The 57671-nt window shown below is 40.9% G+C and carries 45 protein-coding genes, 2 tRNA genes and 4 pseudogenes (1 of these 51 only partly in view); 13 read left to right on the forward strand and 38 right to left on the reverse strand.

Features of this window, described 5'->3' with window-relative positions; all coding sequences use genetic code 11:
- Nucleotides 1-266: 266 nt before the first annotated feature.
- Together DW650_RS14840 and DW650_RS14845 are read left to right on the forward strand one after the other, a co-directional pair.
- A tRNA-Phe gene (locus tag DW650_RS14840) sits at nt 267-339 on the forward strand.
- Nucleotides 340-393: 54 nt separating this feature from the next.
- A tRNA-Gly gene (locus tag DW650_RS14845) sits at nt 394-464 on the forward strand.
- Between the two features lie 751 nt (nt 465-1215).
- On the opposite strand, the gene DW650_RS14855 is transcribed toward DW650_RS14845, so the two are convergent.
- Complete coding sequence (locus DW650_RS14855; RefSeq protein ID WP_118210372.1) at nt 1216-1443, reverse strand: hypothetical protein; 228 nt, start codon at nt 1441-1443, stop codon at nt 1216-1218.
- A 204-nt stretch (nt 1444-1647) separates the two neighbouring features.
- On the opposite strand from DW650_RS14855, the gene DW650_RS14860 reads away from it, so the two are divergent.
- The gene (locus DW650_RS14860; protein ID WP_118210373.1) at nt 1648-2301 is read left to right on the forward strand and encodes a transporter; all 654 of its coding nucleotides are present in this window, start codon (nt 1648-1650) and stop codon (nt 2299-2301) included.
- Nucleotides 2302-3386: 1085 nt separating this feature from the next.
- On the opposite strand, the gene DW650_RS14865 is transcribed toward DW650_RS14860, so the two are convergent.
- The 5 genes from DW650_RS14865 to malQ all read right to left on the reverse strand — a co-directional run bounded on the left by DW650_RS14865 (nt 3387) and on the right by malQ (nt 11779).
- Entirely contained in the window at nt 3387-5210 is a 1824-nt protein-coding gene (locus tag DW650_RS14865; RefSeq protein ID WP_118210374.1) for an alpha-amylase family glycosyl hydrolase, read from the reverse strand.
- 1286 nt (nt 5211-6496) lie between these two features.
- Nucleotides 6497-7408 carry a sugar ABC transporter permease gene (locus DW650_RS14870; RefSeq protein ID WP_117921132.1) on the reverse strand — a complete coding sequence of 304 codons (912 nt, stop codon included), beginning with the start codon at nt 7406-7408 and terminating at the stop codon, nt 6497-6499.
- On the reverse strand, nt 7408-8775 hold the full coding sequence (locus DW650_RS14875) for a carbohydrate ABC transporter permease (protein WP_044999520.1): 1368 nt from the start codon (nt 8773-8775) through the stop codon (nt 7408-7410). Before DW650_RS14875 ends, DW650_RS14870 begins: the two co-directional genes overlap by 1 nt.
- Nucleotides 8776-8875: 100 nt before the next feature.
- Nucleotides 8876-10213, reverse strand: coding sequence for an extracellular solute-binding protein (locus DW650_RS14880; protein WP_118210375.1), 1338 nt, complete (start codon nt 10211-10213; stop codon nt 8876-8878).
- An 84-nt stretch (nt 10214-10297) separates the two neighbouring features.
- Nucleotides 10298-11779: a 4-alpha-glucanotransferase gene (malQ, locus tag DW650_RS14885; protein WP_118591469.1), complete on the reverse strand. Its 1482-nt coding sequence runs from the start codon at nt 11777-11779 to the stop codon at nt 10298-10300.
- A gap of 284 nt (nt 11780-12063) precedes the next feature.
- Here malQ and DW650_RS14890 point away from each other — a divergent pair, with 284 nt between their 5' ends.
- Nucleotides 12064-13083: a LacI family DNA-binding transcriptional regulator gene (locus tag DW650_RS14890; RefSeq protein ID WP_118210377.1), complete on the forward strand. Its 1020-nt coding sequence runs from the start codon at nt 12064-12066 to the stop codon at nt 13081-13083.
- Nucleotides 13084-13164: 81 nt separating this feature from the next.
- Here DW650_RS14890 and DW650_RS14895 read toward each other — a convergent pair whose 3' ends face one another.
- The 11 genes from DW650_RS14895 to DW650_RS14950 form a co-directional block, all read right to left on the reverse strand.
- Complete coding sequence (locus DW650_RS14895) at nt 13165-14403, reverse strand: MFS transporter (RefSeq protein WP_118210378.1); 1239 nt, start codon at nt 14401-14403, stop codon at nt 13165-13167.
- A 163-nt stretch (nt 14404-14566) separates the two neighbouring features.
- Complete coding sequence (locus DW650_RS14900) at nt 14567-15862, reverse strand: helix-turn-helix domain-containing protein (RefSeq protein ID WP_118210379.1); 1296 nt, start codon at nt 15860-15862, stop codon at nt 14567-14569.
- 83 nt (nt 15863-15945) lie between these two features.
- Nucleotides 15946-17211, reverse strand: a complete 1266-nt coding sequence (locus DW650_RS14905) for an ATP-binding protein (RefSeq protein ID WP_118210380.1) — start codon at nt 17209-17211, stop codon at nt 15946-15948.
- A gap of 173 nt (nt 17212-17384) precedes the next feature.
- Nucleotides 17385-17825, reverse strand: coding sequence for a MarR family winged helix-turn-helix transcriptional regulator (locus DW650_RS14910; protein WP_148399335.1), 441 nt, complete (start codon nt 17823-17825; stop codon nt 17385-17387).
- A gap of 81 nt (nt 17826-17906) precedes the next feature.
- Nucleotides 17907-18221: a thioredoxin gene (gene trxA, locus DW650_RS14915; RefSeq protein WP_334290575.1), complete on the reverse strand. Its 315-nt coding sequence runs from the start codon at nt 18219-18221 to the stop codon at nt 17907-17909.
- 115 nt (nt 18222-18336) lie between these two features.
- Complete coding sequence (locus DW650_RS14920) at nt 18337-19212, reverse strand: NAD(P)/FAD-dependent oxidoreductase (RefSeq protein ID WP_330414662.1); 876 nt, start codon at nt 19210-19212, stop codon at nt 18337-18339.
- 274 nt (nt 19213-19486) lie between these two features.
- Complete coding sequence (locus DW650_RS14925) at nt 19487-20857, reverse strand: MATE family efflux transporter (RefSeq protein WP_118210382.1); 1371 nt, start codon at nt 20855-20857, stop codon at nt 19487-19489.
- A 68-nt stretch (nt 20858-20925) separates the two neighbouring features.
- A complete protein-coding gene (locus DW650_RS14930) occupies nt 20926-22308 on the reverse strand; it encodes an MATE family efflux transporter (protein WP_015521436.1) in 1383 nt (460 codons plus the stop codon).
- A 114-nt stretch (nt 22309-22422) separates the two neighbouring features.
- Complete coding sequence (locus tag DW650_RS14935; RefSeq protein WP_006858957.1) at nt 22423-22758, reverse strand: MmcQ/YjbR family DNA-binding protein; 336 nt, start codon at nt 22756-22758, stop codon at nt 22423-22425.
- A gap of 18 nt (nt 22759-22776) precedes the next feature.
- Nucleotides 22777-23409: a hypothetical protein gene (locus DW650_RS14940; RefSeq protein WP_243102980.1), complete on the reverse strand. Its 633-nt coding sequence runs from the start codon at nt 23407-23409 to the stop codon at nt 22777-22779.
- Nucleotides 23410-23699: 290 nt separating this feature from the next.
- Entirely contained in the window at nt 23700-25352 is a 1653-nt protein-coding gene (locus DW650_RS14950) for a recombinase family protein (RefSeq protein ID WP_118210383.1), read from the reverse strand.
- Nucleotides 25353-25690: 338 nt separating this feature from the next.
- Here DW650_RS14950 and DW650_RS14955 point away from each other — a divergent pair, with 338 nt between their 5' ends.
- Both DW650_RS14955 and DW650_RS14960 read left to right on the forward strand, forming a co-directional pair.
- The gene (locus DW650_RS14955) at nt 25691-25876 is read left to right on the forward strand and encodes a hypothetical protein (protein WP_014080774.1); all 186 of its coding nucleotides are present in this window, start codon (nt 25691-25693) and stop codon (nt 25874-25876) included.
- The gene (locus tag DW650_RS14960) at nt 25869-26477 is read left to right on the forward strand and encodes a hypothetical protein (protein ID WP_055195104.1); all 609 of its coding nucleotides are present in this window, start codon (nt 25869-25871) and stop codon (nt 26475-26477) included. Before DW650_RS14955 ends, DW650_RS14960 begins: the two co-directional genes overlap by 8 nt.
- A gap of 47 nt (nt 26478-26524) precedes the next feature.
- Here DW650_RS14960 and DW650_RS20345 read toward each other — a convergent pair whose 3' ends face one another.
- Nucleotides 26525-26659 carry a hypothetical protein gene (locus tag DW650_RS20345; RefSeq protein WP_004844681.1) on the reverse strand — a complete coding sequence of 45 codons (135 nt, stop codon included), beginning with the start codon at nt 26657-26659 and terminating at the stop codon, nt 26525-26527.
- Nucleotides 26660-26909: 250 nt separating this feature from the next.
- Here DW650_RS20345 and DW650_RS14965 point away from each other — a divergent pair.
- Nucleotides 26910-29156 (forward strand): annotated as a pseudogene (locus DW650_RS14965) (tetratricopeptide repeat protein).
- Between the two features lie 37 nt (nt 29157-29193).
- Here DW650_RS14965 and DW650_RS14970 read toward each other — a convergent pair.
- The 5 genes from DW650_RS14970 to DW650_RS14990 all read right to left on the reverse strand — a co-directional run bounded on the left by DW650_RS14970 (nt 29194) and on the right by DW650_RS14990 (nt 33750).
- Nucleotides 29194-30066, reverse strand: coding sequence for an ATP-binding cassette domain-containing protein (locus tag DW650_RS14970; RefSeq protein WP_118210384.1), 873 nt, complete (start codon nt 30064-30066; stop codon nt 29194-29196).
- A 3-nt stretch (nt 30067-30069) separates the two neighbouring features.
- A complete protein-coding gene (locus DW650_RS14975; RefSeq protein ID WP_243006803.1) occupies nt 30070-30726 on the reverse strand; it encodes a transporter in 657 nt (218 codons plus the stop codon).
- The gene (locus tag DW650_RS14980) at nt 30723-31793 is read right to left on the reverse strand and encodes an ABC transporter permease subunit (protein ID WP_118210404.1); all 1071 of its coding nucleotides are present in this window, start codon (nt 31791-31793) and stop codon (nt 30723-30725) included. The genes DW650_RS14975 and DW650_RS14980 overlap by 4 nt, the downstream gene beginning before the upstream one ends.
- A gap of 116 nt (nt 31794-31909) precedes the next feature.
- Nucleotides 31910-33088 carry a sensor histidine kinase gene (locus DW650_RS14985; protein WP_118210385.1) on the reverse strand — a complete coding sequence of 393 codons (1179 nt, stop codon included), beginning with the start codon at nt 33086-33088 and terminating at the stop codon, nt 31910-31912.
- Entirely contained in the window at nt 33076-33750 is a 675-nt protein-coding gene (locus DW650_RS14990; protein WP_009265792.1) for a response regulator transcription factor, read from the reverse strand. Before DW650_RS14990 ends, DW650_RS14985 begins: the two co-directional genes overlap by 13 nt.
- Before the next feature lie 220 nt (nt 33751-33970).
- On the opposite strand from DW650_RS14990, the gene DW650_RS14995 reads away from it, so the two are divergent.
- From DW650_RS14995 to mobQ, 6 genes and pseudogenes are all read left to right on the forward strand, one after another.
- The gene (locus DW650_RS14995; RefSeq protein ID WP_117738693.1) at nt 33971-34888 is read left to right on the forward strand and encodes a ParM/StbA family protein; all 918 of its coding nucleotides are present in this window, start codon (nt 33971-33973) and stop codon (nt 34886-34888) included.
- 3 nt (nt 34889-34891) lie between these two features.
- Nucleotides 34892-35275 (forward strand): hypothetical protein, encoded by a 384-nt coding sequence (locus DW650_RS15000; protein WP_062807242.1) that lies wholly within the window; start codon nt 34892-34894, stop codon nt 35273-35275.
- A 24-nt stretch (nt 35276-35299) separates the two neighbouring features.
- Nucleotides 35300-35641 (forward strand): annotated as a pseudogene (locus tag DW650_RS15005) (replication initiator protein A); the annotation flags it as partial.
- A pseudogene (locus DW650_RS20660) lies at nt 35637-35816 on the forward strand (ATP-binding protein); the annotation flags it as partial. The pseudogenes DW650_RS15005 and DW650_RS20660, both read left to right, overlap by 5 nt.
- Nucleotides 35817-35986: 170 nt before the next feature.
- On the forward strand, nt 35987-36208 hold the full coding sequence (locus DW650_RS15015) for a DUF3847 domain-containing protein (RefSeq protein ID WP_117767619.1): 222 nt from the start codon (nt 35987-35989) through the stop codon (nt 36206-36208).
- 137 nt (nt 36209-36345) lie between these two features.
- Nucleotides 36346-38055 (forward strand): MobQ family relaxase, encoded by a 1710-nt coding sequence (mobQ, locus tag DW650_RS15020; RefSeq protein ID WP_118210386.1) that lies wholly within the window; start codon nt 36346-36348, stop codon nt 38053-38055.
- A gap of 117 nt (nt 38056-38172) precedes the next feature.
- On the opposite strand, the gene DW650_RS15025 is transcribed toward mobQ, so the two are convergent.
- The 15 genes and pseudogenes from DW650_RS15025 to DW650_RS15090 all read right to left on the reverse strand — a co-directional run.
- A complete protein-coding gene (locus DW650_RS15025; RefSeq protein WP_118210387.1) occupies nt 38173-44010 on the reverse strand; it encodes an ATP-binding protein in 5838 nt (1945 codons plus the stop codon).
- A 141-nt stretch (nt 44011-44151) separates the two neighbouring features.
- Nucleotides 44152-44523, reverse strand: a complete 372-nt coding sequence (locus tag DW650_RS15030; protein WP_117920626.1) for a TnpV protein — start codon at nt 44521-44523, stop codon at nt 44152-44154.
- Between the two features lie 31 nt (nt 44524-44554).
- Nucleotides 44555-44872, reverse strand: a pseudogene (locus DW650_RS15035) (23S rRNA (uracil(1939)-C(5))-methyltransferase RlmD); the annotation flags it as partial.
- A 330-nt stretch (nt 44873-45202) separates the two neighbouring features.
- A complete protein-coding gene (locus tag DW650_RS15040) occupies nt 45203-47674 on the reverse strand; it encodes an HD domain-containing protein (RefSeq protein ID WP_015522052.1) in 2472 nt (823 codons plus the stop codon).
- Nucleotides 47675-47794: 120 nt separating this feature from the next.
- Nucleotides 47795-48751: a hypothetical protein gene (locus DW650_RS15045; RefSeq protein WP_007885387.1), complete on the reverse strand. Its 957-nt coding sequence runs from the start codon at nt 48749-48751 to the stop codon at nt 47795-47797.
- A 171-nt stretch (nt 48752-48922) separates the two neighbouring features.
- Nucleotides 48923-49516 carry a hypothetical protein gene (locus tag DW650_RS15050; RefSeq protein WP_118210388.1) on the reverse strand — a complete coding sequence of 198 codons (594 nt, stop codon included), beginning with the start codon at nt 49514-49516 and terminating at the stop codon, nt 48923-48925.
- Nucleotides 49517-49721: 205 nt separating this feature from the next.
- On the reverse strand, nt 49722-51368 hold the full coding sequence (locus DW650_RS15055) for a recombinase family protein (RefSeq protein ID WP_118210389.1): 1647 nt from the start codon (nt 51366-51368) through the stop codon (nt 49722-49724).
- A 12-nt stretch (nt 51369-51380) separates the two neighbouring features.
- Nucleotides 51381-52280, reverse strand: coding sequence for a recombinase family protein (locus DW650_RS15060; RefSeq protein ID WP_243102982.1), 900 nt, complete (start codon nt 52278-52280; stop codon nt 51381-51383).
- Nucleotides 52252-53868, reverse strand: a complete 1617-nt coding sequence (locus tag DW650_RS15065) for a recombinase family protein (RefSeq protein WP_199654295.1) — start codon at nt 53866-53868, stop codon at nt 52252-52254. The genes DW650_RS15060 and DW650_RS15065 overlap by 29 nt, the downstream gene beginning before the upstream one ends.
- Before the next feature lie 90 nt (nt 53869-53958).
- The gene (locus DW650_RS19790; protein ID WP_182435217.1) at nt 53959-54117 is read right to left on the reverse strand and encodes an SHOCT domain-containing protein; all 159 of its coding nucleotides are present in this window, start codon (nt 54115-54117) and stop codon (nt 53959-53961) included.
- An 81-nt stretch (nt 54118-54198) separates the two neighbouring features.
- A complete protein-coding gene (locus DW650_RS15070) occupies nt 54199-54594 on the reverse strand; it encodes a hypothetical protein (RefSeq protein WP_055215788.1) in 396 nt (131 codons plus the stop codon).
- Between the two features lie 705 nt (nt 54595-55299).
- Entirely contained in the window at nt 55300-55725 is a 426-nt protein-coding gene (locus DW650_RS15075; protein ID WP_006859205.1) for an RNA polymerase sigma factor, read from the reverse strand.
- Between the two features lie 374 nt (nt 55726-56099).
- The gene (locus DW650_RS15080; protein ID WP_118210391.1) at nt 56100-56681 is read right to left on the reverse strand and encodes an accessory gene regulator B family protein; all 582 of its coding nucleotides are present in this window, start codon (nt 56679-56681) and stop codon (nt 56100-56102) included.
- A 3-nt stretch (nt 56682-56684) separates the two neighbouring features.
- On the reverse strand, nt 56685-56846 hold the full coding sequence (locus tag DW650_RS15085) for a cyclic lactone autoinducer peptide (RefSeq protein WP_117485427.1): 162 nt from the start codon (nt 56844-56846) through the stop codon (nt 56685-56687).
- A 105-nt stretch (nt 56847-56951) separates the two neighbouring features.
- A protein-coding gene (locus tag DW650_RS15090) for a sensor histidine kinase (protein WP_118210392.1) crosses the window boundary here: on the reverse strand, nt 56952-57671 show its 3' portion. 576 nt of this gene lie beyond the right edge of the window; 720 of the gene's 1296 nt are visible here — the last part of the coding sequence; its start codon lies off the right edge, out of view — the gene reads right to left on this strand; it ends in the stop codon at nt 56952-56954.

Raw genomic sequence — 57671 nt, forward strand, 5'->3', positions numbered from 1 at the left:
AACCTAAATCAGGCAGACCTAGCTTTTCTTATTTTCGGACAACGAAACCAAAATTAACTCCGGCTTTGCGCAAGATGCCACTCACAAACCTACGAAATACCATTTGAGCGGGCGATTTATTTCATAAACAAATCATCATTTATCTTACAACTCATCCTAATTAGAAAAAATCATAAATTTTTAAAAAATTTGAAAATTTAAAAAAATTTGCATTTTTCACTTGACAGCAAGGTTTTTATCCTTTAAAATAGATTTTGCTGTGAGACGCCCAGTTAGCTCAGTTGGTAGAGCAGAGGACTGAAAATCCTCGTGTCTCTGGTTCGATTCCGGAACTGGGCATTAGAGCAGAAACAACCGTTTCTGCTCAGCAGTATTCAGTTTCATATATCTCATGCGGGTGTAGTTCAATGGTAGAACACCAGCCTTCCAAGCTGGATACGTGGGTTCGATTCCCATCACCCGCTTTTGTTATGTAAAAAACGAGTTTCATTCGAAACTCGTTTTTTGCATCTTTGATAAAGCCAAAGATTACACCTGTTTTTACATGAATAAAAAAGAAGGACATTGCACTCAACACAACATCCCTCTCAATCATCTTATTCTGTTATTTCTTTTTTACCACAACCGTTTTCACATACGAATTCTGTCCGTAGACCTTCGTACCATCATCATATACCGTGTATGGACAAACCTTTACGTAATATCGTTTTCCCTTTTTCAGCCCTTTTATTGTCCTGGTTGTGCCTGCTGAATACACTGTTTTGACACCTTTTTTGAATTTATAATCTGTAGAATATTGTATCCTGTAACCAATGGCATTTTTTGCGGATGCACACTTCACGGTCATCTGACCTTTTTTGGTACTTTTTAAGATTTTAGTGTGCCTTTGGAGAGTTTGATCTGTTTTTCTGCCTGAATTATAAACTTAAAATCAAATGACTGTATTCCTCTGCCACCATTATCATCTATTTTAAGTAATATGTCCCCACTGAAAGTTCTCTACTCAGTTTCGCCTGACTCCAACCTCCTCTGTATCTTGTCCATACGTTCCGGTTACATACCCAGTATATTCCGTCCCCATCTCATAATCCACTGCCAAATCTGCCATCGCAGCCTGTACCGTACTACTTCTGAATCCCAGAATTACAATTACACATAAAAACATCAACAGTAAATTTTTTTATTTTTTTTGCTCATAGATAATTTTCTCCTTTGTCATTTATAACCATTCCACTTCTTCTTTACTGCACCGGTATAATCACTGATTCCCATATCTAACGTATTATAATTAGCAACAAGTGTATCAATCCTTTTTTTCATTGTAGTCAAAAAGGCGTAACCTTCTCTGTCAGTCCGGAACTGCTTGCTTCCTTCCTCTCCGGCGGCATATTTCAGACAATTCTGGCTTTTGTACATCACCCGCAGCAGTTTTCTGATGATCAAATCGTCACTGATGTTTCAAAAATCCTTGGATGCTTAGAGACAATGACCAGCTGATCACGTCTGCAATATTTTAGAAAAACTTCACGAATTGGTACTTTTTTCATTTTTTCATGTGTGTTATTCTAGTGAAATGAGGTCAATATGTACCAATGCCTCATCATGTGATGTGAAATCACGATAAGACTGTTAGAAATGAGGATTACCATGGAAAAAAAGACAGATTTTAAGGCACTCTCAAGCAAAGCAAAAGTCCAGTACATCTGGGACTATTACAGACTGCACATTTTATCAGTGATTGTGATCGGTGGTATCGTGATCGGTCTTACATATCATTTTGTTTCTTACCGCAAACCGATCTTAAGTGTAATTATGATCAATGTACAGACAACCAGCGAAAATGCCGATGCTGCTTTTGACGAATTTTCAGATACTGCCGGCTATGATAAAAAACAGCAGCCCATCGACGTTTCTACAAACCTGCAGTTTCCGGAAAGTTCAGATGCAGCTTCCGCTTCCAGTTATGAAGATTATATGGTGCTCTCCACAATGGTCGGAGCCGGTGGACAGGATCTGTTTTTTGGAACAGGGGATACCTTTTTAGATTATGCAAACGAAGGTGCCTGTCTAGACCTGCGCACCTATATTTCCGATGATGTATTAGAAAAGTATAAAGATCATCTGATCTATTCCACAGATGATGGTGAATCCGAATCTTACCCATGTGCGATCGAGCTTACTGACAACGCATGGATCAAAAAATACGGTATTTATGACGGAACATGCTATTTTGGCGTGTTCAGCCGTTCCGAGCAGAAAGATTACTATACACGGTTTGCGGATTTCCTGCTGAACTACTAATATGAGTTACCAAACAAATGATGATTTGTTTATGAAATAAATCGCCCGCCCAAATGGCGTTTCGCAGGTCTGTGAGTGGCATCTTGCGCAAAGCCGGAGTTAATTTGGGTTCCGTTGTCCGAAAATAAGAAAAGCTAGGTCTGCCTGATTTAGGTTATGGCGGAGTGACGTGACCGGCGTTCAACGAGCCATCCTTGGCTCGTGAAGCCTTGTTCTGCCGTCCGTGGCAGAACATCACTGTGTAACTACAGGCAGACCAAGTTTTTCTAATTTTCTCCCAAAGTCACAAAATTAGCTTCGGCTTTGCGCAAGATGCCAGTCTCCAGGTTATGAACACCATTGGGGCGGGCGGTTCATCTCAAAACTGGGGGCGTAGGTGCGAATTTTCGATATTCGCACAAATGGAAATATGCTTAAAATCCTAATGTGCTGTATCATTGATATTCAGACTAATGACTTGCCAAAATTTCCATCTGCTACATTGTACTACATGAATTGTTTCATAAATTGCCAGACCAATAACACAAAATATTCTTCAAATATGTATGGCAATAAACATGAGCATAGCGGAATACATTAAGGTTTTTGCCAGCGTTATCAAACAAATAATAAATTATTGAATATAGTTATTTAGAAATATTTTTTAATCAGATTCAGACACAAAACACTAAAAATTTACGTCTCCCAAAGTTGTAAAATGAGTTCTCCCGCGAAGGGTGGTTCACAACCTTGCGGCTGGCAAATCGCATCAAGCCGAGACTCGTTTTGTGACTTTGGAAGAAAATTAGAAACTCTTAGGATGCCTGTCCGTAACACAGTGTTGTGCTGCCATGGACGGCAGCACAAGTCCTAATGTGCCCGGACGGCACATTTAGGACGCACACGTCACTCCGCCCCAACCTGAATCAGGCATGCTTAGAGTTTCTTATTTTCGGACAACGGAAACAAAACAGTCCCGGCTTGATGCAATTTGCCACTCACAAAACTGCGACGCCACCCTTAGCCGGGGAACTCATAGCCCCACAAACCACAATTTAGCGGAAAATTTATTGCTCTAACTTATGATATCACCTTCTCCCTCCAGTTCACTTCACTATCACTACCGAATATCCCGGCATTGTGAGTGTTCCATCGGAAAAAGCAGCTTCTTTTGCATCCGTCAGCAACACTCCACCAATTTCAAGATCACTTCCGCTCTTTCCTCCAACTGTAACTCCGGATAAATCTACATCCGCACTCTCCGGAGCAAGATTGTAAACCAGAAGTATTTCCGAATCACCATATGTTTTCTTTATGACACATACCTTGTCATCTGAAATATTCTCCTCAAACTTTACTGTTCCACGGGCAATTTCCGGATACTCATTCCGAAGTTTTATCGTCTGTTTTATAAACTGATAAATTGAATTTCCGTCTGCTTCCTGTGTATCAAGTGCACCATATTTCATCTTTATGGAATCCATATCCGCAGGACCTTTGCACATTCCATCAGTTGTGGCATCTTCACTCCAGTACATTGGTGCACGTTTATTTTCATCCTTACCGGAGCCCTTCATGCCAAGTTCTTCTCCATAATAAAGAAAAGCACTTCCCGACATCATAAGGTTCATCGCCTGTGCGATCTTCATCTGTTTTTCACTGTCATCCCCGGAGTAATAACCCGCACTGCGCGCCATATCATGATTCGTGTAAAATGGTGCATCAATATAACTGTCGCTATACTGTGAAAGGTTATCCTGCAGGCTTACGAGCGCTTTTCCGTAAGAGGAAGCTGATCCATTTCTCAGCACGTTTGCAATCGTACCCGTACTGTCTGCAAAAGAGAAATCAAAGCAGCTATCAATTCCGCTCTCATAATATTTTGCATAAGTATTCTGATCTGTCCATACTTCTGCCACGATATAAGCATCTTCTTTTTTCTCTTTTACCATGGAATTAAACCAGGACAGTACCTCCACGTTTTTATCCACACTTCCGCTGTAATACTCTTTTGCTGCATCCAGGCGGAATCCGTCCACGCCCAGATCAAGCCAGAAGTCCACGATCTTGTCAAATTCATCACGGACTGCCTGACTGCCAAGGTTTAAATCCGGCATTTCGCTCCAGAACTGCGCCTCATAATACCAGTCTGTACCATCGAGCTTACTGTAACCGCCCTGCATTTCCTTAGAAAAATTATAGTAATCCACATAAGGACACTCCGACGCATCCGGCTCTGCTCCCTCCGGCCGGTTTTTCAGGTAATCTGCTGCCGTTTTAAACCATTCATGCTGGGAGGAAGTATGGTTCATGACAAGATCGATAATGACATTGATTCCCCTCTCATGGCATGCCGCGATCAGATTTTTAAAATCTTCCATCGTACCATATTCCGGATCGATATCAAGATAATCCGTCACATCATATTTATGATAGGTCGTAGATGGCATGACCGGCATCAGCCAGATTCCGTTACATCCAAGATCCGTATCAGTTGATGGATCGCCGTCATTGATATAATCTAACTTTTCCGTCAGTCCTTTCAGATCTCCGATTCCATCTCCATCACTGTCAAAAAAGCTGTACACAAACACCTCATACCAGGTACGGTAATTATCGTCAATGATCTGTTCATCACCGGTATTAACCTGCTGCATCAGGGAAAGTGCGGTCACTCCTGCATTTTGTGTGTCTGCGTCCTCTCCAGTCCCTGCCGTATCATTCAGCCCTGCTATACTGCTATTCTTCGAATCAGCATTTTTCTCCTGTCCAACAGAAGTCTCCGTATCCTCTGCAACAACATTCAAAGAACTCTCCGACGCATCGGAATTATCCACAACATTCCCCGAAGAAACTGCTCCTTTTCCACATCCCCCTGCGGAAACTATCAACATGCCGGCTAAAATTGCCGCAATTACTCTCTTTCTCATCTCTTCCCTCGTTTCTGCACAGCTTTGTCACTGTGCTTTTCATTCTATTATAATATGTTTCTGCTTTTTTTGCACTCCAGACTGCCCATAAAAATTTAACAAATTCCACGGCAAATAATGTTCGTAACTTATCGACACGCGTTCCCCAACAAATGATGGTTTGTGGTTGTGATGTGAGTTTCCCTGTGTAGGGTGGTTCTGGGGGATTACGATTGGCAAATTGCATCAAGCCGGGACTGCTTTGTTCCGTTGTCCGAAAATAAGGCAATCTAGGTCTGCCTGCTTAGGTTGTGGTGGAGTGACGTGTGCGTCCTAAATGTGCCGTCCGGGCACATTAGGACTTGTGCTGCCGTCCGTGGAAGCACAACACTGTGTTACGAACAGGCAGACTAAGATTGCCTAATTTTCTTCCAAAGTCACAAAACAAGTCCCGGCTTGATGCGATTTGCCAGCCGCAAGGTTGTGAACCACCCTTCGCTGGGGAACTCATTTTACAACCTTGGGTAGTGCGTAAATTTTTAGTGTTTTATGTGTGAATCTGATTAAAAAATATTCTGCGTTATTAGTCTGGTAATTTATGAAACTATTATTGTATTTTAAAACTGCTGTTAAGCAAAATAATGCAGAATGAATTTTTAGTCTGCAAAGCGGAAAAGTGAGGTGTAGTGGACTATACTGTTTGATAACAATACAGCAGATTAAGATTCTAGCAAGTCATCAGGCTGAATATCAATGATACAGCACCTTAGGATTTTAAGCATATTTTCATTCGTGCGAATATCAAAAATCCACACCTACGCCCCAGTTTTGAGATGAACCGCCCACTCAAATGGTGTTCACAACCTGACAGCTGGCATCTTGCGCAAAGCCGAAGCTGATTTTGTGACTTTGGGAGAAAATTAGAAAATCTTAGTGTGTCTGTAGTTACACAGTGATGTTCTGCCATGGATGGCAGAACAAGGCAGCATCGAGTCATGGATGACTCGTTGTTGCCGTTCACGTCACTTCGCGAAAATCTAACTCAGACACACTTAGACTTTTCTTATTTTCGTACAACGGAACCAAAATTACTCCGGCTTTGCGCAAGATGCCACTCACAAACCTACGAAACACCATTTAGGTGGGCGACGCATGCCTCAACAAACCACAATTTACCAGGCAATTCATTAACTTCTTCTGATTGCAAAAAGAGCAGAAACGAAACCGTCCCTGCTCTCCCGGCAGACTCCCCATCTGCCCAATGACACACCAAAATGTGCCCTCATATTCCATTTGTATCCTGTGGATCAGCCCTTGACAGCTCCGCTCATACCTTCCACATAGAACTTCTGTGTCATTAAGAACAGAATTGCGATCGGAATTGATACCACAACTGCACCTGCTGCGAAACAGGTATACCAGCTATCGATATACTCTTTCTCAAGCATCTTCCAAAGACCGATGGATACGGTGTAATACTGTGCATCTGCACGGCAGATAACTTTACCGAAAATAAAGTCAACCCATGGTCCCATAAAGGATGTTAAAATCGTATATACGATGATCGGCTTACTGAGCGGTACCGTAATCTTTGTAAATACATTCCATCTTGTCGCTCCATCGATAATCGCTGCCTCATCCAGCGATTTTGAGATTGTATCAAAAAATCCCTTCGCAACATAAAATCCTGCACCGGAACCGGCGGAGAACACGATGATAAGTGCTACACGGATCATTGCACCATCTGCTAAATTAAGTGCTCTTAAAATATAGTACACAGCGATCATGGACATGAAAGATGGAAACAGACCAATGATCATCGCAATATTCATAAACGGTTTTCTCATCTTAAATCGCATTCTTGACATACTGTATGCCACTGAAAGTACAAAGATGGTAGAAATGATGCAGGTAAAAATTGCGATCACAAAGGTATTCATAAACATCTTCGGAAAGTTTAAAATACTGGTGTCTGTAAATAATTTGATGTAATTATTAAATGTATAGGTTTTCGGGAAAAATGTACTTACATAAGAACCTTTCTCTCCACGGAAACTTGTAAGGATTACCCAGAAAATCGGGAGAACCCAGATAAATGCCAGTATTGCCAGGAAAATGTGAACAATCACATTTATCACTGTTTTACGGATTTTCGCCGTATTGGATGCACCACTTTTTTTCGCAGCCACTGCTGCTGTACTCGTATGTGTCGTGTTCATTACATGAATCCCTCCTCATCTTTATAGGATGCGGTATTGCGATATGTTACCAATGCTACGATCGCAAGTACAATAAATGTCATAATACCGATAACAGCACCTAAGTTATAATAGTTCTTATCAACCGTCAGCTTGTACAGCCAGGTAACAAGAAGGTCTGTCTTTCCTGCTGTTGCATCCACCGGAGTAGGATTTCCACCTGACAGAAGGAAGATGACATTGAAGTTATTGATATTTCCCGTAAACTGTGTGATCAGGTACGGTGTCATAACGAATAACATGTAAGGCAATGTGATCTTAAAGAAAGTCTGTACAGCATTCGCTCCGTCGATCTTTGCTGCCTCATAAAGTTCACCCGGAATATTCTGTAAAATACCGGTTACCTGAAGTAACGTATACGGAATACCTACCCAGAGGTTAATAACAATAACCGTTACTCTTGCCCATGTTGCATTTGAAAAGAACGGTAATGCGGTATCGATCAGACCATATTTTAATAACAGCGTATTGACGATACCGGTCGGCTGTAACATGGTACGCATGATCAGCAGTGATACGAACTGCGGTACTGCGATGGAAAGTACAAAACAGAATCTCCAAAATGCCTTTCCTTTTGTCTCCTTACGGTTGATGATAATTGCTAAGATCATACCGAGGATATAGTTTAATGCGGTTGCTACAATGGCCCAGATCAGTGTCCATCCTAATACGGAATAGAACTGCTTGCCGATGCTGTCACCGAAGTTTAAAATCTTCTTGAAATTTGCCAGTCCCACCCAGTCAAATAATACCAGATGATCGTTGACTTTACTGTAGTTCGTGAACGCCATGGTAATGTTATAGATCAGTGGTAAGATCGTAAAAATTAAAATTCCCATAACCGGCGCTGCCAACAGTAATTTATATAAATTTTGATCTAACAAACTCTTGCAGTCTTCTTTAAAGTTGTTTAAGTGCTTTCCTGATTTTGCCAGCACTTCCGATTTATAAGAGCTCTTTACGGACTCTCTCCAGACAATGATAAACATTGCTGTAATATAAACTGTTGCCACTCCATACAACAGAATCAGTGCTGACTGGTCACCTGCTGTATATTCATAAATACTCTTTTTTTCGTTCCATACTTTTTCCTGCTCTCTCCATCCAAGAGATGGCAGCATAGATAAATTATAAATTCCTGACTGAATCATGTACCAGATATATGCAGCTTCTACTGCAAGAAACATGATTCCCTTTCCAATTTGTTTATGTGCAATATTTCCTAAGCCCATAATTAACAGGGAAAGTTTTGTGATTATATTTCCTTTTGCCACCGCATTTGTAACCGTGTACGGTGTTGAAAATTCTTTATTTTTTCCTTTTTTCATTCCAGCCTTTTTCACGTTATGGGCCTCCTTTAAATCTCAATGTAGAAACATCCAGGATGCCCGTCCGGGCACCCTGGGATTTCTATCAGAAGAAATCTTTTTACTGTGCAATGTCTGTGTTCATTGTTGTATTCATATCTTCTGTTTTCTCTGCTGCGTTATCAGCTGTGATCTCACCAGCGACCAGTGCTTTACCCATGTTCTCAGCCGGTGACCAGTAGTTGCTCATTTCGCTTACTAATGGCTGCATGATAGATGTATCTGTCATAACTTTTGTAACTGCCGTAGCAATTTCATCATCTGAGATTGCAATGTTTGTATTTGTAGGAAGGATATTTCTCATATCATAATGATCTTTCTGGGCATCTTCACCTGCAAGGTAAGCCGCTAAAGCCATGGAAACCTGCATATTCTCTGTATTTGGATTAACGCCGATTGCTTTAGATCCTATGAAGGATTTCATCTGACCCTCTGTTCCTCCGATATTTACAGTAGGAAGAGCTGCAACACCCATGTTATCGCCAAGAGCTTCTTTTACAGATTCTGCATCCCATGTACCTGAGAAAATGGCATTAACGCTGCCATCACGTAAACCGGCAATACCTGCTCCGTCTGCATCATTAATGAAGTTTGGATTCTTGCAAAGGTCTACAAGATACTCAGTAACTGCTGCTGCCTTGTCACCACTAAAATCGACACCTGCTGCTGCATCAGTACCATCACCAAATAATGTACATCCGTTTGCTACATAGAAAGCCTGAATATACCAGGAGTTAGATAATGGGAAAGAAACTTTTCCTTTTTCTAACATGGTATCAAAGCTCTTAATATCATCATCTGAAAATACACTCTTATCATAGTACATGAACCATGTATTTGATGTAAACGGGAATGCCACTACTGCATCATTGTAAGTAACAGATGCTGTAATAGAATCAGAGTTTGTTGTAGTTACATAGTCAAGATAGCTTCCTCCAAGCTCTGCTAATGCATTTGCAGATACCAGATCCGGGATGTTATCGTTTGCTAACATATATACATCTGCGGAGTTTTCAACATCCTGTGTAACCGTTGCTTTTGCATCACCCTCTGCACATACACCATAATTGAAAGTGATATCCCAGTTTGGATGAGCTGCGTTGAATGCGTCACACTCTTTTGCAAGCCAGCCTGTATCCTGATCTTCCTGTGGGCTCCATACTGTAATTGTACCGGACCATGGCTCATCTTCAGAATCTGCGGCTGCTGCCTCAGTACCTGCGGTATCTACGGCTGCTGCCTCAGTACCTGCGGTCTCCTCTGCTGCTGCATCACTTGTTGTGCTGTTGTCTGCTGCTGCATCGCTTCCAGCATTGTTTGCGGCTTTGTTTCCGCATCCTGCTGCCATGGTTGTCATCATAGCTGCTACCATTAATAATGACACTGCTTTCTTTTTCATTTTTTTCCTCTCCTTTTCTTTTTCCCAAAAAGTTTTCATGAACTTTGTTTTTATATAAAATGCAATCTGCACTTTATAACATAATTATCTGTGATAAACCGACGCAAGCGTCCGGATCCATGCCCTTCGCTCCTCACTCAGTTCATCGGTTCCAATCCTCCATCTCCAGTTTCTCCCGACGGTGGATGGTGCATTCATCCGCGCTTCATTTCCAAGCTTCATCAGATCCTGCATCTGTATGATCACCACATCTGCAATGCTTGCATAGGCAGCCCGGATCAGCGCATCCGGTATTTCTTCTTTATATTTGATATTCAGATACTCGTACAGATAAGCAAGCTCATAATCTGTTTTGTCCCTGAAGTAACCAACAATTGTTTCATTGTCATGCGTTCCCGCATAAACGACAAGATTGCAGTCGGTGTAATTATGTGGAAGATGTTCGTTTGCCGTATCATCCCCAAATGCGAACATCAAAATCTTGATGCCCGGCCATCCGGTTCTTGCCATCAGCTTCTTCACGCCCGGTATCGGACTCTTTCCTGCGATATCCTCAACGATGATGTGTGTATCTCCGATCACTTTTTCGATTGCATCCGTAAGTTTCTTTCCAGGTCCCCTACTCCACTTTCCACTTCTTCCATCTTCTGCCTTGTTCGGTACGACATAATACTTTACGATCGCTGCAAAATGATCAAGCCGTATCACATCAAACAGCTTTGCATGTTCTAACATGCGCGCCTGCCACCAGGCAAATCCATCTTCTTCCATCCGGCTCCAGTTGTATACTGGACTTCCCCACTTTTGTCCATTCTCTGAAAATGCATCCGGCGGAGAACCTGCAACTCCTTTTGGCGTCCCATCCTCTTCCAATAAGAAAAGTTCCCGGTTTGCCCATACATCCACACTGTCTAATGCCACATAAAACGGAAGATCACCAATCAGCTGGATACCTCTGTTATTTGCATATTCTTTTAATTTTTTCCATTGTTTAAAAAATTCAAACTGGCAGAATTCATAGAACAATATGTCTGTATGTAACGTTGTTTCATACTCTTTTAATGCCTCAGGATCCCGGCTTCGAAGCGGTTCGTCCCACTTCTGCCATTCCTCATCACCAAAATGTTTCTTTAATGCAGTATAAAGTGCATAATCAGAAAGCCATCTGGCATTTTCCTCACAGAACGTTACAAAAACTTCATTTTCGATATCGAATCGTGCGAACGCCATTTTCAAAACTTTAAAGCGGTTCTCATAAATCATCGCATAATCAATATCCGCTTCATCATTTCCCCAATGGAAACTTCGGATCTCTTCCACACTAAGCAGCTTCTCCTGCACAAGATCATCCAGATCGATCAGATATGGATTCCCGGCAAATGCGGAATATGACTGATATGGACTGTCTCCAAAACTGGTTGGACCGATCGGCAGCACCTGCCAGTAACGCTGTTTTAAATCCACCAGCAGATCTATAAACTGGAATGCCGCATCTCCTAATGTACCAATTCCGTATGAAGATGGTAAACTTGTGATCGCTAAGAGGATTCCTGCTCCCCTTGCCATTCTTTTTGCATCCAATGATCTTCCCCGGTCCTTCCTCTCTTTTTTTTCGCTTTTTTTCGTATCTGTGATAATTTTATTACTGGAAACGTTTTTTGTCAACGAATTTGCAACTTTTAACAGCGTTTTTGCTATATTTGCCGTTTTTGCTATATCGTTTTTGTTTATTTTAACAACGAAACCACTCGAAAGTTTCGAAAATTTTAGTGTGTCTGCTTGTCAACTTTTTCTTTTCTTTATATAATATATAAGAATTAACTGTTTTTACTAAGGAGAGGATCTTATCCATGGCAACAATCAAAGATATTGCAACAAGACTCGGTGTTTCCGTCAGTACCGTATCAAAAGGTTTAAACGGCGCAAGTGACATCAGCGAAGAATTACGTCAGATGGTTCTTGATACTGCAGTTGAAATGGGATATGCGACCAAAAAGTCAAAGAAAAAAGAGAACCGCAAACTGGCGGTTTTTATCGAAAATATGGAATATGAAACGGAAGATCAGTTTGGCTACGATATCGTACTCGGTTTCAAACAGAATGCTTTCCGCCATAATTGGGATGTCACCGTTATCCCGGTCACACCTGCTTTTCAGCTTACAGAAAAATATGATACATACATGTTAAAGAACGGTTTCTGCGGTGCCTTTTTAGTCGGATTCGCCCTGCATGACGAATGGATGCAGCAGCTTTCCCACACCACAATGCCGACTGTTCTCTTTGATAACTATATCGAAAAAAATCCTAATGTCTGCTATGTCGGCACCGATAATTACGAAGGTATCGACGCAGCCGTAGATCATCTGTATACCCTCGGCCACAAAAAAATTGCTTTTTTAAACGGTTCCCTGCACTCCATGGTATCCGAGCAGCGCCAGGAAGCATTTTTTAACAGCATGAAAGCTCATGGACTGGCTGCTGATGAGAAGCTGACCGCCTACGGCTATTATGTGGCAGACAGCGCAAAATATCACGTCCCGACGTTTCTCGGCGCAGGTGCGACCGCGATCATCTGCGGCAACGACCTGATTGCTTCCGGTGTGATCGCTGAGTGTAAGCTGCGCGGTTTCCGTGTTCCGGAGGATATCAGCGTTGTCGGTTTTGATGATCTTCCGCTCTCTGCCTCCTTAGAGCCGCCGCTTACCACGGTTCGTCAGGAGCGCAATGAACTTGGAAAATGCGCTTACGTCGTTTTAAATTCTCTGGTGCACCACATCCCGTTCTGCCGGACGCAGATCCGGGCAAGACTCATTGAAAGAGAATCGACGGCACGCTGTCAGGCAGCACCCGAGATAAAACCACTGGTGTAAAAGTGATAGATTTATAAGCAATGCTATACGGGTATAAAGAGGTGGTTTTCAGTTCTCTGACTGGAAAATTGCAGTGTCTCACTACTCCGTTTTCCGAACCGCCTCATATACGGGGCGGTTTTCTTTTGCCGGAATGCAAATCAGTAAAAACATAGCGGTAAGTTCTGCTACTGAGAGCATCAGAATGGCTGACCGATAAGACATGATCTGCCCCAGTGCTCCCGCTGCCATCTGGAATGCCACACTTCCGATCGCAAATACCATATTAAAAAATGCGTTGATACGCGCCCGCATATTTTCGGGCAGATAGCTCTGCACTGCTGTCTCACGGATGGTCGCACTTGAGATGCCAAGGGCCCCACAAAGGAAACGGTTACACAACATCAGCGGATATGGCAGATATAAAAGTAAAATATCCATCAGTCCATAGACCGTATAGACAAATTTGGTAAACGCATAGCGTTTTTTTACCGGTATTTCTTTTTTATACTGGAAAATGCCGCCAAGTCCCCTCCCGATCATTTCCGCACTTTTTAAAAATCCAAGCATTGTGACCGTAAGCCACGGCACTGTCTGGTAAAACGCTTGGATCAGTACGGTATTTCCATCTGACACACCGCTTGTGATACTCATATAAGTATAGATGTTACGAATCCCCTTTTCTTTTTTCAGATAATGAAATCCTTCCCTGATATCCTGACAGTACTGCTTCCATGTATAATCATCCTGTGCTTCTTCTTTTTCCTCATGAATCCGGCTCTCTATGACAACAGATACCATCGTGATACCAGAAACCAGATAAAAAATATGTGCCATGGATATTTTTTCATATAAAAAGGTTGCCGCCGGGGACATTGCAATGATGACAAGCGGATATATCGTATTGCTGACCGCGTATCCCTTCTGCTCCATCCCGTTCGGGATCAGATTAGGATACCATGCATCATATGCAAGGCGGTAAAACACTGAGATTGTCCCTACCGCAAGAACGAATATCAGATACAGCAGATAGTTGAACGCATGACCACTGATATAGACTCCCATCACCGCATATAATACCGCCGTTACAATATCCAGTCCGACAATCCATTTTTTCTTTCCGCCCTTGTCGATCAAAGGTGCTGCCAAAACAGAAAGAACAATGTCCGGCAAGACGCCGCAGATCAGCACCAGTGCGGACAGGAAGGTAGATCCGGTTTCATCAAATACTAAAAGGCTGATCGGCAGGTTCATGGCTTCGCCGCCCACGGCTGTTAAAATGGTTGCGATAGTGATACTGGTAAAATCTTTTGTCCAGAGTGTTTTTTGCTTGTGTGACATGTTTTCCCTCATTTCATGTTTTGTAGTATAGCGTAAAGATTATGATGTCCGGAGCAAATAGTGGATTCCAGACATCATATATCGATTGCTACAGTTATTATATATTCCACTTTAAACTAGATAAAGCGAATTGATTTGGGAAAATCGGTACAAAAAAAGCACGCTAAAACGTGCTTTTTCTGGTCTTTGCGGAAATTTGTTCACTAAACTCCAATGCCTTTTTATATTTTCGCTGCCTCGTATAGGCTTCTAAGATCACATTTTTATACTGGTAGAGGAAACCAAACGACTTTTCTTTTATGAGTGCCCTGATCAGTCGTTCGATCAGATCTAAATATGCCGGATCCGCCGTAAAGTCTGGCTTTTGTTCCATGCAAAGTTCCTCATACATCAGACGTTCTGCCATCTTACCCTTCATATCTTTCCGGAAAAGTAACTGCTTCATTATTGCAAGATAATGATCCGCCTCCCTGGTATTTCCAAGGAGAAGATGTAACCATGCCTTTTTATGACAGAGCAGGAAATCTTCTGACCGGACACGGTTTAAACAATCGAGTGCTTCCTCATATCTTCCAACTGCAAGATAGGTCGCCCCCATATTATAATATAATCCCTGCTCGTATTCTTTCCACCATCCGGTATTCTGTAATAGCCTTCTGGTGCGCTCATAATAGACGGTCATCATCTCATCCATATCGACACATGCATATGCGCTTCCATTCATAAAATAATAATCCGCCAGTGCATATACATTTCCCTCTTCTAATGCCGCCGTCACAAAACGGTTCTCCATCCGGTGAATTGCGTCGTATTCTGCCTGTTCATAATAACCGGAAATCAGACAGCTCATGCCAAGCGTGTTCTGCAGTCCGTGCTGTACTTTCTGATACCACTCCATTTTCTCTGCCGGATCTTTTGTGAGTCTTGAACAGACCAGACTGTAATAGGCATACTGTTTTTCATCCATGCAGTCTTCTAACTGCGCTAAAGTGCTGACATTCTCATTCAAAAAATTCTGTATGTCATTTCCATCCGCTTCTTTTTTCATCAAACTTTCGATAAAACTTTTATCTAATTCTTTCCACGCGCTCTCACTGTAATAAATTGCGGACACCAGTCTGATATCGATTGTAAGCGGTGACATCAAAAGCCTGTCCCATTTTCCGGCAAGTTTTTTCCATACCGTTTCATTTTCCAGCCCATATTGCAGATTGTAAAAAAATTCATCCATCTGTTTCCTGCTCTCAGTAAGAAACGCAGAATCTGTCTCATAATTGATTTCAAGTCTTGCAAAAAGCTGCTTTAAAATTGCCATATCCGGCTCCGCCGATCCACGCTCGATTTTACTTAAATACGAAACCACACAGATGCCATAGCAGACTTCTTTCTGCCCCTTTCCCTGTCTGATCCGCTCCGCGCGCAAAATCATCCCTGCCGGATTTTTTTCTTTTCTATTCATGCTTATTTTCCAAATTTTTGTCTCTGTGAACTATCTATTGTCTTTATAAAGCCCATTGGATTTTTCTGTTATAAAATTGCCTCTTAAATCGGCGCAAGCAGGTACTCACACAAAATCTGATATAATTTTTGCGGTTCAACCGGTTTTGCAATATGTGCATTCATGCCCGCTTCCTTGCATTTTCTCACATCTTCCAGCGTATCGTCTGCACTCAATGCTATGATCGGAATGATCTGCGCATCCGGCTTTGCAACCTTCCTTATCGCTCTCGCGGCAACAAAACCGTTCATGTTTGGCATCTGGATATCCATCAGTATCGCATCAAAATGATAGGGTTCTTCCGCTTTAAACTGCTCTAATGCCGCTTTTCCATCCTGCGCACTGATCACATTTACCGCCACATGCTCTAAGATACGCCTGCTGATCTCAACATCAAGTGGATGATCCTCCACAAGCAGAACCCTCTTTCCCCGCAGGATATTCTGTATCTCCTCCGCGGAACGATGTTCCACCTCGATTTCCGGCTGTATCTCCGCAATCTCAATCTCAAGGTGGACTTTTATCTCCGTACCCTTCTGAGGCTCACTTTTTACTGCGATCGTTCCTCCCATCAGATCAACGATGCTTCTCACGATTGCAAGTCCGAGTCCCGCTCCGTTTCCCCGTTCCCCCTGATTCACGCTCTCCTGCGTAAATGGCTGGAAGAGAATCTGCTGAAACTCTTCGCTCATTCCCATTCCGTTGTCGGACACCACATAGTCGGCACAAAATTGATTGTTGTGCGTGGCATAATTACAGATGCGGAATGTGACCTCCCCGCCCTCCGGTGTAAACTTCACCGCGTTGGAGAGCAGATTAAAAAATATCTGGAAAAACCGCACCGGATCAACCATCATATTAATGTTGATCTCCTCATGCGGCATATGAAATCGGATCCATTTGCGCTCACACATCGGCTCCATCATATTTTCCACTTCATTTAAAAATTCCGTAAACGAATACGGCTTGGGATGAAGATGAAACTTTCCGTTTTCGATCTTAGACATATCCACCAGATCATTCAAAAGTCCCATCAGAAATTCACTCGCGCCGCGTATCCGGTTTAAGCACTCTTCCATCCGCTCCGGATGTTCCGTCTCTTCAAGTCCTAACGCCGTTGCCCCCACGATCACGTTCATCGGTGTCTTGATCTCGTGACTGATGCGCGACAAAAACTCTGTTTTTACTTCTGCAACTTCCTCTTTCGCTGCATCCCTCTGCGCCTGCATGCGCCGCAGACGCACCGTGTCAAACAAAAACAATCCCACAAGTGCCGCGATCAGTACTGCGATCAACATTGCCTGTTCCATAACAAAACCCCCAGTGGTTTCTACTCTTCATAAATGACTGCCTGTTTTCCGGCAATCTTATAAGGATAATTTTACCATAGGGGTTTGGTGGGGTGCAACTGGATTAGGGGGAGAAATCACTTTAACTTTCTGTTGCAGATACACTTGTCAAATGTTTGAAATATGATTTATTTTCATTCTTTTCCAAGCACTCCCAGCACTTTGTGCAGCAGCCGGTACAACTCATCAGCATCTTCTTTCTCCAGACACACGCAGCAGCCCATTTTTTTTGGCACCAGAACGGCATCCTCTTTCAGCTTTTCGCCGAGTTCTGTGATCGTCACATTTAACACACGCTCATCCTCCCTGTCCCTTGCGCGTACAAGATAGCCTTTCTGCTCAAGCTTTTTCAGGACAGGCGTGAGTGTGCCAGAATCCAGATATAAAAGTGCTCCCATATCTTTCACGCTGATCTGTCTGTGTTCCCAGAGCACCATCATCGCGATATACTGCGTGTATGTCAGGTCAAGCTCATCTAAAAAAGGCTTGTACTTGCGCACGATCTCTTTGGAACAGGCGTAAAGTGGAAAACACAACTGGTTTTCCAGTTTTAATGCATCGTATTTATCTGGCATGATAATCCTCATTTCTACCGGCACACCATTCTGCAATCCAGATTGTTCCCAGAGGATGTGCCAGTTCACAGTCAGTTCTTTCTAATTCAGATGTTCCTCGATAAAGCTGCGCATTGCGTCTTTCGGCTGGAATCCAACCGTTCTTGCCACTTCCACGCCATCTTTTAACACGATGACTGCCGGGATGCTGACAATGCGGTACTCCTGTGCAAGTCCCATGTTTTCATCGGAATCTGCGTTGTAAAACTCTGCCTTGCCGGAGAGTTCCTCGGATAATTCTTCCATCACCGGTGCTAACATCTGGCACGGTCCGCACCATACTGCGGAAAAATCAACAACTGCTACTCCTTTTTTTGCCTCATTTAAATCGTTATTTGTAATTTTCTTTACCATAATATTTTCCTTTCCTGCGCAGTTCTTTGCGCATGACACACTGTTTTTTGTGATATATTTGCTGTAAAATACGTTCCGGTTTTAGTCCCACACATTTCTGTTCATGCGGGCTGCCTCTTTACTGCTTCCCGGCTTCGCGTTTTTTCGCATCCAGATAAGCCACTGCGGATAATGCCGCAACATTGCCCTGTCCGGCTGCTTTAATATACTGATACGGTGTTCCCGTGATATCTCCACAGACGAAAAGTCCCGGAATATTTGTTTCCATCGACAGATTGACCTTTACATGATTTCCGTCTAATTCGAGTCCCGGAACAAGCTGTTTCGGGGATACGGCATCCCGCAGTACAAAAACGCCATCCACAAGGTACTCCCCCTGCTCTGTGCGAAGTCCCTCAACTTTCTTTTCACCAAAGATCTCCTTCGGACGTTCTTTGATCACCGTTACCTGCTCTGATACGCCAGGTACATCCTGATACATTGGAAAATAAAGTACCTCTGCTGCCACTTCCGCAAGAAAGTCCGCTTCGTGTTCCGCATCTTTTCCGTAACCGATGACGGCAACCTTCTTTCCTTTATAAAAGCATGCATCACAGGTCGCACAGTAGCTGACCCCCCGTCCTAACATCTCTTCCTCGCCCGGAAGTGTTTTGCCTGAGACAACGCCGCACGCTAAGATCACACTCTTTGCCTCAAGCACTTCCTCGCCTGCCTGGATTGCAAAATAGTCGCCCATCGCATAGACTGTGCCGATCCGGCTGTCCGTAATATCGATCTCCATCATGGCAAGCTGCTTTTCAAACGCCTTCGCCATATCCGCTCCGGTCACCGCCGGGAGTCCCGGATAGTTCATGATCTGATGCGCCTTGCTGACCTTGTCGCTCATCTGCTTTTTCCCGATCAGCAAAATATTTTTATTTCTTACCTTTGCCGTCAACGCAGCAGAAACGCCGCCAGGTCCGGTTCCGATAATCGCTATGTCTGCTCTCTCCATTTTTCTCTCCATCTCAAAATCATTGTTTTAAATTTAATTGTGTGCAATCTTTACGTTTTTTATCTTACAGGAAGATACCATCACTTGTCAAGTAAAAAAAAAGAACCGTGAGATTATTTTCTCACAGTTCTCTTTTCCTATACGTTATTTTATTTTGCTGTAAACTTGTATACTTTCGACCTTGTTACCCATGTATCACGCTCCGTCGGATAATATTTCGAATCCATCAGACAGTATTTGGAGCCTTTTTTCAGTTTCAGATTTTTTTATACGCTCACACTTCTCCCTCTTTCAATATCTTTTTAATGTTGAGGAAAAATAATGTCGCTGCAACTGTCACCGAAATAAAATCCGAAACCGGCTCTGCTAAAAAAACGGCAAATACTTTATCTGCAAAGAAATGCGGCAGGATATAAATCAGCGGAATCAGCAGGATAATCTTTCGCAGGCATGCAATAAACAATGAGATTTTTGCCTGTCCGAGTGCCATGAATACCTGCTGCACCGCAAGCTGGATTCCGAATACTCCGGTCGCTGCCATATAGATGCGCAGTGCCCATTTTGTCATTTCAAATAATTCCTGTGAACTGCTGTTGAACAGATGCACAAAAAATCCAGGTGCGATTTCCACCGCCAGACAGAAGATCATCGTGTATGTAAAACTGCAGATCATAAGCAGACGATATGCCTTTTTCACACGATCCATCTTTTTTGCTCCATAATTAAAACTCATGATCGGCTGCGCTCCCTGTGCAATTCCCTGCACCGGCATAAACTGAAGCTGCATAATACTGCTTAAGATCGTCATGGCTCCAACCGCCACATCACCGCCGTAGCGTGATAAAGATGCGTTAAATGCAATATTGATTGCGCTCTCCGTCGCATTCATGATAAAAGGCGATACACCAAGGGCGCATACCGGCAAAAGTACGGAGGCTTTCGGCTTAAAATACTTTGTCTTTATTTTCAGCTTTGTCTGTTTGCCCGTCAGAAAAAGGATGACCCATACCGCTGAAATTGCCTGTGAGATCACCGTTGCAAGCGCGGCTCCCTGCACACCCATGTCAAATGCGAAAATAAAGACCGGATCTAAAATAATATTGCAGACTGCCCCGATCAGAACCGTTTTCATACCAACTTTGGAAAATCCCTGTGTATTGATAAAGGAATTTAATCCCATCGTAAGCATGACAAACAAAGTCCCTTTTCCGTAAATGTTCAGATAAGAAAGTGCATACGGCAGCGTATTGTCACTTGCACCAAACAGCATCAGAAGCGGCTCCGCTGCAAACTGCAGTACCACAACTAAAATCAATGCGATCACGATCAATGCCATGGTACAGTTGCCGAGTATCTCCTCCGCCTCATCATTTTTGCCTTTTCCCATGAAAATAGCAACACGCGGCGCCCCGCCATACCCGATCAGACCGGAAAATGCCGTGACAATCATCAGAATCGGGAAGCAGAGTCCAAGACCGGTCAGTGCCACGCCCCCGTTTTCCGGGATATGACCGATATAAATACGATCCACCAGATTGTAAAGAAGATTGACGAGCTGTGCGATCACAGATGGTACCGCCAAGGTCAGCAAAAGTCTGCCGACGCTTCCCTCGCCGAGATTAATTTCATTTTTTGACTGTTTCATTTATATCCTCTTTTCCTGAACTTATTTTTAACCATGTAGCTATAAAAAACTGCTTCCAGTTTCTCTGTTTATAAATCATGTGTTGCAGCAAATTTTTCCAGAATCTTTTTCTGCTTATAATGATAATAAATGATCATCCCCACCGCGCTGACCAGCCATGTAATTGGGTAACATGCCACGATCTGTGAGAGTGTGCCATCCGGTACGATCCAGGTGACCCATACGACACGCAGCACACAGATACCGATCATCGTCATTGCCGTCGTCACGATCACATGCCCCTGCGCGCGCAGTGCGCCGGAATATACTTCGATAAACACAAACAGAAAATAGGTCGGCGATATGATCTGCATCATGCTAAGACCAATTTCCACTACATTCGCATCTGTGGTAAATATGCCAAATAAAAATCTTCCCGCCGACATTAAGATCACACTCAGAAGAATCGCAGTTACAAGTGCCATGCCAAGACATTCCCTTGTTCCTTTGCGGACGCGGTCCATTTTTCCGGCACCAAAATTCTGACCAACGAACGTGGTCGCAGCGATTCCAAACGCACTGTTGATCATCCAGAAAAGGCTGTCTATTTTGCCAAATGCAGCCCATGCCGCCATTGTGTCAACGCCAAATCCGTTTAACGCAGCCTGCACGATCACGTTTGAAATACTGTACATGCTCGACTCGATACCGGTCGGCAGTCCGATGGCGAGCATATTTTTCAGCACACTTTTATGGATCCTGATTTCGCGTGGAATTAACTTTAAGCCGGCAGTATGATACATTAATGCCACACTGACGAGCACAGCGCTGATCCCCTGCGCGATCAGTGTTGCCACTGCCACGCCAAGGACTCCCATTTTAAATCCAAGCACCAGCACCAGATCCAGAATAATATTGACGATGCAGCAGATGATCAGAAAATAAAGCGGACGTTTCGAATCGCCGATTGCCCGTAAGATTGCCGCTCCCATATTGTAAACAAAAATAAATAAGAGTCCCGCAAAATAAATCCGCACATAAAGTGTCGAGTCAGGCAGCAGATTTTCCGGCGTATTCATCCATTTTAAAACCATACGTGTCATAACAACACCGATCACTCCGGCAATGATACCGCCTGTGATTGCAAATGCATATGCCGTGTGCAGTGCCTTATGCAGCTGTTCCTCATTTTTTGCCCCAAAATGCTGGGAGATCATAACTGTTGCGCCGGCAGATAATCCGGTAAAAAATCCGACCACCAGATTGATGATCTGACCGGACGAACCGCTGACGCAGGATAGTGCCTCTTTTCCGACAAACCGCCCGACGATCACCGCGTCCACCGTATTGTAAAGCTGCTGGAAAAATGTTCCCACCAGTATCGGGAAAAAGAATAATAAAAGCTGTTTCCAGATGACTCCCTCTGTGATTTTATTTTCCATTGTATCTTTTGCTGACATAAAAATCTCCATTCTTGCGCAGCTTTCTGCGCATCTCAAGTTTGTGCGCAAGCACAAATCTTGCGTGTGAAAAATCTTATTTTTCACACTATTGCCTCACTTCTTGATTGTTCTTTACAAATGAATTTATTTTTTTCCGCAGATCAGATCATAACTCTCTGCGATCATCCGTCTGATTTCCTCATCCGGTATGCTTCCATCCAGAATAACGGTATTCCAGTGTTCCTTGTTCTGATGATATCCCGGAATCACCGCTGCATATGCCTCCCGCCAGAAATCGCGCCACTGCGGATCAACTTTTATATTTATGCGCATCTGTCCTTCGTACTCATAAGTCCAGAGAAATGCCTTTTTGTTCTTTTTATACCGCACCAGAATCCAGTTTGGATCGTGGAACGGTGTGTCCTGATAGACATCTTTAAATGTCATGCCAAAAGATAATGCTTCCTGTCTGGTTGTCATGGACTTTCTTCCTTTCTTTTATCTTCGGATTTTACGGATAATTGTACTCAAAATACGTTCTAAAAAATGTCCTGCCATAGGTAGTCCAATAAATCCGCTTTTTAATAATAGTAATCCGGCTCCCATAGAAAACAGAAAAGATGCCGCTATCTCTATTACTATTTTCCGGTCAAATTTTAATTTGCAGATCAGACATTGTATACAGATGCTGATACACCAGACAAACGATGTAACCGGTATGGACAAATACAAATCTAATCCCCAGTGCATGAAAAGAACACCGCTAAATGTCTGCATCATCATACGCTGCGGGATTTCCATACAGACACCATCTAACGCATAAAGCAATAATTCTTTTCCGCGTGGGATTTCCGCAACCTGATTTATGGAAATGACAATGGCTGACAATAATACTGTAACAGCCAGAATCATCCAGTTTTTCCAATCAGCAAGACTATGATAATTCCATAATTCCAGTCTGTTGTATTTTAAGATGAAAACTAATGGTATCACAGATGCAGCTATTACACTATAGCGTTCCAAAAATTTTACTTTTGACTTTTCCACACATATCTGTATCAGAAAATTAAGCCCAAACCATACTCCTGACAGCAAAATTCCTGAAACTAAAGTTAAAATAATATAAATCATCTTTATTACTGCAGCTCCCGCTCCACCCACGGAATATGTTCCACATCAGCTACCCTGTTTTCCTCTCCTGTGCTATATACAATGACGAAACCTTAAGTCCTGTCTGTTGCAGTACATATGCCTTTATCTGCTCATAAGCTGCTTGTCTCCGCTCCGCTTCGGTTCGTGCCAGACAATGGTCCCCCAGACCTTTAGCGCCCCTTAAATTCAGATAAATCCATATCCTCCAGGGAGAAGTCCACCTTCACTTTTCTTGTATCGACCATTCACTTGGAAAGCAAGACAACTGTCTAAACGGTACTTTCATTGTCCCAACAAAGTTCCTGTATTTCCCTGTCTCCAAAATACACTGGAAAACGGAACTTTATGTGCTTCAGGAATCTGCCATCTGGCTGCTCCTGCTCGTAAATGTCCACCTGTTCCACAAAACTGTTAAGAAATTCTTTCTTCTCCAGGTCGGTGAACTTATCATATAGTTTATCAAAATACAAAAGAAATTGATAGACGTTTTCTTCTGATATTTTCTGTTGCCGGATATTCAGCAGGCGGTTCTTGACTTCTTCTATACTGTTCTCCACGCCTTCAATCTCATCATACAAACGGTATAACCTTGTCTCCATATCCTGATATTTCTTCTCATAAAATTTATCCATGATATCCAGACTGTCCATCTGCTGTCCAAGTCTTGCTTTTGCTCCGGTCAGCTGCCTGTGCTGCTTTTCCAGTCTTTCAATCTCTTTTTCTATTTCTTCTGTATCTATTCTTGAACCGATTTTATTCAGAATTGCTTCTTCAAATTTAGGATTCTTCACCAGCTTCCGAATAACTTCTTCCACTGCATTGTTAATCTTCTCCTCACTCCATTGTTTACGATATCCACATTTATGACCATCTACCAGGCGACGATGTTTGCAGGCATAATAGAAATAATCCTTATATAAAGTTCCGTCTTTCTTTTTCTTTCGGTTCACGTTTCCATACATACCACTTCCACATAATGGGCATCTCAATATTCCGGATAAAATATGCTCATGATCGAGACTATGTGTCTTTTCATATTTCACACCTGTTTTTTCCCGTTTTTGATGTGCCAGCTCCCAGTCTGTTTCTGAAACAATCCCTTCATGGATACCATCGTGCAGCATATAATTTTCCTGCTTTACAATGCGGTATTCATTTCTTGTACCAGAAACTTTCTCGTTTTTCCTTCGTCCATAAGCCAGCTTTCCACAGTATACCGGATTATCCAGAACGCCCTTTATAAATGAAGCGGCAAATGCGTCCAGTGTATTATTCTGTCGTTTTTTCTTTTTGTATCCATGCTGGTTCAGCCATGCAGCAATCGCAGAGATTCCCATATTGGTATGAATAAATTTGTCATAGATCAGACGAATAATCTCTGCTTCGTCCTCTGCAATCTGCAATTCTCCATTTACTAATTCATAACCATACGGAGCAAATCCACCATTCCATTTTCCTTCCCTGGCTTTCTGCTTACGTCCTTCCATTGTCTGAACAAGGATATTCTCTCGTTCGATCTCTGCCACCGCAGACAGAACAGAAATCATCAGCTTTCCACTATCTTTTGAGCTGTCAATTCCATCTTCTACACAGATCAGATTCACTCCAAAATCCTGCATCCTCTGCAAAGAATTTAAAACATCTGCCGCATTACGACCAAATCTGGAAAGCTTGAACACCAGTACAAACTGCACCTCATCTGTTCCATTCTCAATATTATCCAACATTCTCTGAAATTCCGGTCTGCCCTCTACGCTTTTTCCAGACTTACCTTCATCGGAATACTCATTTACGATTTCCATGTTTTGAAATTCCGCATATCTCTTGAGTTTTTCTTTCTGAGCATCCAGACTGTAGCCATCTACCTGCATGGTTGTGGATACTCTGGTATATATATCGCATTTAATCTTTTTATTCTTCATAATCTTCCTCGCAGTATAACTCCGTTTTGTTGTCCCAACTTAATTTTAGTACTTGTTCCAACTATTTTCAATACTTATTTTCCGTATTGACGCATTTCTTCGCCAATCGTATAATTAAGTTAGATACAGAGCATTTCTGTTATCAAAATATTGCCCGCCCACCATTGGCGACTTATAAATGATTGGCTCGAAAATATTGTTCGCTTACCGGAAGCGTCTAATAAATGTCCGGCTTGAAAATTATTTAGAAATTATTTTTGTTTTCGATATTGTGTTTTTATCACACATTGCATATACTATAAATACACAAAAAAGCTAGAAAAAGAGGAGGTGTTAGTATGGCTACTTCAAGTATTACTCATAATTTTGTCGTATCCAATCCAAATAGCGTAAAGCGTTTTGTCGCAGCAATTGACGAAGCTGACCGTGACCGCACACCAAAGCAGACACTTCCCGGACGTCAGTTAACAAACCCACAGGAAATCTTAGCTTTAATGTCAAAAAGGAAGAAAAAACATGTCTGATAAATATTTTACCGTTAATATTCGGGCATATTTGGATAAAGACGAACCGACATATATCGGAGAGGAAAGTCTTTACGACTTACTCTCCGATTTTTCTTGTCCCAAAAATCCCGATGTGGAATACTTTTTATTACATAATGCGATTGAGTTTACCAAAAAAGATCAATCTATCACTTATCTGGTATTTGATGCTGAAGATGCTTCACTGGTTGGTTATTTTTCACTTACAGTAAAACCAATTTCTGTCCGTGCTTCAAATATCAGCAAGACAATGGCAAAAAAGCTGTCCCGTGTCAGTATTTTGGATGAAGAAACACAATCCTATACTACCGCAGCTTACCTGATTGCCCAGTTGGGAAAGAACTATTCTCTTCCAAAGAACAAACGAATCCCTGGAAATATTCTACTGGGATTTGCACTGGAAACCATATCCAGTCTCAAATATTCCGTAGGCGGCGTTATGGAGTTTCTTGAATGCGAAGATAATGAATTTCTTCTGAGCTTTTATACACAGAATCATTTCAAGCCATTTGATACTCGTATTACCGCTTCCCAGAATAATGAGTCACACACTCTGCATCAGCTTTTAAAATTTATTTGATTTAAAAATACATGAAAAAAGCGACAGTCTGATTTACATTTTGTATTTCAGGAAACTGCCGCTTCTTTTTCTTCCTTATTCTGTTTTTCTTCCTCCAACTCCCGGAGGACTTCTTCGCCGTACTTATCAATCATCCGTACCAGAAAATCAATGCACCGCTCAAATTCAATATTCTGTTGCATAAGCTCCTCCTGTCATTGTTTTGATCTGAGCTTATTTTACAGAACCTGCCGGAAAACCACATTGAATAGAAATTGATTGTAAATTGACACAATCAATTTTAAAATATCCGCGTTTTCTTGAATCGAATGTATGTTCGTGTTATGATGGATATACTCAATCTTAACTACGAAAGGGGAATTTCTATTGAATCGATGCGATTTTTCTTCTATTAGCGCTTGCTTAAAAAATCATATCAGCGAAAGTAATCAAATGAGTCAGCCTGATTTTTTATACGAATTATTTGAAGATTTTATGGATGATCCGGCAAATCAGGATTATTCAATGGATAACGGTCTGGTTTGCCGCTGGATGACTGGTCAGGCTAAAATCAGTCCTAAAATATCCGCTTACTATTCCAAGCCATCCAATCAGGAAAAATTAGCCCATACCATCCACCAGAATCTTCTTCCACTGATGTCTGACTGTAATATGGCTATACAAGATATTTACACTTTATTCATTCAGGATGACAGCATCTCAGATGCAAAAAAGAAAAATCTGACTCCCTTATATAAACCAGCCAGTTCAAGACTGCTGTTTCTTGCAAAACTGATCTCTTTTGGCATGGAACGCCAATTCATCAAACGTAATACCAAAAATCAGAAGCTGCTCGCCGGAGGGGCTTTATCCCCCATTGTGCTGGATTATATTATGGATAGTGAGGTTCCGAAACCATGCCGTCATTTTATCGGAAAAGATAAAGAACTGGAAGAATTATATACCATGCTTGAGGAAAACCGTCATGTTTTTCTTTGCGGAATCGCCGGCATCGGAAAAAGTGAACTTGCCAAAGCCTACGCAAAGCAGTACATGAGGCATTACACCAATATCCTTTATGTAGAATATACAGGCAATCTTCATCAGAATATTACTGACATGGATTTTATTGACGATCTTCCGGAAAGCACTGAACAGGAACGGTTTCAAAGACATAACCGTTTTCTGCGTTCCCTGAAATCTGATACTCTGCTTATCATAGATAATTTTAATGTCACTGCCACACAGGACAGCTTTCTGTCAGTAGTATTAAAATATCGCTGCCAGATTTTGTTTACAACCAGAAGCAAACTGGATGAATACTGTACTCTGCCATTAAAAGAAATAGAGGATATGAACGCTCTCTTCCAGCTGGCATCAGTATTTTATTCAGAGGCAGACACGTACCGGCCAACAGTTGAAAAGATCATCGAAACTGTTCACTCTCATACTTTTGCCGTGGAACTGGCAGCAAAACTTCTGGAAAATGGAATCTCAACTCCAGACCAGTTATTAACAAGACTTCAGGTGGAAAAAGCATCTTTCCATAACGAAGATAAAATTAAAATAATCAAAGATGGACAAAGCAGCAAAGCCACCTATTACAGTCATATCCATACGCTGTTTTCGTTATACACTTTATCTCTTAAACAGCAGGATATCATGCGTAATATGTGCTTTCTTCCTTCCACCGATATTTCTGCCCGTATATTTGCCAAATGGCTGGAACTGCCCACACTAAATGAGATCAACGATTTAATTGAGACTGGTTTCGTTCAGACAACAACACGTCGCACTATCTCTCTGCATCCGATGATTCAGGAAATCACCCTTTCAGAGACAAAACCATCTGTAAGTAGTTGTCACACGTTTCTGGATTCTTTACAGCACATATGTTTAATGCATGGAATGGAAGTAGATTATTATAAAAAGCTATTTCAAACAATCGGAAATATCATAGAATTAATTGAAAAAGATGATATGCCAAAGTATCTGCTTTTTCTGGAAAATGCATTTCCATACATGGATAACTATAACTATCACAAAGGTATGAAGGGAATCATTCAGGAACTGAAGGTGCTGTTAAAGACAAAAAACATTGGCACCAACTCTGACCGGGCGTTATTACTGGATTTTCAGGCAACTCTTGAAACCAAACCTGAAAAAGCAATAAAACTGGAAAAGGATGCACTTGCCTAGATAGAAAATATCACTGCTGACAATGCTCGTCTTGTTTCCAACCTTCATGCCAATCTCGGTGGACTTTACCGCATAAACAGTCATCCCGATCTTGCAAGAGAACACATGGAAAAAAGTATCTCACTGCTTGACCAATTTAACCTGCTTCATATAAATGACAGCATACCTCAGATTGCCAATTATGCAATGTTCCTGACAGAACAGCAGGAACCCGAAAGAGGAATCTCCGAATTGCAAAAATTATCCGGCATCATCAAGGAATACCATTCCGATGAATGTCTGGATTATGCCAAAGTACAGGAAACCCTTGCAACCATTTATCTGATGACCGCCAATCTTTCACACGCCAAAACACATTTTAAAAAAGCTTTCAAAATATATGAAAAGATCTGGGCTGATGAGCCTGAAATGATTGAAGCAAAATATCGGGAGATTCAGGAGTTATATCCACAGATTGGATTTTCCATTGGAAAAACTCTATCCGGTCTTTTAACAAAATAAGTACAATTTACGGCGGGCAACTTGCCCGCCGTTATATTCAACTATTCGTCAAATAAATATACGCATCTTCCAAAGTGATATCATTATCCGGGACACACTTCTCATTTGGCTTTCCTTTGCTTAATATTTTCATATGAATTCCATTTTCTACATACTGCTTAGATGAAATAGAATAATTGGCTTCTAACAAACGGGCTTCTTCTGCATTTTGTACCGTACAATTCCAAACACAGCCCTTTGCATTTTCCAGCAATCCACTCACGCTTCCGGAATATAAAAAATTCCCTTTTTTCATAATGGCAAGCTGTGTACAGGTTGCTGCTAAATCTTCTACTACATGAGTGGAAAACAGCACAGTTCTATCCTTTGAAAAATCAACCAGAAGATTGCGGATCCTAATTCTTTCTTCCGGATCTAACCCGGTTGTTGGTTCATCAATAATCAAAAAATCCGGATTATTAAGAAGTGCCTGTATGAGTCCGACACGTCTCTTCATACCACCAGATAATTGCCGCATTTTTTTATTCTGATGCTCTGTAAGAGAAGTCTTTTCCAGATAATAGGTAATTCTTTGTTCGAGGTCATTTCTGGATACTCCTGACAGTCCCCCCATATATACAAGACATTCTTTCACCGTAAGATTCGGATATAAGTCGATTTCCTGTGGAAGATAACCAATCTTTTTCTGTATTTTCTCATAATTTCCCTCGTTATACAGAATTCCATCAAGGGAAACCATTCCTTCCGTTTGTTTTAAAACAGTTGTAAGAACCCTCATCAAAGTGGTTTTTCCAGCACCATTCTCACCCAAAAGTCCGTAAATTCCCTTAGGTATTTCAAGAGATGCCTCATTTACTGCAACTACACCATTTTTAAATCTAACTGTTAAATCATTTATTCTAATACTCATAATCTATCCTCTTTTCTTTAAAGCCATTGGTAATACTGCAAATAAAAACAGCCCCGCTATAAAAGACACAAGCGTTCCATAAATCCAACTCTCGGACATTAATTGAGTAGGTTCACAAAAGCTGAAAGAAAACAATCCCAGATTTCCGAAAAATGAACTTCCCGCTTTTGATATAAGTCCAATGACAATTCCAAATAAACATCCAATACCTGCCCACATATTTCGAAGCAATGTACACAAAATCACAGAGCATATACTCCAAAGCCAGATAGTTCCAAACATTGCAATAAAATATAAAAGAAATATCTGAATACCCGAAATGCCTTCGTTTACACTGCCCGGTTTTTGCCAGAAAAACAAAACATATCCAACACAAGAAAGTATTAATAAATATAATATTTGAACGCCCACTCTCTGCAATATTACTTTTAACTGCTTTTTTTGATCATACAAATGAAATACATCGGCACGCTTACTTTTTACTTCCATCAAATATGTGTCACTACAAAAAATAATTGTTAAAAATGCTATTGGAGACTGAATTGCTGAACCGATTTCTTCATAGTATATAATCGGATGAATAACACACAATATCAGTATAAATGCACATGAATAAAAAATCTTATATAACGACAGGCAGTTTTTTAGTTCCGTTTTCAATGAACCCTCCTCCTTTTCCAGATTGTAACAGAAATACATACTAATATAACTGATGAAATTACAAGAATAATCTGATTTATGTTTGACATTTTGGCTACATGTGTTTCAAAAAATCTGCCAGGGAATCGCACCATAATAGAGAACGGTCTCATATAATAAATATCATTCTTCATGGTCAGCATATTTGAATATATAATGTGTAAAAACAAGATTGGTGCTGCCGGAAGCGGATTTTTAAATATTACTGCTGTAATTGTATAGACACAACATATCATCAAAAGATTCGGAATAATATAGATCAGAGAATTCACGCAAAAATCAATTGGTGTTACTGGAAAGCCCGATTCTAAAGACGTTTTCAAACACAGCATAAAGAATATAACATTCAAAATCACTAATACTCCCAGCATACTAATGAATCCGCTTATTACTTTCCCACATATATATTGGACTGCCGTAACAGGCTTTGTATGTAATAATTCATAGGTACTTTTTCGTGTATCCTGAATAAATAAAAATGATAGCAAGACTGTTGCCAAAAAGGCCATATGCAATCCTGCAAAATCCGTAAATTTTTTGGCAAAGTACCAGGAAAAAGAATGTTCGGATAATTTCCGCTCGATATAATGATTGATTTCTTCTGCTGTCCCCTTATGAATTTCAAGATCCTCATAAGCATATATTGCATTATAATAGCCATATTGGGATTCCAAAAAATCAGAAGCAGTCTTTACATCCATATTCTGAATTTCTTTCATTACATGATCTGCTTCCTGCCTGCTAAATCCAAAACCATTTTGGGAGGTGTCCATTAACGTCTCTTTGATCGTATCTTCCCACTCCCTTCTTCTTTCTTTATCATCAGATGTGGGAATGTACCCATCCATGACATCAGCATCTTCCAATGCTACGTCATTTTGTGTGATCTGTTCATTCTGTTTGATATAATGAATTTGCAAATACGATGACAGACATTGATACATACTGGCAACTATAATAATCAAGCCAATCCACAAAACAGGGTTCTTTAAATAATCAAGTATACTTCTTTTTATGATTGTTTTCATTGTATCTCTTCCTTTCTTTATTTCTTTAACAACATCATACAAATCAATTCTCAATAAATTCACAACAAAAAAGACTAAAACCACTTTATTTGTGATTTCAGCCTTATAAAGTATTTTTATTCAGCTTTGAAAAGAGCTTCTACATGAGCACCGCCTTGTCTGGCATTATATATTTTCAAATTTCCTCCATGCTTTTCACAGAAAATACGAGAAATATACATACCAAGGCCAAAATGCTTTAAATCATCTTGTGGATTCTTATGATAAAATGGCTCTGTTACTTTTTCCTCAGTATCCACAAATCCTATTCCATCATCTTCAACAGAAATTATAAGAAATCCATCTTTTTTCTTTATCTGCAAAGCAATACTTTTTTGTGCATATCGAACCGCATTTTCCAGTAAGTTGTCTGTCACTTCCATGACAAGTTCCTCATCCACTTTCACAATGTTTTGTTCCTGCACTCTTTCTACCTTACATAATTTACTTTCCTTCTTGGATAGCATGGCAGCTTCTGCCTCAATCTTTTTTGCCAGTTCCGATAATTCTATCTCTGAGCATTGCAGTTTCCTCTGTTCTAAACGGGACATTTTTCTCATGTTTTCCGTGAAATGCTCTATACGGTCAATCTGATACATGCCTGTTTGTAAGATATCAATAACATCCTCTGTTTTTATACTCTCAGCAGAAACAAACTCTAAGAGCATTTCCTGATACCCACGCAATATGGAAAGTGGAGAACGTATATCATGTGCAATTGCATTCCGCAAAGCCTTCTCGTCATCAATCATTCGCCACATCTTTCTGTTGTTATCTGCTAAATCACTTCGCATCATTTCAAATTCTTTACACAAAGTTCCCATCTCATCTTTATTTTCATAGGACACATGAAAATCCAGTTCATTATCTGCAATCATTTGTGAGGCATCTTTTAGTTCCTGTAGAGGTGTCTTTAACTTATTTTTATAAAAAAAGAATACCGCAGCAACACTCCCAACAATCGAAAAAATCAGTACCGAATATGTTTCCATAAAGTCACACATTTCCGAAAGATGATGGTCCAAACGGTTCATCTGCGATTGATTAGGTCTTGATATCTCAATCTCGTATTTCTTTCCATATTGCTGAAACACGTCCGTATAATCTGCATAATCAATATATTTTTCCCATATATTATTCTGCATATTTCTTGCAAAATGAACTGTAAATCCAGATAACAGAAATGCTGCCGTTAAGGTGATCACAAAATAAAGCAGAATTGTTTTTTTCAGTGACAAGTTTCTTATTTTTTCCATCGGTATCCAATCCCCCATACAGTTTCTATGTATTCTTTTTCTGAATAATCCGCTATTTTTTTCCTTATACGCCGTACTAATTCCGTTATCGTTCTACTGTCCCCTTCCGCATCATATCCACAGACTTGTGCATATATACGTTCTTTATCAAACACCTGCCCTGGATGCATGGATAAGAATTCAATAATCTGATATTCAATTTTTGTGAACTCCATCCTGTGTCCAGCTATAGCTACTATTTTTTCAGAATAATCAATCAGCATTTCATCCATGAAGCGGTATTCTGTTTTTTGTTGATGCCTTTCTTCTCTCTTTATGTTTGTGACAATCCTTGCTTCCAACTCCCGAAGACTAAATGGTTTCGTAATATAATCATCCCCACCCGAAAGCAACCCATTAATTTTATCATCTTCGTCAACTCTTGCTGTTAGAAATAAAATTGGACATAACACTTTACTGCGTATCAGACGACATACTTCAATCCCATCCATGCGTGGCATATTGATATCCAACAAAATAATATCCGGTTTCATTTCTATTTTATTTAATGCTTCCATTCCATCTGTAGCCGTAATGGTTTCATATTGTTTCATATTAAAATAACTACAAAGCATTTTCACCAATTCTTTATCATCATCGACAACTAAAATCTTGTATTTCATCCAAACCACCTCCAGTATCCATATTATACGATAAAAAACAATGAAATCACAACAAGAGTACATGAAGAACGTAAGCACAATATATCTTTTTTCTCAATTCCTGCTCAATTTCCCCTCAATGCCTTTTTCCTCCGATTTTCGTATGCTTTTCCCACAGCAAAGCAGTACCACACCGGTACGACCTGCTGAATCAATCAATACGAAAACGGAGGTATTTTTTATGCGAGAACTCAGAAACACAAAAATCATTGCTGTAGATCATGGCTACGGCAATATGAAAACAGCAAACACCGTCACCCCAACCGGCATCAAAGCCTATGAAACTGAACCAATCTTCACCGGGAATATTCTGGAATACAACGGCATTTACTACCGGATCGGCGAAGGACACAAAGAATTTATTCCGGATAAAGCTATGGACGAAGAATATTATCTTCTGACACTAATGGCTATTGCAAGGGAACTGAATGTCTTTTCCATCCGTGAAGCAGATGTTCATCTGGCTGCCGGACTTCCTCTCACATGGATCAGAAATCAAAGAGAAGCTTTTCGTTCCTATCTGCTCCAGAATCCAGAAGTCCATTACCTTTTTAACGGCAAAGAGTATTATCTCCGCTTTGTGGGATGCAGCCTTTACCCACAGGGATATCCGGCTATCGTAAACCAACTAGGAAATTTCAAGGGAACCAATCTCCTTGCAGATATCGGAAACGGAACCATGAACATTCTGTATGTCAACAATAAGAAAGCGCAGGAGAGCCGATGTTGGACAGAAAAACTTGGTGTAAACCAGTGCATGATTGCCGCAAAGAACGCTGTTCTGGACAAATTCGGAGTGAAAATTGAAGAATCCACAGTAGAACAGATTCTGCGGTTTGGAACAGCTGACATTTCAACACCATATCTGGATTGTATCAGTTCTATTGCCAGACAGTATGTGGCAGAACTTTTTTCCACGCTCCGCAAATATGAATACAATCCTGACCTGATGCGCCTGTATGTGGTTGGCGGCGGTGGATGCCTGATCCGTAACTTCGGAACGTATGACAAATCACGAGTCACAATCATTGATGACATCTGCGCCACTGCCAAAGGTTACGAATCTCTGGCTTATATGAGCCTGAAAAGGAGGGGATAAACCATGCAGAACAATATCCGCAACACAAACCTGCGCTTTAATCTGGACAAAGAACAGCAGCGGAGAGCCTGGGAATATTTACAGACGATGGACAGGCAGGATTTTAAATCTTACAGTCAGGTAATCTCTCTTGCACTGGTAGATTATTTTGACCGCTACTACCGCACACAGGCTGATCCTTATCTGGAAACAAGAGAACGGGAAGAACTTTTTGTGAAACAGATTGTAGATGCAGTGGAAAACAGTCTGAAACAGGCATTGCCACTTTTTCTTTCCGGACTGACTGCAGGCATGACGCAAAGGGAGCCCCAAATCAGGGCGTCCTTTCCAGCACCTGAAAATTCACAGCCAGATAGTGATGTAGACTGGGATTTTCTTGGAGAATAAACCCTTTTGATTGGAGGTGAACACATGACTGACTTTCTGACAGCAGACACCAACCTGCCATCTTATATGATGTTTCCCCATTTCCTTCTGGACATGGAAATAAACGAAACTGCCAAAATGCTTTATATTATCCTGCTCGACCGGGCAAGGCTTTCCCAGAAAAATGAGGGCTGGTCAGATACAGATGGTCATGTGTTCATTTACTTTACGATTGAAGCACTGGCAGAAGTTCTCCACAAAAGCCAGATGACTGTTAAAACTGCTCTGGCAGTACTGGAAAAACAGGAGCTTATCTTCCGAAAACGGCAGGGACCCGGACAGCCTAATCGGATTTATGTAAAACTCCCAAAAGAAACCATCCACTATATCAGAACTGAATAACGCCGCTGATATCGCACACAAACGAATTTATGACCGTATTCTGGAAAGATGTATTCCTGTCCGTATCAATAACCGGAATATCCGTCAGGACAATGCAACAGCTAATTTAAAGCAGGCGAAAAAAATCCTGTTGAACAATCATGCTCCGAACCAGAATTGACTCGAAGAAGTATAACACAATGATTACTTTTCACTGACAGTGGTACTACTTTCTTTCCTCATTTATTACCAGAAATATATCACTGTCAGTTATCTAAAACCATAGTACCAAAGCATAAGATTTTAAAACTAAAACCGCCCGGATACGGGCATAAAAAGGAGGTGCCAGATATGGCAGATAAAAGAATCATGACACCGGAAGAAAAAGCACTTTTACAGGCAAAACACCGCCAGGAAGAAGCCGAAGCAAGAAATCGCAAAAAAGAACGTGATGCCAGAACACACCGATTAGTCCAGGAAGGAGCCATTCTGGAAAGTATTGTTCCCCATATTAAAGAAATGGATTTAGATTCCCTGAAAAGGGAGCTGATGATCCGGCTACGGGGAATGTAAACGCACAAGTTCTACTCCCGAAGGGCGCACTTACTCACCACCTGATAAATCAGGCAGTGGTATCCCCTTCGGGGCTCGTGCGCTCTGCCGAGGGCTTTATCCGCTGTTGCAGGCAACATCGAAAGGAGGTGCCAGATATGGCAATTTATCATATGCAAGCCAAAGTCGTCAGCCGTGGTTCCGGTCGGTCTGCTGTTGCTGCTTCTGCTTATATGAGCTGTAGCCGCATGTACAATGATTATGACGGCATTCAGCATGACTATACCAGAAAGCAGGGTCTGATCTATCAGGAAGTGATGCTTCCTCCAATGGCTCCATCGAAATGGAATGACCGGGAACAACTCTGGAATGCTGTGGAAGAAAACGAAAAGACCAAAGACAGCCGACTTGCAAGAGAATTTGTTGTCGCACTCCCCGTTGAGTTGGATAAAGACAGCAATATTTCTCTTCTTCAAGATTTTATTAAAAAGAACTTTGTAAATATGGGGATGTGTGCTGATTTTGCCATTCACGATACAGATGGTCACAATCCCCATGCTCACATTCTTCTTACTGTCCGACCACTAAATGAAAATGGAACATGGCAGTATAAAACGGAAAAAGAATATCTCTGTATAAAAGACGGGCAAGAAAAAGGCTTTACTGCTTCTGAATTTAAAACTGCTCAGAAACAGGGATGGGAAAAGCAATATCACTATAAAGTTGGGAAAAAGAAAGAATATCTGACTTCCTCTGTTGCACAGGAAAAAGGATATGAACGGATTGATAAACACCCCAAGAGCAGCCGATATGGCAGACAGAATCCTATTTCTGAACAATGGAACAGTGATGAACAACTTTGCATCTGGCGGGCAAACTGGGCAGATGCCGTAAATAAAATGCTTGCACGTAATCAGATAAATGCTACCATTGATCACCGCAGCTTTGCAGATCAGGGAATCACCGAACAGCCAACCATCCATGAAGGCTACATTGCCCAGAATATGGAAAAGAAAGGCATGATAGCAGACCGCTGTGAAATCAACCGTCAGATTCGTGCGGATAACAAAATGCTCCGAGAATTAAAAGCAAAGGTAGCAAAACTGGCTGAAGCTGTAGAAAAGTCTATTCCAATAATAGCTGAAACGTTAGAAGCAATCCGCAATCATATGATTTTTACACAGTATCATTTACTTCATAATGAGATGCAAAAAGAAGTGATCCATGACTGGATGAATCATTTTAATCCAATACTGAATAAATACAACACCGTTAAAAAGAAACTCAAAGCTAAAGTTACGGAACGGAAAGAACTGAATGTACAAAAGGGTAAAACCAGTATTTTGAATCCCATCCAGCATATAAAATTAAATCAGCAGCTTACCACTATTACCGAAGAAATCGAAGAACTGAAATCAAGGAAAGAGCAGCTAATCTTCCAGGCAGAATGCTCTACCGATAAAGATATGACGAATCTATCCAAGAAATACGACCAGATGAATAACAATCTTGATATCCTAGATTCTCAGGACATCTCGCTCAAAAAACAGCTTGAAAAAGATGCCGCCGCTTTCCGGGAAGAAAAATTTCGTCCTGAACCTGAACAGTATACAGAATTGCTGGACACCAGAATCCAGATACGTCCTGATTTCCGGGATAAGCTGATCGAGCAGCTCAAAGGTACTTTTGGTAAGTATTATGACTATCACCGCCGTGATATTGCCGCCAATAAGGTGGATTATCTCAATGTGGAGGATCCTGATGTTTTCTCCCATCGTGCATGGGAACTTGAATATCAGAGGAAACAGGAGATGCGACAAAATCAGCCTGTTCGGACTAAGGAAAGGGCACATGGTATGGAATTATAATCACTTTAAACAACTATAATCTTGCAAAACATTTTCCCAAAATAAAGCATTTTCTAAAGTCTGTATTTCATTTCAAAACGGCGTATGGATTCATCAATTCCATACGCCCAGTTTCAATCAATAATCCTGCGTATATGATTGCACACAAGTTTTCATCATCAGTGTTCCAAATTGTTGCTCCAATATCCCAATATACTCCTTTTTTATATACAACTTAGTACCACTATATAATGGAATGGCATTTCCATGATACTCGCTGTCACCTTTGTAACTCGATGACCATTTTTTCATAATAAAGACAACATCCTTTTCCTGATTGATTGCAATATATCTTCCATTTAAAAAATCAAATTCAATATGAACATCAAGTAATTTAGAAACCGACGTTCCAGGCCATAGATAGTCTTCATCTTCTAGTTCTCGATCTAGCGTTCTAATAAAATCAATCAATGATTCCGGATTATCTAAAATCGTATAAATTTCTCCTTCCTCAACCGCTGTGGCTAAATATTGTTGGAATGGAATTTGATGTTCATCACCAGCTTCTCCTACTATTCCTTGATATGCAAATATCAAAGATGTCTGGTGATAATCGATATGTTTTTTTATCTCAGAGCATCCAATTAGAATATATTCATCTTTATTATTTATGAGAAAAGGCTCGCATGAATTATTCTTGTCATATAGATGATTTTGTGGTTGCATATCTCGACACTTAAATAATTTATACATTCCCTGATAATCAGGTATCAATCGGAACAAAGTCTGTGGAAGCAACTCGGGTTCTCTGTCAATAAAAGCTTTTTCAATAATTGCATGGAGCGCATATTGAATTACATATGACTTGTACACAGTATTGGTTTCAAGAATCTTACTTGCCCCTCCAACAAAATCTTGCATTTTATCGTTCAATCTCCTTGACGCATGCAATTTTTTATAAATTTCTATATAATTAATACCAGAAGTATCAAGTACCTGCATAATTGGATCTCTATATACTGAATTCTCAGCATATTCATCGGTTCCTTCTTGAACCTCTTCTTTTCCAAGATCATATAGTTGTTCTGCCAAGTAAAACTCAACATCTTCCTGTTCCATATAATCAGGTGCATGTTTATCAGAACACACCAAAAGATAACTATTATACACTGTAAATTCGGAAAATATGACGTCTAGAAGCAAATTTCCAGTTGGATAAACAACATTAATTGCACTTATCATCCGATCTATATTCATATCCTTCAGACACCAACCGTAACACCTTACTAAATCTGCAATTGCTATTTGTGTCACAAGATTATATTGTTCATAATGTTCTAGACAAAACACTATTGATTCTGTAAATTCTGAAAATTTCTCTTTTTCAGCAGCATTCGCCAAATAAGCATACGTTGCCAGAAACGATTCCTTACCTCCATCAATAAACCGCATTAATAAGCAATTTCGTAGCTCTAACAGTTCATCCGTTTCTTCAAAAATATTATCACTAGTATACTGATCAAGATTCGGAAAACGAAGTTTCATAATATCAAATACATTTCTCCAAATCTCGACAATAATATCTTTATCATACTCAAATGCAAAAAGTGCGTCCAAAAGGCCTTTTGTAATTCTGCCCGAATGTGAAATAATAACTTCAGGTAATTCACTATAAAACGTATTACGCCCCACATCAGAACTTAGTCGTATACTATTGAGAAATTCATCCTTATCAATTAACGAACTTCCCCATTCATATGAGTAAAGGTACATCAACATATGAACTTCTGACATTTCTTCATCGTCCAGTTCCAGCCGCCCAATGATTTGCAGAATAATATCCTTACGCTTCTGACTATAACTCCAGCCACCAGATTTAGTAATTATGAATCTTAGTAATTCAAGTAAAGTGCCTTTATCATTCTGATAATTTTTAAGGAATCCACAGATATCTTGTACGTCTCGTTCAATTAAATCATGTGTTTCAAACCATTTCTTTGCGTCCTCTGGAGTTAAGGCTTCAAAACATGTTTGAGTGGCTTCAAAAACATCAATTGTTTTCTTATCTTCTTTGTTTTCCATATCGTTAGTTTTCTTTATATGGAAATATTCTATATACTGTGAAACATCAAATCCTGCTGCCTCAACTGTTAATAAAAATTCTTTAATGCTTCCATCTTTCCACGAATCATTGTCCGGCCAAGGATTATCAAGGATATTGTATCTTGAAACGATATTGATAACAAATTCTTTCATCCGAGACTTGATTAGTAATCTTTCATCAACATCTGCTCCTGTGCACATCTGCTCTAATGTTCTGAATATAGATGTGGATGCATCAATTATTCTCGGACTTGTATCATTTGGAAGCGACTCAATCAGTCCAATTACAATATCCAAAAAGCCCAAATCATTGCAATATTTTTCTATAGCAGAACGCAACATACCTTCCACAACCCAGCTTTTTCCAAACTTAATTTGTAACTCAAACAGAAATGCAAGTGCATACCTCGAATCTGTTTTGAGCAATTTATCAAACCAGCGGTTTAAGAAGTGCTTTGTTTCTCTTCCATCAGTATGATTCCAAAGAGCTATTGTCATTTTTGTTATTGTATCCCGTTCCTCCTCTGGATTTCCTGAAACAGATTCAAAAAAAACGTTATAAGAATCCATAATCTGTAACAGAATTATATCTTTATGATATCCATATGCAACAAGATAACGTGTAGAAATATCAAAACATTCTAACGCCTCAGTTTGATTATACTTTGAAATAAGACTAACAAAACGCAACTTTGCCGCAGCTATGCAATCATATACCTCATTTTTTTCTATTTTCTCTTGAGTCCTTAATAAATAAGGTTTTACAATTTCATAATTATTAATAGTCAAAAAGCGAGATATTACCCCCAAAAATTCAGCATCAGTTAATGGACCTCCCATAGTATGATCCAAACTTGTTCCCGTTTCATCATCAAGCCGTTCGAGAATACTCAATGCTTTTTCCAGATCACCAACAGTACCATTTTGAACAATCAGTTCTATTGCCTGTTCATATGACCTTGTTAACTCATTCTGAAGAAAATACAAATCACAAGTACGTGGTTCTCCCTTGAAAACTTCCGTATCCTGTAACAATAATTCCAAATTAGTAATCACTGATTCACAGATTATTTTAGAATTCATTTGTTCTGTGTGTGCACATAATTCTGCCATCTTTACAGAATAGATGATCCAATTATAGAACCAGTTAATATTTTCGCAATCCGAACAGACTGTCTCTATAACTTTCCTATCCCCCTTCTCAGCGAGATAATATATTTGTGAGAATAATTCTATAAAAATTCTTATATCTTTTTCTCCTGGCATCCTCAATGTTTTGATTTTTTCCCATTTTCCAATTGCAACCTCAAAGGAAATTTCACTTTGCGGATAATATCCTGTCTCAATATATGAAAGATAGTTTTTCCAATAAATTAGTTGTTGCTCTTCCGCAATTGAAGCAATTTCATCAAATTCTATATAGTCCTTTAGCTCACCATACGCAATCTCAATACATTGGTTTCTTATTGAAGCTTTTTCTTTTTCTATTGCCTCCATAAGTTTAGGAATGATACTAACTCCTTGTTCATCAAGATAATATCTATAATAATATTTAAGTTCCTCAATCTTGTACTGCTTAGCCTCTATATCTAAATACAATTTCCACCAAGGTGTAATACCAGCTTTCGAAGAAATATAACACGCAATTTTGCCTGTATTCATATCAAAGCTAGGTTTTCCATCAATCTGCATTAACTGATTTAGTTTAGAAGCACCCTTAATATCACAGAGTGCCTGAAAATATTCTTCCCCAGTACTTTCGAATTCGTTCATATCATCGAGCATTGCCAATAATTCACCCGCTGTTATCAACGCAACTAAATTTCTGATTCTAGCCGCACTTCGAATAATACAATTCAGATTCATTCTTATGCGTTTTCTAGAATACCCCTCTGCAACTGCATTAAGAACAAATTTTTTGTCAATCAAGGCAATATTTTCAGCATCCTTCTTGATCTTATACAATAGTTCCGAAAGATAATAAAACGACTTGTCAAATTTAAAAAACGGTTTCTCCTGTAGCCAATCAGTAAGAATACCATAAACATTTTTCTCTATATCAACTTTTCTATTTTCTAATGAAGATAATACAAACCGGCGAAAACTTTCATGATAAATTGAAAAACCACCACTTAACACGTTTTCCGCCAATAATGGATGAAGCATCGATATATCTTGCTCTACAAACTCTCCATCTCCAGTAATCTCCATTAAATCATTTAGACTAAGATAAAAATCTGCCCCGCAAAGTGCATTAACTGTGCGATTATTATGAATCTTTTTATACAAATAGGAATAATACTCAGATAAACTGATATCGTAATCTGGTATTCCGTCAATTAATTCTTTATTTACATTTGAGTTTCGTAACTGACGCAAGATATAATTGAGGTAAAGCGCATTTCCCTGAGATTTCTTAAGTAGATATTCACTTATTGATGAATCATCTCCTTTAATAGTATCATCAGCAATCTGAAAGGTCGCCATCAAGGATTTCACTTGCTTAATACCCCATGGTTCAATTTTAAATATACAGTAACTATTGGCTTTGAATTCATCCAGTGCGTCTATTGGTTGCGATGCTATTGTGACATAGCAGTTATCAGGAAAATGAATTTCCAACAATTCCGAAATAATTTCAGTTTCTGAACGTGAAATAAGATCTTTATGCAGATCATATTCTCTGGAGATATGATCTAGACCATCTACTACTAAATAAAATTCCCCTCCAATAAGTCGAAGCAGATTTTCAAGCTCTGCTTTATCAGCACCCAACATTGTATTCTTATGCTCTACTAATTCTGGATATTGTTCCACAATCTGTGAAACTAGATTACCATATAAAGAAGTTACACGTATTCTCTCTAGACTATTTGTGTCCTGCAATGACTGAAAGCAATTATAATGAATAACTTTACTGTCATCATTCTCAAGTTTATCTATGTATTCATCGACAAGCCAAGACTTTCCAGAACCAGGATTACCAGTAATAATAACACGTTTTGAATCACGAATTGCTCTGTGCAGACTTTCAATCTCATCGTCAAGCATAACCTTATGCGCTGAATCTACCGGAAATCTCTGGTCGAATTTCCCATAATCCCTTATAAATCCAAGGCGTCCCATTAACGTATTGATATAAAGTCTATTCCCCATCGCTCTGGAACGCTTCACTTCCGTAGCAAGCTTATAAATAACTTCTTCTAAGTTTAGATTATCATTTGGATATATTCCTACGCCCAATTTCTCAGCTTGCCGAATAATTACATTTTCTATTCCGCCAGGATTTTTTAAATCAAGACTTGCCTTTGGCATTTCCAGAATAATCGTAAGTTCATTGCAAAATGATAAAAAGGCTTCTCTATCGATGAGCCCTGACTTAACCGCCAAATTAAACTTTCTCCATGTTTTTGGCGGTAGATTTCCCACTGGCCAAAACCCCTCGCCATCAAACGAATATGCAACAATTGAAAAAGGCAAAGCCTGTTCTTGAATAGGTTTCAAAAACTCTACAATCGGATCATCATCATCGGGCCTATTCCACGCAAGGCACAATTTTATCTGAGTATCATTTTCAGATTCTTTTCTCGTTTTCCAAGAAGCAAAAAGATCGCATAATGCCGTATCATGTCCATTTCCATTTGCGAAGTCATCTTTAGCAAGTTTATGGGAATATTCATCATCAGAATACTTAATCTGAAATTCAGTAGTACCATTAGGTGTCTTCACCTTTAGATCATCAAATTTATCTCCACTAAAATCCTTACGATCAATAATTATTTCAGCATCTGTCTGTTTAAGCATTAGTTGTAGGATTATCGAAACAGTAAAATAATCCTGATATTCATATCCTTCATGGATTGGACTCTGCATTTAATGACCTCCTCACCTTAACACTAAGTAAATTAACTTTTCAATTCTTCCCTTATTATCAATATCATACCATCTTCTTACCCCATTTTCTATATAAGCTCTTACAAACACTGAAAAGCTCCCGAAGGAGCTTTCCACGCTTTAAATATACACTAATTCTTTTAACACAATCTCTTCTGCTGCATTTCGGATATTATTTACCGCTCTGACCCATTCCATCTGATCACAAGCTTTCAATTCTTCTGTAATGCCCTGCCTCTCCATCATCTGACGCACCAGAATATCCATTCTCTCCTGCACTTCATCGTCCACCGCATTCAGATGTTCTGTCAATCTGTCTTCCAACATATACAGTGAATACATTGCCGGACGATGCTCTTTCAGATATGTTTTCCGCAACATTCCGTATTTCCCATAATGCGGTTCTTCATTTGTACTGACAAGATTCGGATAGTAAATTCCGTCTGCGCCAAGTGTGTAGGTTCCACCCATTTTTTCAAATGTGCTTTTCATGTGTTATTCCTCCTTGAAATCAGCGATGTCCTTAGATCATCGCATAATATTTCAGGGCAGCCTTGATAGCATCTTCTTTCTCTTTCGGGCATTGTGGAACTCTTGCATTTTCCGATTTTGGAAGATTATAGTTTTCTCCCACTTCAATTCCACATTTGCGTTTTACCTGAGAAATATATAAACTTGAAACCTTCAAGCCAAATTCTTTCAGCACATAATCTTTGATTTCCTGATAGGTTGCTTTCAACTCGGCACTGGTGGCATCCAGCTCATCCAGGTCCAGGTCGATCTCTATGGTGTCATCCGGCTTTTGTTGGGACAAAAGAACTACCGTTTCAACATGTGTCGATAGGGTAATTGAGATGCACTTTCCAGAGTTTTCACTTTACTCTGGGAGCGAAAAATGTTGCAATCCTCTGTGACGAGGCTGCAAAAAATTGACATGATGCTCTCTCTTATGCCCCTGCATAGCAAAAGATTGCATTGTATTTTAGATGTAAGCCAGACCAGCTTACGATTACTCTGCTCTTTCTCTATGGTCCACTACTCATCCCTTGATGATAACTTCTAAGATATTGTACCATAAATTGTTTATTGGGGAAATTACTTCCCGATAAAAATGGGCAGAAGAAAACCTCCAAATCTGTTGTGGACTTGGAGGCATTATTCCAACCATTTACTATCTTAAACAATAATTTGTCTCTTTATATTTTGTCTCAATAAAAACATCTAACAAAGCTTTTTGCTCTGTAGATAATTCAGCATGATCTCTAATCCATAAATGAATTGCTTTTCCTATTGCATAAGATAATTTTTCCTGTTGCGATGCACTTATATTATTTCTAGAAACATTCGGGATAAATTCTCGATTAAAAATATTAATAACGGCTCCCTTTAATATTACTCCATCAACAAGATATGGTATCTTAATCCTTAATCCTGATAGTAAAACATTCTTAACATAGCATGTATCAGTATTTTCCCATCTAAATCTTCCTTTAAATGTATTTTCCTCATTATAAGGCAAAACAGCATTTGATTCTCCTGTGACAACCCCTTTTTTTATAATTTCTGGCTTTACTGGTGTTAAAGAGCCATGATGAAACTGATTTCTAAATCCGCCTAATGTATATCCACCAATAATGCTCTCACTTGACTCTTCTATTATAAAATCGTAATCTTCAAACTCATCTTCATCTCCCCATATATTTATAGCTTCATAATTTCCTATCTTATCAAGTGCTTCTTGGTAATCTTCTAAAACATCATAGGCTTTAAGGAATTCACTTTCTTCATCTTCTGTAATAATCGGAATTTTCAAGAATGTAATTTTCCCATCTTTAACAAAGTTTTTAATGGATATATTTTCTTCATCCACCGAATACTCCTCTTCATTATAGCAATAACTCTCGTACCCATTTATGTCACTTAAATATTTTGCAAAATTTATTTGTTTATAGCTACAATCAATGAATGCCTCTATACCACTTAAGTATTCTGAAAGACATATGTTTTCTGCAATTATTGTTTCAATCCTCTTAATATTACATTCCAATGGCATTGATACACCTTTTTCCATTGTTGATATTTTAATCGGTATTCCACAATCCAAAAAATTATTTTCTATAAAAGATACCAATCTTTCTATATTATTATTGAACACACTTAAACATTGGTCATAATCTAAAATTATTTCTGTTCCCTGCTGTCTTACAGTATCTTCATAAGTAAGGCATATGTACTCACTGTTTCTTTCAAATGAAATTCGATTCATTTTCTGTTCATTATAATAAACTGTATTAACCTCCACTTTATCGGATAGCATAAAACATGCCAAAAAACCTATTCCATAATGCCCTATTGGCGAATATTCTCTATCTTGTAGCCTATAATCATCTGACGCATAATAAGATACACCAACATTCAGAAAATACTTTTTCAAAATATCTATAGACATACCACTACCATTGTCCATAACCATAACTTTTTTTCGATCTTTGTCCAAAATCACTGAAATATATGGCTGATAATTTTGATATCTAAATTTTTCCATTTTAGTGGCCGATTCTTCCATAGTCTTACATGCATCAATTGAATTTTGTATTAATTCTCTTAACCCATATTTTCTATCACCATAAATATGCTCTCCCATCAATAAATTGGTCACTGCATTATAATCCAAAGAAAGTCTTAAATCAGAAAAACTAAAACCCTTCGATTGAATTTGGTTTACTACATTTGTTTTTAATGGTAATAGATATTTCTCGTCTACAAAACTTTCACATAAATCTACAGCATTTTTTAATTCTCCATTAATAGCATCAAAGTATTTTAAAAGTTTTCTATGAACAGATGGGTCCTGACTTGTACCCTGAAAGAAAATTTCTAATTCATTTGTTTTAGGGTTTCTTCTTATTTTATCATAGTTCTCTATCACAAAATGTTGTTTCCATTCTAAATCACTAAATTCCTTTGGGTTCAAATATTTATATAAATATAATGGTGCTCTTTGCTCATCAATATCCAAATAGTCAGATATTCTAAGTAGCACAGAGATATACTGTGCATTAAGATCAAAATGTCCCTTTTTTTCATCATTATGCAAGTTCTTTTTTATCCATTCAAAATCTTCATTATGCGACATGCATATTTGTGCAAGTTCAGATTTAAATGAAATATTTGTTGATTCTGGAATCAAAAATAACCTTTCATCCATCTTTGTCTCAATATAATCTCTCGCACGTTTACCATGTACCGGCCTTACGCACTCTTGCAAAGCGGTCATTTCATCCCCATATTTCTCAAGTACTTTACTATATTTTCTTTCACCCAATATCGCATGGTCTGCTTTGATTTCCTTAATTTCGTCCACATTTGCAATCATTCCAATATCATGCAACAATGCACTATATATAAGTAATGCTACTTCTAATTCACTTAGTTTATTTATATCCACAACAAGTGCATACATATATTCCATCACATTTATAGAATGTCTTACACCATGAACTGTATAACTTGCAAAAACATTATTAATTTGCGGTAATATCGTATTAGCATATTCTATAGTTTCATCTAACTTACTTAAAAATTTACTATCTTTTTCCTTTAACCACATATATAAATGGCTTTCCTGTACTTTTTCTATCATCTTAATCACTCTCTATTAGTTATTACCTAATTCCAAATATCCATCTAATTTCAATATTCCTAATATAACAGGAGCCTCCAAGTTATTTAAACTCAAAGGCTCTCTTTTTCTTACATAACTTTATGCAAGTGCAGGTTCCTTCCCTGCAATAATCGCTTTCACTTCTTCTATATCCTTATCTGTGGCTGAGGCTATCTGCTCTGCTGTAAAACCATTCTTATACATTTTTATAATAAGTCCTGCTTCACCTTCCGCACGTCCAATCGCAATACCCTTTTCTTCAATTCCCTGACTCAAGTTACACATAACGCTCACATCCTTCCTGAAGTTCTCCTCAATAGGAATATCGTATTCATTTCCAATTATGTTTAGTTTTTCATCTATTGTAAGTTCCTGTGACAGCAACGCTCCTAACAGACGGTGCAGTTCATATGTCTCATCATGTTCCGGCAGATTCTTTGCCAGTCCAAGCATGATGATATTCAGCAGATCAAGATTTCCCTTCCATTGATAGGAACCGATCAAATCTTCTTTTGTGAGATGCACATGGCTCATGCTGCTCTCTTCCATGTTCATACATACCCAGATCGAATATACACGCTTAATGTCATCGTAGCTGGAATTCTCAAAATCACGTTCTTTTTGTGATGAGATCAGTCTGCTCACATAAAAGATTGCCCGGTTTAAGATTTCGTATCCCTTCGGCTCATCTTTCTGTGCTTCCACATTTATGATGATCTGTGACAATCCGTCTCTCATACGCACATAAAAAACGATATCAAATCTTACCAGACCTTCATTGATCTCTTCATTTTCTGTGTTGAAACCGACCAGTCTCTCACCATTTTTTTCGCTGGCTGCATTTGTGAGTCCAGGCTCTACCGGTACCGTACTGATATGTGGTGTTCCCTCAATGCAGTCGACCACATCCTTGGGATTCATGCCCTTAAACTCATCAACTGTTTTTACCAGTATATGTGCCAGTATGCTTTTCTGTCCTAACAGACGCTTTGCACTCGTATCATACTGTGCTTTTGAATCTGTTGCTTTCACTGCATTTTTCAATTCTGTATTCACTGGCCTTCCTCCTTTTTGTAACAGATATAGTCATCCCCAAAAAGGCATCTGACCACACCTATATTATAACTTACCCATTTCTTTTATACAATCAATTTTTACATTTGGAAAATGAACATAAGAAAAACTCCAAACCTGCCATAGACTCGGAGTCTTGATTCCATCCATTTTTTACATTGTCTGCACTGGAACATGTTGTTCCTGCTCCTCATGTTCCAAAACATCCTGTTCTGGCACAGGCTCTATACCGTTTGCTTGCTCCTGCCCTTTTGCCATATACCGGATTTTAATGCTGCTGTAATCAACCACTGCCGGTTCCAGCACTTTTTTCTCTAACATGTTTAACATCGCTTCGGTGTCAAATTTCCCCTCAAAATAAAGTTCCTCATCCACCTTTATCGGTACATCCATTTCTTCCGGTGAACTGCCAAGAATCGTCCTCCAGCGTCCGGCTACTTTTCCACACATTTCCATAAATCTTTCATGGATATCCGGCTGTTCATTACAGGTCTGCAAAATTCTTTGTGCCACCTTTCTCCATGTAGGTGTCTCTATCCATTCTCCCGGCGCGAACTGGACTGCCAGCGGTCTTTTCCCTTTCAGTTCTGCCGGGGACACTGTAATAAGACTGCTTTCCCGGATTGTATCTTTCATGTCTGTCCTCATTTCTCCACTTCGGTACATCTGGAGCAGTGCATCACATTTCGTGTTTACAAGCTGTAACATTTCCTCCCTCAGTTCTTCTATCAGTTGCTCATAATTCATACGCTTTTCTCCTCCTGTCGCACACTTACTTCATGTGCTTTTTCTATATCCACTTTCTTTTACTCATTTTCCGTTATATGCTTTCTGCTGTCCTTTCCTATTTTATGCCAACAATAAAACGCCCGGAGCATCGGGCATTTTATTCTTACCATAAACTGGCAGGAACAACGTTTCCTATTTACTTGCTGCCATTCCTGCCGCAGCCTTACTCATATCGAATCTCCTGTTCCATGACAATGCCTGACTGGAACTGTATCAGCAGCTTCTCGCTGGATTCCACTTTGATGGTCGAGATCAGCCGTCTGACAAGGTCATTGTCGAACTCCGGTATCTGGCAGGTGCTTGTGCTTAAGTAATGGTCGATATCTTGGATTCTCTGTTCATAGCTGTCAGCCATCCGTTTCTCGTTTCTGGCTGTTTTCTGTGCCTCTTTTAGGGCATTGATTTCCTCTGCTATGGTGCGGTAGCGTTCATCAAACTTCGGTGTGTAGGAGCCGGTCTTTGCATTCTCCGCAATCAGTGCCACCATCTCTTCCTGCTTTTCTTTTATCTTTTCTTTTATCTTTTCTTCGTATTCCCCGGACTCTTTTGCGGTGCTGTAGTTCCCGATGACATGGATGATGTTCTGCCGGAAGTTTTCCATAAATTCCATATCATCACTCGTGATCCTGTGGATGGCTTCCATCACCGCCCTGTTTAATGCGTTCTCTTCCAGTGTTTCGGATTCCCCGCATTTCTTCACTCCGTTGGTCAGCCGGTTGCTGCATCTCCAGACAACTTTCTTTTTCCCGTTTCTCGCCCAGGTGACTCTCCGGTACTCCTGCCCGCATTTTCCGCAGATCAGCATGCCGGTCAGTGCATAGGTGGAGGAATACCTGCTCCTCTGGTTCTTCTTCCAGGTGACAGCCGCCTTGCATAAGGATGCCCTCCGCATCATCTCTTCCTGTACCCTGTAGAACAGCTCCTTCGGGATAATCGCCTCATGGTCATCTTCCACATAATACTGCGGTACGATTCCAGTGTTCTTGACTTTCTTTTTTGTCATGAAATCCACCGTATAGGTTTTCTGCAGTAATGCATCTCCCATGTATTTTTCATTGCGGAGCATTTTGTCTATTACCGTGGAATGCCATTTGTCCTGCCCTGTGGCGGTCTTGATTCCCTGCTCTTCCAGATGCTTTGCGATCTTCCCGGTACTGTAGCCCTCCAGATAAAGCCGGAAAATCAGCTTTACGATCTCTGCCTCTTCGGGTACGATGACCAGGTCACCATCCTCGTTTTTGGTGTATCCCATGAACTTTGTGCAGTTTACGATGACCTTGCCTTTTTCAAATTTCCTCACGACTCCCCAGCGGATGTTCTCACTGATGTTGCGGCTCTCCTCCTGTGCCAGACTGCTCAAGATGGTAATAAGGATTTCGCCGGTTCCCTCCAGTGTATTGATCCCCTCTTTCTCGAACACCACCGCCACGTTCTTTTCCTTCAGTTTTCGGATGGTCACCAGCGAGTCTACCGTGTTCCTCGCAAACCTGCTGACCGACTTTGTAAGGATCATGTCGATCTTTCCTGCAAGGGCATCCTGTATCATGACATTAAAGTCTGCCCTCTTTTTGGTGTTTGTTCCACTCTTTCCGTCATCCGCATAGATGCCGGCATTTTTCCAGTTTTCGTTTTCCGATATCTTGCTGGTATAATACTCCACCTGTGCCTCATAGCTGCTGTCCTGCTCTTCCAGTTCCGTACTGACACGGCAGTAGGCAGCGACCTTCATTTTCTTCTCTGACAGTTTCACATTCCGGTCATACTGCACCTTGGCAGGTATCATGCTGATCTTTTTTGCTGTTTCTGCCATCTGCTCTCCCTCCTAATCCTTATATCCGGCTGTGACACGGCTCCCATTGATAAACTCCACTTCTGCCATGTTTCCGCCATGCACCCAGATACGTGCGATTATTTTTCTATATAAATTTTCATCAAATGTTTCCAGTTCCTTTTTTCCTGCAAGGATGTTTTTGACCTCCTCTGTCCGGAACTCCCCATCCCTGACCTCCAGTGTCCGGTAGCGTTCCTCTGCCCTTTCATAGAGCAATTTCATCAGGTCTGTTTCTGTGCGTTCCTGTTCTTCTTTCATCCGCTGCAGGTTCCGCTCCAGAACCCGGTACTGAGGGCTGACCTTTTCCTCCTGCCTGTGTACCCGGAGCAGGCCTTTGTTTCGTATCACTGCATTGATGGCTTCCACACACACCTGCTTTGCCTGCCCGTCTGTAATAAAACTGTTCCTGCAGTTTTTTGCTCTGCCAGTCACATAACTCTTGCACTTCCACTTGGCAGTGCCGCCACGCTCTTTTTTGTGGCTCGGCTGGATATGGCTGCATACTGCCCCGCATTCTGCACACCAGATGACACCTCCGAAGAGGATTCTCTCATCCCTGCCGGGCCTGTGGTCTGCCCTTCCAAGCTCTGTCCTCACCTTTTCCCGTCTGCACTGGACTCTCTCAAACAGTTCCTCTCCTATGAGCTGCGGATAGTAGTCTGTGCCAAGGTAGCTTGGGTTTTCCAGTATCCTGCCGATGGATGCGTGGGTCCAGGACACTTTCCCTTTTGCATTGCATATGTTTCTCCCTTTCAGGTTCTGGGCGATCCTGCCTGCCGCCACCCCGCTGTCATAGTCTGTAAATATCTGTTCCACAATTTTTCTCTGCTCTTCACAGATGGTAATTTTTCCATCCACAACCTTATAGCCGATTGGCATGTGCCACTGCATCCTGTCCGCCTCCCCTCTCCGTCAGTTTCAGTCCGTTGTGCAGGCAGAAGGTGATGTCGTGTTCCTTGGAGACCACGATCTTCTCTGCTGTCATTTTAAACAGTTGCTCGTCAAACTCCTCCCTTAATCCGTCCTGTTCTGCAATCAGTTGGATAAGCTGTTCGGTCCGTACAATTTCTTTTGTCCTCCGCAGCTTTCTGGTCAAAAGTGTCTTTTTTCTTCTGCATTCCGTCAGCTGCCAGCCAAGCTTGCTACTGCTCTCCATAAAAAGAGCAGAGTCCATATATCCTTTCCTCATGACTTGGTTTAGGATTTGGCTCTGCTCGCTTATATCTTTGATTTCCTTATCCAGTTGTCTGATTTCCTCACTGTCCTGCCTTGCTGCCACAAGTTCTGTCAGCTCTTTTAACAGCGGCTCTAATATCGTTCCCTGATTGGTGTACAGCTTGTTCCACATGTCTGTAAAAGCCCGGTGCAGTACATCCTCCCGGATGGCTTTCATGCAGCAGCTCTCTTTATCCTCCACATGTCCGCTGCACGTCCAGATGATTTTCTCATAGGGTTTCCCGATGTAGATTTTCTGCCGCCGGAAGGTTCTTCCGCATTCCCCACAGATGATTCTGCCGGAAAACAGGTATCTTTTGGTGTAGTCACTCTTGTTCATGTGCAGTACATCCACCCGGTATGCCATCAGGTTCTGCACCGCTTCTGCCTCCTCATGTGTGACGATTGGCGGATGGCTGTCCTTGATGAGATACTGGTTTCTCTGTCCGTTGTTTACCCTGCGGACAAATGGGAACCTTGTTTCTGTATATGTCCTCTGCTGAAGCATATCTCCCTCATAAATGGGATTTTTCAGAATGTCCTGTATCACCCCGTCCTGCCACTTTTCTGCACCACGGATTGTTGGAATGCCTTTCTGGTTCAATGCCTTTGCTATCACATACACTCCCATGCCGTTTAAGTAAGACTCATAAATCCACCTTACGGTTTCTGCCTCGGATTCTATGATGACTAAATTTCCATCCTCGTCTTTTCCATAGCCATACGCTGGCGTCGATATGATATAGGTTCCATCCTGAAAGCGTTTCTGTATCGCCCATCGGTTGTTGCTTGAGATGTTTTCTGATTCCCCCTGCGCCACCGATGCCAGGATGGTAATGAACAGCTCGCTTTTTTCTGACAGCGTGTTGATATTCTCTTTTTCAAAGTAGATTCCAACGCCAATCTCCTTCAGCTTTCGGATGGTCTGGATGCATTCCACCGTATTTCTTGCAAATCTTGTGATGGATTTCGTAAGGATCAGGTCGATGTTCCCATCCTCACAGTCTGAAATCATCATCTGGAACTCATCCCTGTGCTTTACGTTTGTTCCGCTGATTCCTTCATCCGCATACACCCCTGCAAACTCCCACAGGGGGTTGCTCTCGATTTTTTCCGTATAGTACTCGACCTGTGCAGTATAGGAAGTTGCCTGTGCCTGACTGCCGGTACTGACTCTGGCATATCCGCACACTTTCAGCCTGCGTTCTTCCTGTGTATGTTTCTGCGCTTTTGCTGCCTTTATGACAGTCACTTTTTTTACCATACTTTTTTCTCCTTTCCCAGTATTTTCAAGGGTTTTCACTCCCTGTCAGCAACATACACTACCACATAGTTTTATATATATCCAGTGTTATTACAGATATACTTTTGCCAGTTCGGGGGAAAAGGTCTTGACATTCAAAACCCGGATTTTTTCCCATTCTTCCTCGGTTAACAGCTTATCTTCATGCATCCTTTTTAAGAGAAATTCAGCAATCTTATACCGCACCTCATTCGCTCCGCTTTCCATCATCTCTCCCCTTTTTCCTCCCACAATTTAAGTAAGTTAAATTCATTCTCCCAAGAAAAACACTTCCGCCCAGAAGAAACACCTTTACATCATCCCGATTTCAGCCATGGTTGCAGCCTCATCTTCTTCCCGGAAATACTGTTCCGATACATCCCTGCTGACTGAAAGCACCTCTCCCGCGTCCTTTTCTCCCATCTGGATCGGGATTAAGAACGGATGGATTTCCTTACAGAATTCCAGATTGGGACAGCTATTGATAAAATAGCCACAGGTATCTAATATCAGCCTGTCACACATATCTGTGATGACGATCTTTTCGGCTTCAAACATGTGGCTGCCGATATAATTTGCGATATTTTCTGCCGTGGTCGAGATATAGTCCTCTTTCCGCTCCCCTCCATCACTCGGATAAAGATAGGCATATCCTGCCCTCTCCGTTTCAAAAATCCTTAACATCATTTCGGTATCTTCTTTCTTCATTTCCTGTTTTCCTCCATTCCCCATTTTTCAGTTTTTCTTAACCCCACAAGAATACGGCGGAAGTTCCCCTCCGCCGCATGGTTTCTGTAATTAAGTCTTACTGCCATAATCCTTCACTTCATAAATAAAAAGTGTCTGTCCCTATTCGTCACTACTCCCCGGAACCGAAACGCCGCCAAAACAGAGAAGAAAAAATCCCAAAGCCGGCATTTCATGGGCAGTCAGTCCAGACTGTCTTTGGTCCCTGCCACTCGGACAGGCAGACATCACAGGTATCTCACCTCCACCACTGCGTGCTGGCTAATCTCAAGGTGTATCATTATAGGCCATTCCCCTCTTCGCGCCTGTCCACCACAGACAGGCTGTACCCCGACTTTCCCGCTCGGCTCCTTAGATGCGATCTTTTTCACAGCATGGCTGGCAGAAAGAACATCTGCCCGATTGCTGCAGGAGTGTCACTGCGCCCCGGTTACGGCTCATGAAACGGCTAACGTATCTGAACTGCTGGATATGGCTGGCAGGATATGGCGTGATTCCATCCTGCGCTCGGAGCCCTGCATTCCTCTCCGGCATTTTTCAATGTGCGTTTTGTCTGCCTGTGTCGTATCCACACACGAGACATGAGAGGATTCCCGGAAGAGACCATCTGTCCAGAAAAAGTTCCTCTCATAAGGTACTCACAGAAAAACACGTTTTGAGGGGGTATTAATCAAAATATTTTTTTATTTTCTTTACCGCACCGTTTATGCTCTCCCGGATGTTCTTCTCTCCGACCCCTTCTTTCGCTGCAATCTGCCGGTATGTCATGCCCTCAAAAAAATAAAAATGCAGCCGCTCTCTCTGCACTGGAGTGAGTGACTGCATTGCTTTCTGCAGGGTTTCTATTTCCATCTGCCGGATGACCGTATCCTCTACCGATTCCCCGGTCAGCTCCACCAGATCTTCCGTTTCTCCTTCTGTATATCCGTCCTTGGTCGTATGTCTGATATCCCGCATTTCCTGTGCGTGGGCTTCTTTGCGGAACGTATCGACAAGTGCCTCGTAGACTTCTCTGGTCACATAGGTGTATTCCAGCTCACCAACTGCATCTTTATAAAAATCCTTGACTCTGATCCTGATCCATTCTGACATTCAAATGTCCTCCATTTCGTAATTTTTTTGAAATGAAGGACATCTGGAGGGCCTCTGGGTTCTGCTTTACTGGAAAAAGACAATAAAAAAAGGTGCTGTTCCCATGCAAAATAAAGCATGCAAAACTGCACCCGGATGTTATCCTTATGAACTTTTCCCTTTCTGCCGCCCCCTGCAATCCGGTGCGGCATAAATTCCCCAAAACATGCCACGCCTTTCTTCTCCTAAGCCTTTTTGCGGTACTATACTTGGAAAGAAAGTGCGCTTCAATATAAGTGTAATAAGTCTTACGGTACCTGTAATAAGTTACCGTCTTGGATTGTCATCCCTCCTGTTTTCCAGAAAAAAAGTCCCTTCCGTTTGTTCGGAAAGGACTATCCATTTTCGGTATGCGACTGTATCCATAGCTGTGCTTTTCCTACGAGCATGAACAGTGCCGTGATACAGATTCCCGTATAAACAGCATACGCATACGGTATCTGGCCTGCATACCATAAAATGCCAAGCACAGCCAGTTCCAAGGCTGCGGTCAGCCTTGCTTTTCTGCCAAAATGCTTTTGTTCCTCTTTATCCAGTTTCCGGTTCTTGCTGTGCATGGGACTGAGTAAAAAAATAATCCCTGCGGACACCAGCAATACTGCCAGCAGCCATGCCAGCGATGTCTTGTAAAACACAGCCTGTGTATAAACCGGAACCAGCAGCACCAGATTGGAACCAAGATAACAGAAAATCCTGCCGTCTGAGTGATATCCACCTGTATAACTGCGAAGAACCATAAAAGACAGGGTAAACACTGCCACAACCGCCAGTTGCTCTGTGAGCAGACCGATGACCAGTGCCGTCACAACGTTTAGAAGCAGGATCATACCATTGCGTATTCCAAACTGGTATAATTCCTGCTCCTCCTCTTTTATGATTCCCCGCTCAACCATACGGTGGCTGAGCCATCTTGTCATAGTTTAAAACCTTCTGAGTTTTTTGGAATCTTCCGGCATCTTGTCCTGTCCGAAATACCACATGCAGGAACGATTCGTTGCCATGGTTGTCACCATGAGTGCCAGTGCTGCCATCACGCTCATGGACTTGCTGCTCAGTCGGTACATCCAGTTTCTTTTCTTCATTTTTAGTAAAACCCTCCTTTTTTTGATGTTTTCACTCTACCAGTTCCCATAAAAAAATCAATCTATCTGTAACAAGTTGCAGGTTTGCTGTAATAAGTTGCAGTCTCACTCCAGTTTTGCGATTCCGTTGAGCAGAAGGACTGCCTCAAAATGTTCCCCCTGATCTTTTAACAGAAGCTCCCCACCATATTTTTCTGCCACTTTCCGCACCGAACGGATTCCCCTGCCGTGTTTTATTTTATCTTTTTTGCTTGTCTGTCGATAGGAACCTGCCCCGGATGGCTTGCTGTTCTTAATGGATAAAAGCAGTCTGCCCTCCTGAAACTTTGATTCCACATGGACATACCGTTTTTCCTGTTCCACTGCCATCGCTGCCTCTATCGCATTATCCAGAAGATTCCCATACAGAACACCCATATCCCCGATGTCCACGGATACTCTCTGGGGGAGCAGAGTTGTAACCTGCATCGGTATTTCCTTTTCTTTTGCCTTTACGCCTTTTATCTTTAGTATGGCATTCACCACCGGATTTGCCGAATAAATGATCTCTTCTGCCAGCCGGATATCTCCCAATAATTCCTGCAGTCTGTCCCTGATCAGTTCCACACTTCCCTGTTCTGCCGCTGCGAGCAGTCCCGTCAGCCGGTTCTTCATATCATGCCGGATGTCCTGTATCTGTTCCTGATACCGTTCCATGTCCTGATAGTATTCGTTCCGGTATAAGATTTCCCTCTGGATCATTTCCTCTTCGTGCTGCTTTTCCTCCACTGTCGTATACTTTTCAATCATCAGAAAAATGATGTAGTTTGTGATGATAATGACAAA

The organism is Roseburia sp. AM23-20, from assembly GCF_003470905.1.
GTDB lineage: Bacteria > Bacillota > Clostridia > Lachnospirales > Lachnospiraceae > Roseburia > Roseburia rectibacter.

Excerpts from the sequence above, each read along its gene's own strand:
- DW650_RS14905 (WP_118210380.1), bottom strand. The coding sequence starts at position 17,211 with ATGGAACAGGCAATGTTGATCGCAGTACTGATCGCGGCACTTGTGGGA.
- DW650_RS15065 (WP_199654295.1), bottom strand. The coding sequence starts at position 53,868 with ATGGTAAAAAAAGTGACTGTCATAAAGGCAGCAAAAGCGCAGAAACAT.
- DW650_RS20345 (WP_004844681.1), bottom strand. The coding sequence starts at position 26,659 with ATGCAACAGAATATTGAATTTGAGCGGTGCATTGATTTTCTGGTACGG.
- DW650_RS14985 (WP_118210385.1), bottom strand. The coding sequence starts at position 33,088 with ATGGAAAAAATAAGAAACTTGTCACTGAAAAAAACAATTCTGCTTTAT.
- DW650_RS15050 (WP_118210388.1), bottom strand. The coding sequence starts at position 49,516 with ATGAATTATGAGCAACTGATAGAAGAACTGAGGGAGGAAATGTTACAG.
- DW650_RS14960 (WP_055195104.1), top strand. The coding sequence starts at position 25,869 with ATGTCTGATAAATATTTTACCGTTAATATTCGGGCATATTTGGATAAA.
- DW650_RS15070 (WP_055215788.1), bottom strand. The coding sequence starts at position 54,594 with ATGAAGAAAGAAGATACCGAAATGATGTTAAGGATTTTTGAAACGGAG.
- DW650_RS14890 (WP_118210377.1), top strand. The coding sequence starts at position 12,064 with ATGGCAACAATCAAAGATATTGCAACAAGACTCGGTGTTTCCGTCAGT.
- DW650_RS15040 (WP_015522052.1), bottom strand. The coding sequence starts at position 47,674 with ATGATAGAAAAAGTACAGGAAAGCCATTTATATATGTGGTTAAAGGAA.
- DW650_RS14990 (WP_009265792.1), bottom strand. The coding sequence starts at position 33,750 with ATGAAATACAAGATTTTAGTTGTCGATGATGATAAAGAATTGGTGAAA.
- DW650_RS15060 (WP_243102982.1), bottom strand. The coding sequence starts at position 52,280 with ATGCAGTGGCACATGCCAATCGGCTATAAGGTTGTGGATGGAAAAATT.
- DW650_RS14900 (WP_118210379.1), bottom strand. The coding sequence starts at position 15,862 with ATGAATAGAAAAGAAAAAAATCCGGCAGGGATGATTTTGCGCGCGGAG.
- DW650_RS14920 (WP_330414662.1), bottom strand. The coding sequence starts at position 19,212 with ATGGAGAGAGCAGACATAGCGATTATCGGAACCGGACCTGGCGGCGTT.
- DW650_RS15025 (WP_118210387.1), bottom strand. The coding sequence starts at position 44,010 with ATGCAGAGTCCAATCCATGAAGGATATGAATATCAGGATTATTTTACT.
- DW650_RS14925 (WP_118210382.1), bottom strand. The coding sequence starts at position 20,857 with ATGAAACAGTCAAAAAATGAAATTAATCTCGGCGAGGGAAGCGTCGGC.
- DW650_RS15080 (WP_118210391.1), bottom strand. The coding sequence starts at position 56,681 with ATGACAAGATGGCTCAGCCACCGTATGGTTGAGCGGGGAATCATAAAA.
- DW650_RS14930 (WP_015521436.1), bottom strand. The coding sequence starts at position 22,308 with ATGGAGATTTTTATGTCAGCAAAAGATACAATGGAAAATAAAATCACA.
- DW650_RS14950 (WP_118210383.1), bottom strand. The coding sequence starts at position 25,352 with ATGAAGAATAAAAAGATTAAATGCGATATATATACCAGAGTATCCACA.
- DW650_RS14860 (WP_118210373.1), top strand. The coding sequence starts at position 1,648 with ATGGAAAAAAAGACAGATTTTAAGGCACTCTCAAGCAAAGCAAAAGTC.
- DW650_RS14870 (WP_117921132.1), bottom strand. The coding sequence starts at position 7,408 with ATGAACACGACACATACGAGTACAGCAGCAGTGGCTGCGAAAAAAAGT.
- DW650_RS14940 (WP_243102980.1), bottom strand. The coding sequence starts at position 23,409 with ATGATTTATATTATTTTAACTTTAGTTTCAGGAATTTTGCTGTCAGGA.
- DW650_RS15055 (WP_118210389.1), bottom strand. The coding sequence starts at position 51,368 with ATGGCAGAAACAGCAAAAAAGATCAGCATGATACCTGCCAAGGTGCAG.
- DW650_RS14910 (WP_148399335.1), bottom strand. The coding sequence starts at position 17,825 with ATGCCAGATAAATACGATGCATTAAAACTGGAAAACCAGTTGTGTTTT.
- DW650_RS14970 (WP_118210384.1), bottom strand. The coding sequence starts at position 30,066 with ATGAGTATTAGAATAAATGATTTAACAGTTAGATTTAAAAATGGTGTA.
- mobQ (WP_118210386.1), top strand. The coding sequence starts at position 36,346 with ATGGCAATTTATCATATGCAAGCCAAAGTCGTCAGCCGTGGTTCCGGT.
- DW650_RS14875 (WP_044999520.1), bottom strand. The coding sequence starts at position 8,775 with ATGAAAAAAGGAAAAAATAAAGAATTTTCAACACCGTACACGGTTACA.
- DW650_RS14995 (WP_117738693.1), top strand. The coding sequence starts at position 33,971 with ATGCGAGAACTCAGAAACACAAAAATCATTGCTGTAGATCATGGCTAC.
- DW650_RS14955 (WP_014080774.1), top strand. The coding sequence starts at position 25,691 with ATGGCTACTTCAAGTATTACTCATAATTTTGTCGTATCCAATCCAAAT.
- DW650_RS15000 (WP_062807242.1), top strand. The coding sequence starts at position 34,892 with ATGCAGAACAATATCCGCAACACAAACCTGCGCTTTAATCTGGACAAA.
- DW650_RS14865 (WP_118210374.1), bottom strand. The coding sequence starts at position 5,210 with ATGAGAAAGAGAGTAATTGCGGCAATTTTAGCCGGCATGTTGATAGTT.
- DW650_RS15075 (WP_006859205.1), bottom strand. The coding sequence starts at position 55,725 with ATGTCAGAATGGATCAGGATCAGAGTCAAGGATTTTTATAAAGATGCA.
- malQ (WP_118591469.1), bottom strand. The coding sequence starts at position 11,779 with ATGGCAAGGGGAGCAGGAATCCTCTTAGCGATCACAAGTTTACCATCT.
- DW650_RS15030 (WP_117920626.1), bottom strand. The coding sequence starts at position 44,523 with ATGAAAAGCACATTTGAAAAAATGGGTGGAACCTACACACTTGGCGCA.
- DW650_RS15015 (WP_117767619.1), top strand. The coding sequence starts at position 35,987 with ATGGCAGATAAAAGAATCATGACACCGGAAGAAAAAGCACTTTTACAG.
- DW650_RS14980 (WP_118210404.1), bottom strand. The coding sequence starts at position 31,793 with ATGAAAACAATCATAAAAAGAAGTATACTTGATTATTTAAAGAACCCT.
- DW650_RS14880 (WP_118210375.1), bottom strand. The coding sequence starts at position 10,213 with ATGAAAAAGAAAGCAGTGTCATTATTAATGGTAGCAGCTATGATGACA.
- DW650_RS14935 (WP_006858957.1), bottom strand. The coding sequence starts at position 22,758 with ATGACAACCAGACAGGAAGCATTATCTTTTGGCATGACATTTAAAGAT.
- DW650_RS15085 (WP_117485427.1), bottom strand. The coding sequence starts at position 56,846 with ATGAAGAAAAGAAACTGGATGTACCGACTGAGCAGCAAGTCCATGAGC.
- DW650_RS19790 (WP_182435217.1), bottom strand. The coding sequence starts at position 54,117 with ATGATGGAAAGCGGAGCGAATGAGGTGCGGTATAAGATTGCTGAATTT.
- DW650_RS14895 (WP_118210378.1), bottom strand. The coding sequence starts at position 14,403 with ATGTCACACAAGCAAAAAACACTCTGGACAAAAGATTTTACCAGTATC.